We start from the raw sequence: 48,166 nt of genomic DNA on the forward strand, positions 1-48,166 counted from the left end.
CCGGCCGCGTCGACGTCTACCGGACCAAGGCCACCGGGGCGCGCATCTTCGTCGAGGGCCGCCAGTTCGCCGGCGCCGAGGACGAACCCGCCGTCGTCGAGATCGAGGTGGCGCTGAAGCCGTTCGAGGATGGCGGCTGGATCTGGTTCGACATCACCACCGACACCAAGGTCACCCTGCTCAACGGGGGCTGGTATGCGACCGAACCCGCCCCGGGCACGGCCAACATCGCCGTCGGGATTCCCACTTTCAACCGCCCGGCCGACTGCGCCAACGCGCTGAGCACGCTCACCTCGGATCCATTGGTGGACGAGGTGATCGGGGCGGTGATCGTGCCCGACCAGGGCGTCCGCAAGGTGCGCGATCACCCCGACTTCCCCGCCGCGGCGGCGCGGCTGGGCAATCGGCTGTCCATCCACGACCAGCCCAACCTCGGCGGTTCCGGCGGCTACAGCCGGGTGATGTACGAGGCGCTGAAAAACACCGATTGCCAACAGATCCTGTTCATGGACGACGACATCCGCATCGAGCCGGACTCGATCCTGCGGGTGTTGGCGATGCACCGCTTCGCCAAGAGCCCCATGCTCGTCGGCGGCCAGATGCTGAACCTGCAGGAGCCGTCACACCTGCACATCATGGGCGAGATCGTGGACCGGACGAACTTCATGTGGACCTCCGCGCCGCACGCCGAGTACGACCACGACTTCGCCGAATATCCGTTGAACGACAACAACGATCGCAGCAAGCTGCTGCACCGCCGCATCGACGTCGACTACAACGGCTGGTGGACGTGCATGATCCCGCGGCAGGTCGCCGAGGAACTGGGGCAGCCGCTGCCGCTGTTCATCAAATGGGACGACGCCGACTACGGGCTGCGGGCCGCCGAGCGCGGGTACCCGACCGTCACCCTGCCCGGCGCGGCGATCTGGCACATGGCCTGGAGCGACAAGGACGACGCCATCGACTGGCAGGCCTACTTCCATCTGCGCAACCGGCTGGTGGTCGCCGCGATGCACTGGGACGGTGACGTGACCGGGTTGGTCCGCAGCCACCTCAAGGCGACGCTGAAACACCTTGCCTGCCTTGAGTATTCGACGGTGGCGATCCAGAACAAGGCGATCGACGACTTCCTGGCCGGCCCCGAGCACATCTTTTCCATCCTTGAGAGCGCGCTGCCGGAAGTGCACCGGATGCGCAAGGAGTACCCGGATGCGGTCGTGCTGCCGGCGGCCAGCGAACTGCCGCAGCCGGTGCACCGCAGCAAGGCGATGAAGCCGCCGGTGAACCCCGTTTCCATCGGTTACCGCCTGTCGCGCGGGATATTGCACAACATGACCAAGGCCGATCCGGCGGCCCACCGGCGGCCGGAGTACAACGTGGCGACGCAGGACGCGCGCTGGTTCCGGCTGTGCACCGTCGACGGCGTGACCGTGACGACCGCCGATGGCTGCGGGGTGGTCTACCGGCAGCGTGACCGCGCCAAGATGATCTCGCTGCTGCTCAAGTCGCTGCGGCGCCAGCGCCTCCTGCTGAGCCGGTTCGACGAGATGCGCCGGGTGTACCGGGGGGCGCTGCCCGTGCTGTCCAGCAAGCAGAAATGGGAGACGGCGTTGTTGCCGGCCGCAGAGTCGCGACATGGCTGAATCGGCCGCTCCGCGCGGCGAAGTCGCCGCGCTGGTGGCCGTTCAGTCGGCGCTGGCGGACCGCCCCGGCGTCCTGGCCGTCGCGCGGGGACTGTCCCATTTCGGGGAGCACAGCATCGGCTGGCTGGCCGTGGCGTTGCTCGGTGCGCTGCTGATGCCGAGCCGCCGCCGCGATTGGCTGGTGGTCGGGGCCGGCGCGTTCGCCGCGCACGCCGCCGCCGTGTTGATCAAGCGGCTGGTGCGGCGCCAACGGCCGCACCACCCGTCCGTCGCCGTCAACGTCGGCACGCCCAGCCGGTTGAGCTTTCCGTCCGCGCACGCCACCTCAACCACGGCCGCGGCCATCCTGATGGGCCGGGCAACCGGGCTGCCGGGGGGACTGGTTGCCGCGGTCCTGGTCCCGCCGATGGCGCTGTCGCGGGTTCTGCTGGGGGTGCACTACCCGAGCGACGTGGCCTGCGGCATCGCCCTCGGCGCAGCCGTGGCGGGGATCGCCGGCCGAGCGCGAGAGGTGTGTGCCGAATGAGCGAGGACGTGGTGATCGGACCCCCGTCGAACCTGATCGTCGGGGTGATCAAGGCGATCCGCCCACGGCAATGGGTGAAGAACGTGCTGGTCCTGGCCGCGCCGCTGAGCGCGGCCGGTCGCGGTCACCGCTACGAGTACGGCCAACTGGGCATGCAGGTGGCGGTCGCCTTCGTCGTGTTCAGCCTGGCCGCCTCCGCGGTGTACCTGGTCAACGACGTCCGCGACGTCGAGGCCGACCGCGAACACCCGACCAAACGCTTCCGCCCGATCGCCGCAGGTGTGGTGCCCGAATGGCTGGCCTACACCCTGGCCGTCCTGCTCGGGGTGGTGTCACTGGGCCTGGCCTGGTGGCTGACGCCGAACCTGGCGCTGGTGATGGCGGTCTACATCGCCATGCAGCTGGGGTATTGCTTCGGCCTCAAGCACCAGGCGGTGATGGACATCTGCATCGTGTCGTCGGCGTATCTGCTGCGGGCCATCGCCGGGGGTGCGGCCACCGATACCCGGCTGTCGCAGTGGTTTTTGCTGATGGCCGCCTTCGCGTCGCTGTTCATGGTCGCCGGCAAGCGCTACGCCGAGCTGCAGCTGGCCGAGCGCACCGGCGCGGCGATCCGCAAGGCGCTGGAGAGCTACACCAGCACCTATCTGCGGTTCGTCTGGACGATGTCGGCCACCGCGGTGGTGCTGTGCTACGGGCTGTGGGCGTTCGAGCGCGAACACGGCGAGGCGGGCTGGTTCGTGGTGTCGATGGTCCCCTTCACCATCGCGATCCTGCGCTATGCGGTCGACGTCGACGGCGGGCTGGCCGGTGAGCCCGAGGACATTGCGCTGCGTGACCGGGTGCTGCAGCTGTTGGCGCTGGCCTGGATCGCGACAGTTGGGGCCGCCGTTGCCTTCGGCTAGCCGGCCGGTGCTCAGGCGGGCCGGGCGGCCGTTGCAGTGGTTCCCGTTCCCCTACGTCACCATGGTGCGGGTCAGCCTGTGGATCAGCGTGGCCGTGGTCGCCGCCCTGTTCGCGTGGGGCGCCTGGCAGCGCCGCTGGATCGCCGACGACGGGCTCATCGTGCTGCGCACCGTGCGCAATTTGCTGGCAGGCAACGGGCCGGTGTTCAACCAGGGCGAGCGGGTCGAGGCGAACACCTCCACGGCCTGGACCTACCTGATGTACGCGGGCAGCTGGGTCGGCGGGCCGATGCGCATGGAATACGTGGCGTTGGCGCTGGCCCTGACCCTTTCGGTGCTGGGCGTGGCGCTGTTGATGCTGGGCGCAGGCCGGCTGTACGCGCCCAGCCTGCGGGGCCGCAGGGCGATCATGCTGCCGGCCGGGGCGCTGGTATACATCGCGTTGCCGCCGGCGCGTGACTTTGCCACCTCCGGGTTGGAGAGCGGCCTGACGCTGGCCTACCTCGGGCTGCTGTGGTGGATGATGGTGTGCTGGGCGCAGCCCGTGCGCGGGCGCCCGGACGGCCCGGTTTTCCTCGGGGCGCTGGCCTTCGTCGCCGGGTTCAGCGTTCTGGTCCGGCCCGATCTGGCGTTGATGGGCGGGCTGGCGCTGATCATGATGCTGATCGCGGCGCGCACCTGGCGACGGCGGGTGCTGGTCGTGGTGGCCGGCGGATTCCTGCCGGTGACCTACGAAATCTTCCGGATGGGCTACTACGGCCTGTTGGTGCCGGGGACGGCCCTGGCGAAGGACGCGGCCGGCGACAAGTGGTCGCAGGGGATGATCTACCTCGCGAACTTCAACGCGCCATACGCGGTGTGGGTGCCGGTGGTGCTGCTGGTGGCGCTCGGCGCGCTTCTGGTGGTTGCGCGTCGCCGCCCGTCGTTCCTGCGCCCGGTGCTCGCGCCCGACTACGGGCGCGTGGCGCGGGCGGTGCAGAGCCCGCCGGCGGTGGTCGCCTTCGTCGTCGTCAGCGGCCTGCTGCAGGGCTTTTACTGGATTCGCCAGGGCGGCGATTTCATGCACGCGCGGGTGCTGCTGGCGCCCCTATTTTGTTTGCTGGCACCGGTGGCCGTCATTCCGGTGGCGATTCCCGACGGCGCGGATTATTCGCGGGAGACGGGCAATTGGGTGGCCGGTGCGCTCGCGGCGCTGTGGCTCGGAATCGCCGGCTGGTCACTGTGGGCAGCAAACTCGCCGGGGATGGGCGACGACGCCACCCACGTCACCTACTCGGGAATCGTCGACGAGCGCCGGTTCTACGCGCAGGCCACCGGGCACGCGCATCCGCTGACGGCCGCGGACTACCTGGACTACCCGCGGATGGCTGCCGTCCTGACGGCCCTCGACAACACCCCCGACGGGGCGTTGCTGCTACCGTCCGGCAACTACACCCAGTGGGACCTGGTGCCCCAGGCGCAGGCGGCGCCCGGCGACGACAAGGGGCCGCAGAAGGCGCAGCACGCGGTGTTTTTCACCAATCTCGGCATGGTCGGCATGAACGTCGGACTCGACGTCAGGGTGATCGACCAGATCGGCCTGGCAAACCCGCTGGCCCAGCACACCGAACGGTTGAAGCACGGCCGGATCGGGCACGATAAGAACCTCTTCCCGGACTGGGTGATCGCCGACGGCCCGTGGGTGAAGATATATCCCGGCGTTCCGGGCTACCTGGACGTCAACTGGGTCGCCCAGGCGGTGGCGGCGCTGAAATGTCCGGAGACCCAGGCGGTGCTCAGCTCGGTGCGAGCCCCAATGAGCTTGCACCGCTTCGTCTCCAACGTCCTGCACTCGTTCGCGTTCACCGCATACCGCATTGATCGCGTTCCGCTCTACGAGCTCGCCAGGTGCGGGCTGCCGGTTCCGGAGCCGATCCCGCCGCCTCCGCACGAATAAGGCGCCCAAACCGAAATTTTTTTCCGGGAGTACCGAAATCGGCTCCCGCCGGAGCTTTCGCGGACATTGCCAGCAATCTCACATCTGCGCTCTCACCAGTGCGCACTGAGGGCTAGGCACATGCGGAAACGCGATTCTCCATGTCGATGTTCGGCCCGAAAATCATTGAGTAGGAAGCCGAAATCGCCGTTTGCCCGACCCGCTCGATGAGAGGGGATGCCCGATGGTGTGGTTGACTACACGAGCACTGCTGCGCCGGACGCGCATGCAGTCGGACCCAATTCGGGGATGCGTCCAATCGGAGAAATGCGCCGAAAGGCCGAAAGAAGGATGAGGAAGCAAGGATGACGCTTGTCGACAGGTTGCGCGGCGCCGTGGCTCGGATGCCACGACGGCTCGTGGTGGGGGCCGTTGGCGTGGCCCTGCTCTCGGGTCTGATTGGCGCCGTGGGGGGCTCGGCGACCGCCGGGGCGTTCTCGCGCCCGGGTCTGCCGGTGGAGTACCTGCAGGTTCCCTCGGCCGCAATGGGCCGCGACATCAAGGTCCAGTTCCAGGGCGGTGGCGCCAACGCGCCCGCGCTCTACCTGCTCGACGGCATGCGCGCGCAGGACGACTACAACGGCTGGGACATCAACACCCCGGCGTTCGAGTGGTACAACCAGTCCGGCATCGCCACGGTCATGCCCGTCGGCGGTCAGTCCAGCTTCTACTCCGACTGGTACAAGCCCGCCTGCGGTAAGGCCGGCTGCACCACCTACAAGTGGGAGACCTTCCTGACCAGCGAGCTGCCGGCTTACCTGCAGGCCAACAAGCAGGTCAAGCCGACCGGCAGCGCCGCCGTCGGTCTGTCGATGGCCGGCTCGTCGGCGCTGATCCTGGCCGCCTACCACCCCAACCAGTTCATCTACGCCGGCTCGCTGTCGGCGCTGCTGGACCCGTCGCAGGGCATGGGGCCGTCGCTGATCGGCCTGGCCATGGGCGACGCGGGCGGCTACAAGAAGGACGACATGTGGGGGCCGTCGAGCGACCCGGCGTGGCAGCGCAACGACCCGTCGCTGCAGGTCGGCAAGCTGGTCGCCAACAACACCCGCATCTGGATCTACTGCGGTAACGGCAAGCCGTCCGACCTCGGTGGCGACAACCTTCCCGCCAAGTTCCTCGAGGGCTTCGTGCGGACTTCCAACCTGAAGTTCCAGGACGCCTACAACCAGGCCGGCGGCCACAACGCGGTGTTCAACTTCGACGCCAACGGCACGCACGACTGGCCGTACTGGGGCGCGCAGCTGCAGGCCATGAAGCCTGACCTGCAGTCCACGCTGGGCGCCACGCCGGGCGCCGGCCCGGCCACCGCCTCCGCGGCGGGGAACCAGGGCACCGGCACCGGTACCGGTACCTAAACCAAACAGCAACGCGACGAGCGGCGGGCACCTTCCGGGGTTCCCGCCGCTCGTTGTTGCGCGGCCTGTGTGATCTGTTTCACTACCCGGCGCTCGGGGGAACGACGGCGCTGGCTAATCTGCACACAGCGACTAGACGATGGAGGGTGGACATGAGGGTCGTGCGGGGTCTGTCAGCGTTGCTGTTGGGTGTGGTCCTGGCCGTGGGGACGACGGGCCCCATCGGGAAAGCCCGCGCGGCGGGCTATGAGAGCCTGATGGTCCCGTCGGCGGCCATGGGGCGTGACATCCCGGTGGCCTTCCTGGCCGGTGGTCCGCACATGGTCGTGCTGCTGGACGCGTTCGACGCCGCGCCGGACGTCAGCAACTGGGTCACCGCGGGCAACGCGATGAACACGCTGGCCGGCAAGGGCATTTCGGTCGCGGCGCCCGCGGGCGGCGCCTACAGCATGTACACCAACTGGGAGAACGACGGCAGCAAGCAGTGGGACACCTTCCTGTCCACCGAGCTGCCCAACTGGCTGGCCGCCAACAAGGGCCTGGCACCCGGCGGCCACGCCGCCGTCGGCGCCTCCCAGGGCGGCTACGCCGCGATGGCGCTGGCCGCCTTCCACCCCGACCGCTACGGCATGGCCGGCTCGCTGTCGGGTTTCCTGTACCCGTCGAACACCACCACCAACGGCTCGATCCTGGCCGGCCTGCAGCAATTCGGCGGCGTCGACGGCAACGGCATGTGGGGGGCGCCGCAGCTGGGCCGGTGGAAGTGGCACGACCCGTGGGTGCACGCCGCCCTGCTGGCGCAGAACAACACCCGCGTGTGGGTGTGGAGCCCGACCACCGACGCGGCCAGCGATCCCGCCGCGATGATCGGCCAGGCCGGCGAGGCGATGGGCAACAGCCGGATGTTCTACCAGCAGTACCGCAGCGTCGGCGGGCACAACGGCCACTTCGACTTCCCCGGCGGCGGCGACAACGGCTGGGGCTCGTGGTCGGGGCAGCTGGGAGCCATGTCCGGCGACATCGTGGGGGCGATCCGCTAGGTCAGTCGCCGCGCCGAACGCCGGTACCGTGTAGGGAGCGCAGCAGAGGCGGGACGGCCGCTTGCCCGCGACCGAGCTGCGATCGACCGACTCTGCCGGCAGGAGAACATGACCACGAGCGCGCGGCGTAAACGCCACCGAACCCTCGCCTGGATCGCCGCCCTGGCGGTCGCGGGCGTCGTGTTGCTGGTCATCGTTGCCGTGGTGATGCTGCTGCGCGGCCCCAAGACACCGCCCAGCGCGGTGCCGCCCGGCGTCCTGCCGCCGCCCTCGACCACCACCCACCCGCACAAGCCGCGCCCGGCCACCCAGGACGCGTCGTGCCCCGACGTGCAGCTGGTCAACGTCCCGGGCACCTGGGAATCCGCCCCGCAGGACGATCCGCTCAACCCGTCCCAGTTCCCGAATGCGTTGCTGCACAAGGTGACCGCGGACATCTCCCAGCAGTTCCCGTCGTCGCGGGTGCAGACGTACACCACGCCTTACACGGCGCAGTTCCACAATCCGCTGAGCGGCGACACACAGATGTCCTACAACGAAAGCCGGGCCGAGGGGACCCGCGCGACCGTCCAGGCGATGACCGACATGAACACCAAGTGCCCGCTGACCAGCTACGTGCTGATGGGGTTCTCGCAGGGCGCGGTGATCGTCGGTGACATCGCCAGCGACATCGGCAACGGCCGGGGACCCGTGGACGACGACCTGGTGCTCGGTGTGACGTTGATCGCCGACGGGCGCCGCCAGGACGGGGTCGGCAACGACATCGGCCCCAACCCGCCCGGCGAGGGCGCCGAGATCACCCTGCACGAGGTGCCCGTGTTGTCCGGGCTCGGGCTGACCATGACCGGCGCGCGCCCGGGCGGCTTCGGCGCGCTGAGCAGCAAGACGAACGAGATCTGCGCGCCCGGTGACCTCATCTGCGCCGCGCCGAACGAGGCGTTCAGCGTGGCCAAGCTGCCCGACACCCTGAACACGCTCGCCGGGGGCGCCGGCCAACCGGTCCACGCGCTGTACGCCACGACCCAGTTCTGGAACCTCGACGGCGCGCCGGCGACCGACTGGACGCTGAATTGGGCCCGCGGGCTGATCGAGAACGCCCCGCACCCCAGACACGGGTGACATGCCGCGACGTAGGCCGATGCGTGACGTGATCGGCGGTACCTTGTGATTTGGTCTGCCGCGAGGCGCCCCTTAACATTAAGAGAAAATTAAGAGCAATCAGAACTTCGTTGCGGCCGCGGCACGGACCGGCGCTCCCTGGCGCGGGCCGTTCAAAGCCGGCTCGTGTATAGAGGACCCGTCGGCGCAGCCGGCACCGGAGTGGTCGGCGTAGCCGACCGCCATAGGTTGTGACAGGAGAGGGCGGCATGGCGTACCACAACCCGTTCATCGTGAATGGAAAAATCAGGTTCCCGGACAACACGAACCTGGTTCGTCACGTTGAGAAGTGGGCGAAGGTGCGCGGCGACAAGCTGGCCTACCGCTTCGTCGACTTCTCCACCGAGCGGGACGGTGAATACCGCGACATCTCGTGGGCCGAGTTCAGCGCCCGCAACCGCGCCGTCGGCGCCCGCCTGCAGCAGGTCACCCAGCCCGGCGACCGCATCGCCATCCTGTGCCCGCAGAACCTCAACTACCTGATCGCCTTCTTCGGGGCGCTGTACTCCGGCAGGATCGCCGTGCCGCTGTTCGACCCCAGCGAGCCGGGCCACGTCGGCCGCCTGCACGCCGTGCTCGACGACTGCACCCCGTCGACGATCCTGACCACCACCGAGGCCGCCGAGGGTGTCCGCAAGTTCATCCGGGCCCGCGCGGCCAAGGAGCGCCCCCGGGTCATCGCCGTCGACGCGGTGCCCAACGAGGTCGCCTCCACCTGGCAGGAGCCCGAGGCCGACGAGAACACCATCGCCTACCTGCAGTACACCTCCGGCTCCACCCGCACCCCGACGGGCGTCGAGATCACCCACCTGAACCTGCCCACCAATGTGCTGCAGGTGCTCAACGGGCTCGAGGGCAAGGAGGGCGACCGCGGTCTGAGCTGGCTGCCGTTCTTCCACGACATGGGCCTGATCACCGCGCTGCTGTCGCCGGTGCTGGGCCACAACTTCACGTTCATGACCCCGGCCGCGTTCGTGCGCCGCCCCGGCCGCTGGATCCGGGAGATGGCCCGCAAGCCCGACGACGCCCCGGACTGCGAGGTCTTCACCGTCGCGCCGAACTTCGCCTTCGAGCACGCCGCGGTGCGCGGCGTGCCCAAGGAGGGCGAGCCGCCGCTGGACCTGAGCAACGTCAAGGGCATCCTCAACGGCAGCGAGCCGGTGTCGCCGGCGTCGATGCGCAAGTTCTACGAGGCGTTCAAGCCCTACGGCCTGCGCGAGACGGCGATCAAGCCTTCCTACGGCCTGGCGGAGGCGACGCTGTTCGTCTCCACCACGCCGATGGACGAGGCCCCCCGCGTCATCTACGTCGACCGCGACGAGATGAACAACCAGCGCTTCGTCGAGGTGCCCCAGGACTCCCCCAAGGCCGTCGCGCAGGTGTCCGCGGGCGTCATCGGCGTCGACGAATGGGCCGTCATCGTCGACCCCGAGACGGCCAGCGAGCTGCCCGACGGCCAGGTCGGCGAGATCTGGCTGCACGGCAACAACCTCGGCATCGGCTACTGGGGCAAGGAGGAAGAGACCAACCAGACCTTCCGCAACATCCTGAAGTCCCGCATCAGCGAGTCACACGCCGAGGGAGCCCCCGACGCCGGGCTGTGGGTGCGCACCGGCGACTACGGCACCTACCACGACGGCCACCTCTATATCGTCGGCCGCATCAAGGACCTGGTCATCATCGACGGCCGCAACCACTACCCGCAGGACCTCGAGTACTCGGCGCAGGAAGCCAGCCGGGCGCTGCGGACCGGCTACGTCGCCGCCTTCTCGGTCCCGGCCAACCAGCTGCCCCAAGTCGTGTTCGACAACCCGCACGCCGGCCTCAAGTACGACCCGGAGGACAGCTCCGAGCAGCTGGTGATCGTCGCCGAGCGCGCCGCCGGCACGCACAAGCTGGACTACCAGCCCATCGCCGACGACATCCGGGCGGCGATCGCCGTGCGGCACGGCGTCACCGTGCGCGACCTGTTGCTGGTGCAGGCCGGCACCATTCCACGCACCTCCAGCGGCAAGATCGGGCGCCGCGCATGCCGCGCCGCCTACCTCGACGGAAGCCTGCGCAGCGGCATCGGTTCCCCGACTGCCTTCGCCGGCGCTAACGACTGAACCAGGAACCATGACTGATATAGACGAGCCCCAGGACCAGCAGGAGAATCTGCCCGCCGAGAAGACCAAAATGTCGGTCCCCGAGATGCGCGAGTGGCTGCGCAACTATGTAGGCAAGGCGACCGGGCAATCGCCCGATTCGATCGACGAGTCGGTGCCGATGGTCGAGCTGGGCCTGTCGTCGCGCGACGCCGTGGCGATGGCCGCCGACATCGAGGACATGACCGGCGTGACCCTTTCGGTCGCGGTGGCCTTCCAGCACCCGACCATCGAATCGCTGGCGACCCGGATCATCGAGGGCGAACCCGAACGGCCCGACGACGACGTCGACATCGTCGACTGGACGCGCAACGGGCCCGCGGAGCGCGTCGACATCGCGATCGTGGGCCTGGCCACCCGGCTGCCCGGCGACATGAACACCCCCGACGAAACCTGGCAGGCGCTGATCGAGGGGCGCGACGCCATCACCGACCTGCCCGAGGGGCGGTGGTCGGAATTCCTGGAAGAGCCGCGGCTGGCCGAACGGATCGCCAAGGCCCGCACCAAGGGTGGCTACCTGAAGGACATCAAGGGCTTCGACTCCGAGTTCTTCGCGATCGCCAAGACCGAGGCCGACAACATCGACCCGCAGCAGCGGATGGCGCTCGAGCTGACCTGGGAGGCGCTCGAGCACGCCCGCATCCCGGCGTCGAGCCTGCGCGGCGAGGCTGTCGGCGTGTACGTCGGCGTCTCCAACCATGACTACGGCTTCTTGGCCATCTCCGACCCGACCGCCGCGCACCCCTACGCGATCACCGGTAACTCGCCGTCGATCATCGCGAACCGGGTGTCCTACTTCTACGACTTCCGCGGGCCTTCCGTCGCCGTCGACACCGCCTGCTCGAGCTCGCTGGTGGCGATCCACCAGGCGGTGCAGGCACTGCGCAACGGCGAGGCCGACGTCGCCGTCGCCGGCGGCGTCAACGCGCTGATCACGCCCGCGGTGACGCTCGGTTTCGACGAGATCGGCGCGGTGCTGGCCCCCGACGGCCGGATCAAGTCGTTCTCGTCGGATGCCGACGGCTACACCCGCTCGGAGGGCGCCGGCATGCTGGTGCTCAAGCGGGTCGACGACGCCCGCCGCGACGGCGACCAGATCCTGGCCGTGATCGCCGGCACCGCAGTCAACCACGACGGCCGATCCAACGGCCTGATCGCGCCCAACCAGGACGCGCAGGCCGACGTGCTGCGCCGTGCCTACAAGGACGCCGGCATCGATCCGCGCAACGTCGACTACATCGAGGCGCACGGCACCGGCACCGTCCTGGGTGACCCGATCGAGGCCGAGGCGCTGGGACGCGTCGTCGGCCGGGGCCGCCCGGCCGACCGCCCGGCGCTGCTCGGCGCGGTGAAAACCAATGTGGGGCACATGGAGTCGGCCGCCGGCGCGGCCAGCATGGCCAAGGTGGTGCTGGCGCTGCAGCACGACAAGCTGCCGCCGTCGCTCAACTTCGCCGGGCCCAGCCCCTACATCGACTTCGACGCGATGCACCTGAAAGTGATTGACAAGGCGACCGATTGGCCCCGCTACGGCGGCTACGCGCTGGCCGGGGTGTCCAGCTTCGGCTTCGGTGGAGCCAACGCGCACGTGGTGGTGCGCGAGGTCCTACCGCGCGACGTCGTCGAGAAAGAGCCCGAGCCCACGCCCGAGGCCAACGCGGTCACCGAGGCGGCCGTGGGGGCACCTCCCGCTGGCGGGGGAGCGCCCACGTTCGAGGCGCACTCGCTGCGGTTCGACGACTTCGGCAACATCATCCCCGACGGGCCGGCGGCCGAGGACGAAGAGCCCGACCTGCCGGACGTCACCGAAGAGGCGCTGGAGCTCAAAGCGGCCGCCCTGGAAGAGCTTGCGGCGCAAGAGGTTCCGACACCCCTTATCCCGCTGGTGGTGTCGGCCTTCCTGACATCCCGCAAGAAGACGGCGGCGGCGGAGCTCGCGGACTGGATGGAAAGCCCCGAGGGCCAGGCGTCGTCGCTGGAGTCGATCGGCCGGTCGCTCTCGCGCCGCAACCACGGCCGCTCGCGCGCGGTGGTGCTGGCGCACGACCACGAGGAGGCCATCAAGGGCCTGCGCGCGATCGCCGAGGGCAAGCAGCGGCCAAACGTGTTCAGCGTCGACGGCCCGGTGAGCAACGGACCGGTGTGGGTGCTGGCCGGTTTCGGCGCCCAGCACCGCAAGATGGGCAAGAACCTGTATTTGCGCAACGAGGTCTTCGCCGAGTGGATCGAGAAGGTCGACGCGCTGGTCCAGGACGAGCTGGGCTACTCGGTGCTCGAGCTGATCCTGGATGACTCGCAGGACTACGGCATCGAGACCACCCAGGTCACCATCTTCGCGATCCAGATCGCGCTGGGCGAACTGCTCAAGCATCACGGTGCCAAGCCCGCCGCGGTCGTCGGCCAGTCGCTGGGCGAGGCGGCGTCGGCGTACTTCGCCGGCGGACTGTCGCTGCGCGACGCCACCCGGGCCATCTGCTCCCGCTCGCACCTCATGGGCGAGGGCGAGGCGATGCTGTTCGGCGAGTACATCCGGCTGATGGCGCTGGTGGAATACTCCGCCGACGAGATCAAGACGGTGTTCTCCGATTTCCCCGACCTGGAGGTGTGCGTCTACGCCGCACCCACCCAGACCGTCATCGGCGGCCCGCCCGAGCAGGTGGACGCGATCATCGCCCGCGCGGAGGCCGAGGGTAAGTTCGCGCGCAAGTTCCAGACCAAGGGCGCCAGCCATACCTCCCAGATGGATCCGTTGCTCGGCGAGCTGGCCGCGGAGCTGCAGGGCATCAAGCCGATGAGCCCGACGTGCGGCATCTACTCGACCGTGCACGAGGGCAGCTACATCAAACCGGGCGGCGAGCCCATCCACGACGTGGACTACTGGAAGAAGGGGTTGCGCCATTCCGTCTACTTCACGCACGGAATCCGCAACGCCGTCGACAGCGGGCACACCACCTTCGTAGAACTGGCACCCAACCCCGTCGCGCTGATGCAGGTCGGCCTGACCACGGCGGACGCCGGACTGCACGACGCCCAGCTGATCCCGACGCTGGCCCGCAAGCAGGACGAGGTCGAATCGATCACCTCGACCCTGGCGCAGCTCTACGTCTACGGCCACGACCTGGACCCCCGGACCCTGTTCCCGCGGCCCGCTTCCGGGCCGCTGGGTCCCGAGCATTACGCCAACATTCCGCCGACCCGGTTCAAGCGCAAGGAGCACTGGCTCGACGTGCAGGTCGCCTCGGGCAGCGGCGCGATCATCATGCCGGGCAACCACGTGGCACTGCCGGACGGCCGCCACGTGTGGGAGTACGCGCCCAAGGGTCTGACGGATCTCGCGGCGCTGGTGAAAGCCGCTGCGGCCGAGGTACTTCCGGACGCGCAGCTGACGGCCGCGGAGGAGCGCGCAAAGCCGGGCGAGGGCTCCCGGCTGGTGACGACGCTGACCCGGCACCCGGGCGGCGCGTCGGTCCAGGTGCACGCGCGCATCGACGAGTCCTTCACGCTGGTGTACGACGCGCTGGTCACCCGGGGCGGCTCAGAGTCGGTGCTGCCCGTTGCGGTCGGTGCGGGCACGGCGATCGCGGCTGCGGCCAACGGCGCGGCGGCGGCGGAGGCCCCCGGCGAGGGCCCGGAGGAGGAGGCGCTCGGCGACAGCCTGACCAACCGGTACATGCCGGCCGGCTTCACCAAGTGGACACCGGATTCGGGCGAGACCATCGCCGACCGGCTCGGCGCGATCGTCGGCGCGGCGATGGGCTACGAGCCCGAGGACCTGCCGTGGGAGGTGCCGCTGATCGAGCTGGGACTGGACTCGCTGATGGCGGTGCGGATCAAGAACCGCGTCGAGTACGACTTCGACCTGCCGCCCATCCAGTTGACGGCCGTGCGCGACGCCAACCTCTACGCCGTCGAGAAGCTGATCGAGTACGCGGTCGAGCACCGCGACGAGGTGCAGCAGCTGGCCGAGCACCAGAAGACGCAGACGGCCGAGGAAATCGCCCGGGAACAGGCCGAGCTGCTCAGTGGCGCGACACCCGCCTCGGTGGTGGCACCGGCTCCCGACCCGCAAGCCGAGCCGCAGACGCAGCCGCCGGCTTCCGACGTCCCGATCCCGCCGCCGCCGACGAACCCGTTGGGGGCCAACGCGTCGCAGACAAACGGGGCCGGCCAGCCGAACCCGGCGGCCGCCCTCGACGTGCCGCCGCGCGACGCCGCCGAGCGGGTCACCTTCGCCACCTGGGCGATCGTGACGGGCAAGTCGCCGGGCGGCATCTTCAACAAGCTGCCGAAGCTCGATGACGCCGCCGCCGCCAAGATGGCGGAGCGGCTGTCGGAGCGCGCCGAAGGTTCGATCACCGCCGAGGACGTGCTGGCGTCGGAGAACATCGAGGCGCTGGCCGAGAAGGTGCGCGAGTACCTGGAGGCCGGGGTGGTCGACGGGTTCGTCCGCACGCTGCGGGCGCGCCCGGAGGGCAGCACCAAGCCGCCGGTGTTCGTGTTCCACCCGGCCGGCGGCTCGACGGTGGTGTACGAGCCGCTGCTCAACCGGTTGCCGGCCGATATCCCGATGTACGGCCTGGAACGGGTCGAGGGCAGCATCGAAGAGCGTGCGGCGCAATACGTTCCGAAGCTGATCGAGATGCAGGGCGACGGGCCGTACATTCTCGCCGGCTGGTCGTTGGGCGGCGCGTTGGCCTACGCCTGCGCGATCGGGCTGAAGCGGATGGGCAAGGACGTCGCGTGGGTCGGCCTCATCGACGCGGTGCGCCCCGGCGAGGAGATCCCGCAGACCAAGGAGGAGATCCGCAAGCGCTGGGATCGCTACGCCCGGTTCGCCGAGAAGACCTTCAACGTCACCATCGACGAGATCCCCTACGAACAGCTCGAGGAGCTCGACGACGCGGGCCAGGTCCAGCTCGTGCTCGAGGCGGTCAAGGCGAGCGGTGTGCAGATCCCGGCCGGGATCGTCGAGCACCAGCGCACGTCGTACCTGGACCAGCGCGCCATCGACACCGCCGAGATCGAGCCCTACGACGGCCACGTGACGCTCTACATGGCCGATCGCTACCATGACGACGCGATCATGTTCGAGCCGCGCTACGCCACCCGCAAGCCGGACGGCGGCTGGGGCGAGTACGTGACCGACCTCGAGGTCGTGCCGGTCGGTGGCGAGCACATCCAGGTCATCGACGAGCCGATCATCGCGAAGGTGGGCGCGCACATGACCCAGGCCCTGAACGGGATCGCGGCAAAGCACCAGCCGGCGACGTCGGAAAAAGTGAGGTAGGCGAGTAGTGACCGAAACCGTGCCGGCGCCCGTTCAGCACACCACCGCGGAAAAGCTGGCCGAACTGCACGCTCGCCTCGAACTGGCCCAGGAGCCGGGCGGGGAGAAGGCCGCCGCCAAGCGCGACAAGAAGGGCATCCCGAGCGCCCGCGCCCGCGTGCACGCGCTGGTCGATCCGGGCACCTTCTTCGAGATCGGAGCGCTGGCCAAGACGCCGAACGACCCGAACGCGCTCTACGGGGACGGCTGCGTCACGGGGCACGCAATGATCGACGGCCGGCCGGTCGGGGTGTTCTCGCACGACCAGACGGTGTTCCAGGGCACCGTCGGTGAGATGTTCGGCCGCAAGGTCGCGCGGCTGATGGAGTGGTGCGCGATGGTCGGGTGCCCGATCATCGGCATCCAGGACTCGGGCGGTGCCCGGATTCAGGACGCGGTCACCTCGCTGGCGTGGTACGCCGAGCTGGGCCGCCGCCACGAGGCGCTGTCCGGGCTGGTGCCGCAGATCTCGCTCATCTTCGGCAAATGCGCTGGGGGAGCGGTGTATTCGCCGATCCAGGACGATCTGCTCGTCTCGGTGCGCGACCAGGGCTACTTCTTTGTCACCGGGCCCGACGTGATCCGTGAGGTCACCGGCGAGGAGGTCACCCTCGACGAGCTCGGCGGCTCCGACGCCCAGGCCCGCTACGGCAACATCCACCAGGTGGTCGACTCCGAGGCGGAGGCGTTCCAGTACGTGCGCGACTACCTGTCGTTCCTGCCGTCCAACTGCTTCGACAAGCCGCCGATCGTCAACCCCGGGCTGGAGCCGGAGATCACCCCGACCGACCTGGAGCTCGACGCGATCGTGCCGGACTCCGACAACGCGGCCTACGACATGCACGAGATCCTGCTGCGCATCTTCGACGACGGCGATTTCCTCGACGTCGCCGCGCAGCACGGGCCGGCCATCATCACCGGGTACGCGCGCGTCGACGGCCACCCGGTCGGGGTGATCGCCAACCAGCCCATGCACATGTCGGGGGCGATCGACAACGAGGCGTCCGACAAGGCGGCGCGGTTCATCCGATTCTGCGACGCATTCAACATCCCGCTGGTGTTCGTCGTGGACACGCCCGGGTTCCTGCCGGGTGCCGAGGAGGAGAAGCGGGGCATCATCAAGCGCGGCGGCCGGTTCCTGTACTCCGTCGTCGAGGCCGACGTGCCGAAGGTGACGATCACGGTACGCAAGTCCTACGGCGGCGCCTACGCCGTGATGGGGTCCCGGCAGCTGACGGCCGACTTCAACTTCGCCTGGCCCACCGCGCGGATCGCCGTGATCGGCGCCGAGGGCGCCGCGCAGCTGCTGATGAAGAGGTTCCCGGACCCGACCACGCCCGAGGCGCAGCAGATCAAGAAGGACTTCATCGAGGGCTACAACCTCAACATGGCGATCCCGTGGACGGCGGCCGAGCGCGGCTTCATCGACGCGGTCATCGACCCGCACGAGACCCGGCTGCTGCTGCGCAAGTCGATGCGCCTGCTGCGGGACAAGCAGCTGTGGTTCCGCGTCGCCCGCAAGCACGGCCTGATCCCGGTCTAGCCGCTCTCTTCGCCGAGCAGACGCAAAAGCCCCTGTTTTCAACCGAAATTGGGGGCTTTTACGTCTGCTCGCCGGCGAACGCGCCCTCGACCAGTTCGTCGAAGCGCTCCAGCGCCTCGTCGGATTCCGCGTCGATGCCGCGCAACGGCCCCCGGTCGGCGAGGTAGCGCTGCGCGTACAGCCGCGCGACGAGCGCCTTGCGCTGCCCGGCGCCGGTCTCCCGCTCCCACGCGGCCTGCTCGGTGAGCAGCGCACCCGCGTACACGTCGCCCATGAACTGGGCCAGCGGGAACAGCCGGGCCTCGGCCACAGCGGCGTCGAGCTTGCCCCACGCGGTGATCGCCGCGTCGAGGTCCTCGACGCGGCTCGCAACCAGGCGGGTGGTCTCGTCGTCGTGGGAAACCGAGACGGCGTCGCGCAGCCGGGCCAGCAGCGCCTCGTGCGCGGCGGCCCGCTCGATGCCGCGGCGCACGTCGAGGCACAGGATGTTGTCCGGGCCCTCCCAGATGGTGTTCACCTGCGCGTCGCGCAGCAGCCGGGCGACCGGCCACGTCTCGATATAGCCGTTGCCGCCGTGGATTTCGATCGCGTCCGACGCGGCGGTGATCCCCAGCCGGCACACCTTCAGTTTGGTGACGGGCACCGCGATGCGCTGCCGCACGCCGCGGGGCTGGCGGTGGTTGACGGCGCCGGTGCCGTCGAAGACCAGCGCCAGCGCCGCCTCGACGTCGACGATCATCTCGGCCAGCTTTCGGCGCATCAGCGGCTTGTCGATGAGCGCCCCGCCGAACGCGTGGCGGTGCCGGGCGTAGCACAGCGACTCGACCAGGGCACGCCGCGCGTTGCCCAGCGCGAACTGGGCGATGCCGAGTCGCGCCGCGTTGGTCAGCTCCATCATGCGGCCCAGCCCCTTACCGTCGGACGGGCCCGCTTGCGCTTCTGCGGCGCCGGGCTGCTCGGACAGCAGGAACGCCTCGGCGTCGACGAACTCGACCTCGCCGGAGGCCACCGAGCGGGTACCGAGCTTGTCCTTGAGCCGGCGCACCCGCACCCCGTTGCGCGAACCGTCACGCCGGTTGCGCAGCACGAGGAAGTTGGCGACGCCGCGGCTGGAGTCCGGCGCGCCTTCGGGTTTCGCGAGCACCACGAACGCCTCGCCCGCGCAGTTGGAGGCGAACCACTTGAAGCCGTTCAGCTGCCAGGCGTCACCCGCGCGGGTGGCGGTCGTCTCCAGCGCGCCCAGGTCGGACCCGCCGGTGCGTTCCGTCAGGAGTTGCGCCGTCTCGCCCGCCCATTCACCGGAGGCGAACTTGGCCAGCACGTGCTCGGCCACGTCGGGTGGGGCGTAGGCGGCCACCAGGGACTGGACCATCCCGCCGCCGGTGCCCAGCGCGCAGCCCATCCCGATGTCGGCCTGATTGAGCAGATAGTTGGACGCGAACAACGCCAGGCCCGAGCTCACCTGGGCGGCCCGCGCCGCGTCCCGCAGGGCCTGCTGCGCATCCAGCACCGCGCGCTTGGACTGGGTGAACGACTCCGGCATGACGACCCGGCTGATGTCGTGTCCCCACCGGTCGTAGCGCTCCAGCCGGGGCGGGTTGCGGTCGGTCTCCTCGGCCCAGCGCGCCACCGGGCCGCCCATCAGGTCACCGATGCGGGTGAGATGCGGCTCCACCACGGCCAATTCGTCGGGCCGCAGGTAGTAGGCCATGGTGGACCGCAGGGTGGGATCGGTGCGGTACCAGTTGAGGCCCACGGCCCCCCGGTAGCTGTCCGTCCGATAGCGCTGCGACTTTTCTTCGGTGGAGAACGGCAGCCGGTCCACCGCCTCCGGGGCGTAGTCGCTCATGCCCGCGACGGTATTACAGGGGCGACGTCGAGTGAAGGACACTCGGGCCAATTCTCATGCGGTGGCGCGCAGGGGGCGCCGCCGGTACACGCCCGCGGCCGCGCCCGCCGCGGCGCGGCCGGCGAGCCCGTCGGCGTCGGTGATCAGAACGCCCTTGCCCTGCAACGTGATCCAGCCGCGAGATGCGAAATCGCCGAGCGCCTTGTTGACCGATACCCGGTCGGCGCCGACGAGCTGCGCCATCTCGTCCTGGCTGAGCTCGTGCGCGACGCGCAGCCCGTCGCGGTCCCGGGTACCAAAGCGCTCGGCCAACAGCAACAATTGGCGCGCCACGCGGGTGGCCACATCGCTGGAGATCAGTTCGATGAGTTGATCCTCGGTTTGTCGCAGCCGCTGGTTCAGTGCCCGCAGCAGCTGCTCGGCGATCACCGGCCGGCGGGCTATCCACGCGTGCAAGGTGGCGCGGTTCACCCACACCGCGCGAACGTCGGTGATTGCCGTCGCGGTGCAGGACCGGGGACCGGGGTCGAACACCGCCAGCTCGCCGAAGACGTCCGCCGGGCCCATGATCGCCCGGAGATTCTCACGCTCACCGGGACCCCTCAGGCTGATCTTGACCTTGCCCGTGACGATGATGTAAACCCGATCGCCGGGGTCGCCTTGGGCGAAAATGACCTGCCCCGGTTTGAATTCGGACGCCTGCAGCTGCCTGATCATCGCGGACGCCGTCTCCGGTTCGATGTGACCCAATATGCCGGCCTCGCTGAGGAGCTGAATCAGGATCCGGTCTGCAGCGCTCACGAAGGCCCTCCTCGCCGGTGTCAGCCGGTCGTCGGCCCGGTGAGGAAAACCAGGCGGAAGTTGCCGATCTGGATCTCGTCGCCGTCGGCGAGCACCGCCGAGTCGACGGGTTGCCGGTTGAGGTAGGTGCTGTTCAGGCTGCCGAGGTCGACGACGCGGAATTTGCCGTTCTCCCTTCGGAATTCGGCGTGCCTGCGGCTGACCGTGATGTCGTCGAGGAAGATGTCGCTGGCCGGATGCCGCCCCGCCGACATGATGGGCTGTTGCAAGAGAAACTGCGACCCGGCGTTGGGGCCCCGCTTCACGACGAGCACGCCCGAGCCCCGACCCATCGTGGCCATGTCCTCGACGGCCGCGTCGGCGACGGCCGTCGACGTGTCGAACTCGTCGCTCAGGTTGGCGTGCAGAGCCGCGCCGATGTCGGCGGTGCTCTCGTCGGGCGCTGACGTTGTCACCGGCGTGATCACGCTGCCCGGGGAAGGTCCGGCGTTGCGGTCGTCGCGTGCGAGGCCGGCCGGCCCGGTGCAGTGGCCCAGCCGAAGTAGGTCAGGTAGACGCCGATCAGGGCGAAGACGATGCACAGCGAAATCCACCAGCCCTGCGCGCCGATCATGCTGTCGGCCACGGCAACGAATGCCTTCGGAAATGCCACCAAGAGCAGCCCGCGCAGCACGATCAGCCAGCCCAGCGAGGAAACGAGGATAGCCGCGGCGCCATTCCAATATTGGTGCGCGGCGACCACGATCAGCCCGAACAGCAGAATGAAGGCGCCGGTGACGAACGCCCACATCGAATTCGCCTCGAACTGCGACAGCAGCGTCTGCATGTCCGAAGCGCGCGCCACCGCCGTGACGTCGACGATGACGAGGAAAGGACCCAGCACGCGCGCGAAAAAGCGTGTACTTGCCAGCGACTGTGATGATGCGTTCATCGGCGTGCCTTTCACCCCCCGTCGTTACCAGACACCTGCATCGGACCATTTGACCGAAGCGCGGAAATAGGGACCGAAGTCCCGTCCGTGCGGGGCGTTCGTCCTCGCACGTCGACGGTGACCTATGGCCCTCCCTCTGCAGGCCCGCCGCGTCGCATGATCGACCCTGAAGTCAACGATCTAGAGGAGTCGATGATGAAGGCGAACGTGGGCGACTGGCTCGTGATCAAGGGCACGACGACGGAGTTGGCGGATCAGCGTGGGCTGATCACGGAGGTGCACGGGGCCGACGGGGCACCGCCCTACGTGGTGCGCTGGCTCGCCAACGGCCATGTCGCCACGGTGTTTCCGGGATCGGACGCGCTCGTCGTCACCGCGGCCGAACAACAACGGGCCGACGACCGGGCGGGCCATCGGGTCACGAGGTGACCGCTGCCCACCCGAGTTATACCGGCACCAGGAATTCGGACGTGTAGAACTCGGCCGGATTTTGCGAGTTCGGGTTTGCGCGTTCGACAATTACCCAGACGCCCGTCGTGCCCGGGCGAATGGCGTCCTGAACGGTCACCGTCGCGTTGCCGGCGCCGTCGGTGTCCATTCCCGTAAAGGCGGTGCCGGGATCCCCGGGACCGCAGGTCGCCGACGACGGGCGGGGTTCCTGGATGAGGCCGACGTCGTAATGTGCCCCCGGTTCGTCGGGGATCGCCACGTGCACCTGCGCGACTGCTCTCGAACCGGAGGCGCTGATGAGCGCCGAGCCGGTGCCCTCGGGCGGCCGCGGGATCCACGCCGCCTCCGTCACCTGGCTGAAATCGCAGCGCCGCTCGTAACTGTCGAGAACGACCGTGGTGCCGCCCTGGGCGGCCGCCTCGACAATCTCATAGGTGGCCGCCGGAAAGACCGCCACCGTCATTGCCGCCGTGCAAGTGCCTAATCGAATCAGCGTACGCATTCGGGTCACCTTTTTAACGCATGTGTCAGTTAACCCACGGGGGAAATAGGTATTGACCCGCGATTGACCGAATAAACATTTGCGCGCGAATTACCGGAACGTCAATTTCGTGAGGTATTCGACGGATGACGAATTAATGGCACGGCAATTTAAACTTATTGCCACGCAATCGCTTTCGCGTTCGCTATGGCTTGATTCGGATCTCTCCGGGCGACCACAACCCGCTGCGGGTCGCGGTGCCGAGCTCGAGCTGGGCGGGCCGGGCGTCGGCGATGGTGTCGAACTTGCGCAACGAACCCCAGTCGCGTCCCCAGTCGCGGGACAGGTAGGTCGACATCACGTGCGCCCGCAGCAGGAGGTCGGTGATGCCCAGCAGGCCGCCGTTGACGCCGTCCTGCCAGGTGTCGGTGTCCTGCTTCTTGGCGTTGTAGTCCGGCGTGATCCGGTACTTCGGTATTTCGGTGACACCGTTGACGTGCAGCATCGGCTGCTGGCACGGGAAGGCCAGGCCGACCGCCCAGTCCATCAGCACCGGCTGCTTCGAACCGATGTACTCCTGCAGCGAGCGCAACTCCGGCACCCGCGGCGGGGTCACCGCGATCCAGTCGTCCGGCGTGAGGGAGAGGTCCTCGGCCACCACCCGGACGGCGACGGCGTCTGCGGGCATCTGCGAGCGGGGGTAGCGCAGGTTGCGCCACACTTTGGGCTGCTCGCCGTACAGGTCGTAGGGCACCAGCCTTCCGGCGGGCAGCACGGAGCCGTCGGGGCCGGGCCTGCCGAACTCCAGTTCCACGGTCTGCCCGTTGGTGTGGTGATGCAGGATGCTGTTGCCGGCGATCGTGCCCGCGGCGGTCACCACCACCAGCGGGTGCCCGGCGTCGGGCTTGGGTAGCCGATACCACGCCGAGGTCAACTTGCTCTGCTGTTGCGCGCCGGTGGTGTAGCTGCCGGCCAGCGGAACCTGATCGGGGTTGAGGCCGTAGGGCAGCGGCACCGTCGACCCGTTGACGCCCGGCGCCGTCAGCTTGAGCGGCGCGTCCCAGTCGTAGTCCGTACCGGGCTGCGGCACCGACGTCTCCTTGACCGACTCGGCCAAGGTGCGGTCCGGGACGCCGTTGGGGGTGAACCCGGTCGGGTTGACACCACCCAGCGGCCCCAGCGGACCGTAATTGCCGGGCAGGGCCGCCATGAAGCCCGCGTTGCTGTCCGGCTCGACGAGCACGTCGTCGGCCAGCCCACAGCCTCCGCTGAACTCGCGCAGGTTGTCCCAGGCGTTGGAGTAGGTCGGGTACTGACGGACGATGCCCGCCACCATCGACGCCACGAACACGAGCGTCATGAAGCCGGCGGCGACGGGGATGGGCGCCGCCGTAACCGCCCGCGCCAGCCGGCCCTCGCCGTGCTCGGGGGACACGAAGTGCAGCCAGGCGGCGTACACCGCGGCGATCGCGAACAGCGCGAAAAAGATTGCGCTGACTGTGATTCCGCCGATTTTCGGCATGCTGCTGTTGAACGGAACCCCATAGCTGGACACGTACCACCAGCCGTTGGTGGTGGCGAAGCACAATGCCAACACGAACAGCACCGCCGCCAGGAAGGCCATCCGGTTTCGCGACCAGCGCAGCACCTTCGGCGACACCAGCGCGGTGGCCAGCGCGGCCATCGCCGCGCCCACCGCCGCGAACAACCCGAAGTGGTGCACCCATTTGGTCGGGGTGAACATCAGGAAGAACATGGTGCCGAAGATGACACCCATCAGGCGCCACGCCGGGCCGCGCGCCACGCCGGGAACTCGCTTGCGCCGCAACATGATGAACATCGACGTGAACAGGCACAGCGCGGTGATCAAGAATCCGAACCGCCGCGACAGCGAGCCGTCGACGGTGGGCAGGATGAGGTAGTAGTAGCGCAGATTTTCGGTGTACCACGCCTGGCTGGGGCCGATCGCGGTGCGAATCCTGGTGGCTTCCAACACCGTTGACAGCGTCTGGTCGGCGAACACCACGGTCAGGATGACGAATCCCGCGGCGAGCATCGGGGCCACCAGCGGCCAGGTTCCCACCAGGCGGTGGCGTCGCACCAGGATGCGCAGGATCGGCCGGCCGCCGGCGACCAGCGCGGCGACCGCGATCAGGCCGGTCGGCTGGATGCCGAGCGTGAACGCGGCGGCGATCACCGCCAGCGCCGCCGGCGTCAGGCGGCTGTAGCGCATCGAACGCTCGATCAGCACGTAGGTGATCAGCGAGCCGACGGCGATCTGGCCCTCCGGGCGCAGGCCGTTGTCGAACGGCATCCACGCGGCCAGCAGAACCAGGCCGGCCGCCCAGTTCGCGGCCTTGCTGCCCGCCACCGCCGGCCCCAGCCGGGGGAGCACCTCGCGCGACAGCAGCAGCCAGCACACCAGCCCGGCGACCAGGTCCGGCAACCGCATCCACAAGCTGGCGTCGCTGACCTTGGTCATCAGCGCCAGCAGGTTGTAGTACCAGCCGAACGGGTCCTCCGGGCTCCCGAACCAGCGGAAGTAGTTCGACATGTAGCCGGCGGGACCGGCGACCCGCGCCATGCCCAGGATGTAGCCGTCGTCGGAGGAGTTGGCGCCGATCACGTGCCACAGCAGGAAGCCGAAGATGACCGTGGCGTCGGCCAGGGTGAAGGTGCGCCAGTTCGTTGGGATGAGCCGGCGCATCCGGCGACCGTCCAACTGGTCGAGGCGCCACAGCGCGATCAGCGAGACGATGGTGGACACGATGGCCAGCACCATCGCGGCCAGTTTCAGCGTCGTCGGCGTGCTGGAGAACCGGGTGTCGATGGTGGCCGAGAATCGCAGGCCGGGCGGCGCGGGCCCGGTGAGGTCCGTGAACACCCCGACGATCTGCGGTCGCAGGTTGGGGTCGGGGAAACCGCCGCCCACCGGCTTGCCCGCCGGATCGGTCAACCCGACGAAGGTGGCGTAGGCGCCGGCCTTCGTGGAGGTGATCTCGATGCGCTGGCATTGTGCGGATTCCGCCTGATCGCGGGGGACGCTGGCGATCACCACGTTGCGGTCGGTGACGTCGACGCGCTTGGCGTTGGCGACGACGAACAGCCCGTTCAGCGCGGCGTCCTTGCCCTTCTTGGGTGCCGTGCTCAGCACCACCCCGCCGTCGGGCGGCAGGGCGCGCACCACCGAGCACGGCACGGTCGCCGTTACGTCGACCGGCGTCAGTGAGATCAGCGGCGCGGTGACGCTGTTCAATTGGCCGTTTTGCGGCCAGTTCAGCGTGGCGGTGGTCTGCACGACCGGAAGCAGCGGCGTCGCCACCGACAGGACGAAGCCGATCAGCCCGGCGATCGTGGCGACCCAGCGCGTCACGCGCACGTCTTGGGGGCGGGCCGCCGTGTCTTCGCGGTTCCTGACGGTGGTGACGCTCATGGGAGGGCCCGAATCGGTCCCTGCCGGCTCCAGCCGCGCACTGTGATCACACCCTGTTCGATAGCGGCAACCGGGGCCTGATCGGCCGGCACCAACGGGTAATACTGCTCGACCGAACCCCAGTCGCGATGCCAGTCACCGCGCAGGTACGTCGAGACCGTCGAGGTGCGCAGCATCGACTGGGTGATCAGGAACGGGCCGCCGGCCTCGCCGGCCTCCCACCCGTTCGACGATGCCGCGGTCTGTTTGTGATCGGGCAGGATGCGGTATTGCGGGAGTTCGGCGACGCCGAGGTGTTCGGAGAACGGCCGCTGGCAGGGGAAGTTCGCCGCGGTGGCGATGTCCATCAACACCGGTGTGTGGGATCCGATCAGTTGCTGCAGGGTCTGCAGCACCGGGACCCGCGGCGGGGTGAACGCGAACCACTGCTCGGAGCTCAGGTTGGGGTCGTACGCGACGATGCGCGCCACGTTGGCCTCCGGCGGCGCCCAGGTCAACGGGAACCGCAGGTTGCGCCACGCCGGCTCCGGCCCGATGTCGATCGGATACACCTCCGCCAGCGGCTGGGTGGCGCCGTCGGGTCGGGTTGAGTCGCGGTGGCCCCACTGCAGCTTCAGCTGCTGTCCGTAGGTGAAGGTGCCGTCCTCCTTGTACGACCAGATGGCGCCGGTGGCCGAGACCACCACGATCGGCCGGTCCGGGCTGCGGGGCGGCAGCTGGTACCACGCCGAGGTCGCCGTGGCGGCAAGCGAGTTCTCGCCGTAGCTGCCCATCACCGGTGTGCGGGCGGGGTCGAGGCCGAACGGCAGCGCCGCATGCGACCCGTTCACGCCGACCGGGCCCTTCCCTCCGGCGGTGCCCGCGGAGTCACTCATCGAGGCGTTGGGCTTGTTGGGCGACGCGTCGGAATTCACCACTCCCGGCTTGGTCACCACCGGATAGGACCTCAGGTCGTCGCCCACCCCGTCGGGCTTGAAGCCGACCGGGTTGATGCCGCCGAGCGGGCCGTCCGGGCCGAAGGTCTGTCCCGGCGCGGGTTGCAGCATGCCGGCGTTGGGGTCGGGCTCGGCCAGCACGTCGTCGGCCATCGCACAGCTGCCGGGCGAGAGCCCGGAACTGAGCGCGGCCAGGTTGGCCTTCGCGGTGGTGTACATCGGATAGCGGAACACGGCGGCCTTGGCCAGCGAGCCGACGTCGCCGAGCACCATGATCGTCGCGACCACCAGCAGCGGCGTCGAGGCCAGGACGCGGTTGCGCCGGTTGTCCTTGACTTCGGTGTGGCCGGCGTAGTCCATCCGGAAGTGCTGCCAGGCGGCCAACAGGCCGGTGATGATCGACAACGTCAGGAACATCGACGTCACCGGATGGCTGGCAATGACCGGTTGGATGTCCCACCACGGCACCCCGTAGTTGCCGACGTAAAACCAACCGTTGATGCCGGAGGTGGCCCACGCGAGCACGAACAGCAGCGCCGTCACGTACAGCGTCAGGTTGCGGCGGTTGTGCAGGCCGATCCGGGCGCACGCGAACGCCGTGACCGCGCCCAGCGCGCCGGCCAGCCCGGCGAACGCGCCGAACTGCACGGCCCACTTCGTCGGGGTGAAGGTCAGCAGCAACAGGCCGAGCGCGGTGGTGCCGATCAACCGCCACGCCGGGCCGGTCGCCAACCCCGGCACGCTGCCCCGGCGCAGCAGGATCACCAGCATCCCGAACAGGCACAGCAGCAGCACCAGCACCGCGAACCGTCGCGCCATCGACCCGTCGGGGTTGGACTCGACGGTGAGGAAGTAGTAGCGCAGCCAATCCTGGTACCAGGCGATCGTCGGGCCGACCTTGTACTTGATGCGCGCCGACTCGGCGACGGTCGCCAGCGTCTGGCTGCGGAACACCACCACCAGGATCAGCGACAGCGAGGCCCCCAGCACCGCCAGCGGCGCCAACAATCCGTCGGTCGCCTGGCGCCGCCGGATGGTTCGGGCGATGGCCCGGGCGCCCGTCAGCAGCGCGGCGACCGCGATCAGTCCCTGCGGCGCCAGCGCCGCGGTCAGCATCGCGACGATGATCGCGACCGCGGCGGGGGCCAACCGCCCCAGCGCGATGGCGCGTTCCACCAGCATCCAGGTCAGCACGACGCCCAGCGCGATCAGCGGCTCGGGCCGCAGGCCGTTGTTGAACGGGAGCCAGGCGGCCAGGAACACCGCGCCCGCGGTGAGCACCGCGACCCGGTTGGCCGCCAGCCCGCCCCGCCCGGGGCCCAGCCGCCGCAGCATCCAGTGGCCGATGATCAGCCAGCAGGCGATCCCGGCGAGCGTCGCCGGCAGCCGCATCCACACCCCGGCGGTGCTGACCGCGGCCAGTTTGGACAGCAGCGCGAGGTACCAGTCGAACGGCGCGTCCGTCGTCCCGAAGTAGCGGTAGTAGTCGACCACGTACCCGGCTTTCGGGGCGACGCGGGCGATGGTCAGGTTGTAGCCGTCGTCCGAGGAGGTGGCGCCGATGACATGCCAGACCAGCAGCGTTCCGATCACCCCGATATCGGCGAGCCACGCGGCACCTCCCGCTCGCGGGCGAATCGCGGCGTTGACGCGCGGCCAGGAGGGCCAACGGAGCCGCGCGCCGCGGCTGCGCCGATCCAGCACCGCCATGGCCGCGATCGCCGCCAGGACCGCCAGGGTGCCCAGGGCCATCACGATCGCCTTCAGGGCGGTGGGCGCCGTGATGAACCGGGTGTCGACGTCGATGCGGGCCGAAAGCCCAGGCTGCGCCGGCACTTTCAGGTCGGTGAAGATCCCGCCGACCTGAGGCTTCTTCTCCGCCGGCAGGATGCCGGAGGCGCCGGGGATGCCGACGAAGTCCGCGCGCGCCCCACCGGCGTCGGCCCACAGGTGCAGGACGCTGCAGGCGCCCGCCGCGACCGCCGAGCGCTGCGCCACCGCGGCGACGGTGTCGCGGAACGCGACGACGACCACGTCTTTGTCGGCCCGCACGAACAGCCCGTTCTTGCCGGTGTCCACCCCGCCGACGGGCAGGGTCGAGACGACCAGCCCGCCGGACGGGGGCAGGGTGGCCATCGCGGGGCACGGGATGGAGATGTCCAGGGCGCGGGGCGCCCCGGACACCAGCGGGGCGGTGATCTGGGTGACGTGCCCGTCGGTGTTGCCCTGGGGCCACAGGACCGTCGCCGTCGTCTGCTTCACGGAAAGCAAGGGAACGACGAGGCACAACAGCACACCGGCGAGTCCCGCGACGACGGCGATCGACCGTGGGATGCGCGGCGATCGCTCATTTCGGTCGTGGGGCACGAGGCTCGATGGTAAGGGACGCGCCTTTGTCTTCTGAGGACGCGGGGCCGCGGTCACGGCCCGGCGATTTGCCGCGCCCCTTCCACGAAATAAACTCTCGTGTCAAGAACGGCCCCGATAACCCAGGAGGCTGGCGGCGCGATGACGAATGCAGGTCTCGGGTTCGGTGTCTTGGGACCGTTGCTGATGACCAGCCACGGGGTGCGGGTGCCGGTGGGCGCGCCGAAGCAGCGGGCGGTGCTGGCGATGCTCCTGATCAACCGCAACCGGCCGGTGTCCGTCGACTCGTTGATCAACGCGGTGTGGGACGAGGACCCGGTGCCCGCCGCGCGCACCAGCATCCAGGCCCACGTGTCGAACCTGCGCCGCCTGCTGCGCAGCGCCGGCGTCGACCCGTACCAGGTGCTGGCCAGCGCACCGCCCGGCTACCAGCTCAGCGTCGCCGACGCCGACTGCGACCTGGGGCGCTTCAGCGCCGCGAAGGTCGCCGGAAACCAGGCCGCCGCGGCGGGTCGCTTCGACGAGGCCAGCCGGCACTACTCGTTGGCGCTGGGCGAATGGCGCGGCCCGGTGCTCGACGACCTGCGCGACTTCGCCTTCGTCGACGCCTTCGCCACCGCGTTGATGGAAGAAAAGGTGGCCACCCACACCGCGCGCGCCGAGGCCGAGATCGCGTGCGGGCGGGCGGGAGAGGTCATTGCCGAACTCGAGTCGCTCACCGCCGAACACCCCTACCGCGAACCGCTGTGGGCGCAACTGATCACCGCCTATTACGTCACCGAGCGGCAGTCCGATGCGCTCGGCGCCTACCGGCGGCTCAAGACGGCCCTGGCCGAGGGGCTCGGCATCGATCCCGGCCGCACCGTCAGCGCCCTGCACGAACGGATCCTGCGTCAGGAACCGCTGGGCCTGAAGCGGGCCGACCTGACCACTCACAAGCGCGGGGCCTACCGGCAGGAGTCGACGACCGCGTCGGTACAGCTGGCGGAGTCCGCGCTCGCCCGGCTGCGCGACCAGACCGGTCGGCTTCATCCGCTCACGGGCGCGATCACCCGGATCGGGCGCTTCACCGACAACGACATCGTGCTGGACGACACCGACGTCAGCCGCCACCATGCCGTCATCACCGACACCGGAACCGGTTTCATGATGACCGACCTGCGCTCCACCAACGGGGTCGAAGTGGGGGGTCAGCGCATCCGCGGCACCGCCACCCTGGTCGACGGCGACCGCATCCGCATCGGCGGCCACGAGTTCACCTTCGAAATCCGCTCGGGCTGAGGCTATTTCGTCAGCCGTCTGGCCAACGTGTCGCGGCCGGGGCCGTCGAGGTCCGCCAGCGCCGCGGGGCGGCCGGCCATCGCCATGAGCAGGGCCTCGCCGGGGCCGCTGACCTCGGGTCCGCGGCCGTGCGCCCAGTCGATGTCGGTGGCGCGCAGGCGTAGTCCCCTGATCCGGCGTCCGGCGCCGAGCCTGGGGTTGCCGGGCACAAGGCCGAGCACCCGCCGCAGCCGATCCTCGGGAACGGTGCGGGGCCGGCCCAGCGCGCGGCGGATGTCCTGGTGGTGGATGGTGCCGTCGACGAGCGCGATCATGCCGCCGAATCCCGCGGTCAGGCCTTGTGGCGTGAGGTGGGTGCGCAGGAAGTCGAGCAGCTGTTGTGGGCTCAGCGCGGCGAACTCGTCGACGCCCACCTGGTTGGCCCGCACCACCCAGCCCTTCGCGAACCGCTTCAGCAGGCCCGCGGCGCCCAGTTCCTCGTAGCTGATGACATGCGCGACAACGTCTTTGACGGTCCACTTCGTACACAGGGTGGGCGCCGCCCAGTCCTGCGGCGTGCAGGTGGCCAGGAAGTCGGCGAGGTCGGCCCGCTCGGCGCGGGCCATGGTCATCAGCGTCATGCCGGTGCTCCCTTCATCCGGTCGACGGCTGGGTCGTGTGGCTAAGTCTTTCGCAGAGGCGCCGGACTCCACAGGCCACTGCGCGTCGCGATGCCCAACTGCAGCTTCGCGGGCTGCGCGTCGGGGTAGTAGGGCGTCAACCGTTGCAGCGAGCCCCAGTCGCGCGACCAGTCGTCCTTCAGGTAGGTCGCCATCGTCGTCGCCTTCACCAGCAACTCGGTGACGCCCAACGGGCCGCCGCCGTTGTTGTCCATCACCGGCGAGTTGGCCTCGGCGCCGAACCGGTCCGGCAGGATCCGCCATTTCGGCGTCTCGTCCACGCCGTTTTGGTGGCCGAACGGCCGCTGGCAGGGGAACGCCAGTCCGACCAGCCAGTCCAGGAACACCGGGTCGGCCGAGCCCACCACGTCCTGCAGCGTGCGTAGCTGCGGAATCCGCGGGGGCGTCAACGCGATCCAGTGCTGCGGCGCGAGGTCTTCGTCGTCGGCGACCAGCCGGATCTGGGTGGCGGCGGTCGGGATGGCCGACAACGGCAGCCGCAGGTTGCGCCACGCGGGGGACGCCCCGACGTCGGCCATCTGTAACGACCCCCCGGGGTGCCCGGCGGCCGCTTGGTCGTCGGTGGCCCACTGCACCTGGACCTCGCGCGGGTCGAAGCGGCCGGCCGCGCTGACCACCAGCAGCGGCCCGGCCTTGTCGCGGGCGGGCAGGCGATACCAGCCGGACCGCAGGTGGGCCGGTAACTGGATGCCGGAGCGCCAGCTGCCGAGCACCGGTGTGCGCGCCGGGTCGAGGTTGTAGGGCAGCTGGGCCGCCGAGCCGTTGATCCCCGGTGCGGGGGTGGTGCCCCCTTCGGTGCCGGCCTCCGCGCCGGTGGTCAGCTTGTCCTCGCCGACGAAACTGCGGTCGCCGGGACGCTCCATCACCGGGTCGGCGCGGACGTCGGCGGGAATGCCGTTGGGCGTGAACGCTTCCGAGAGGCCCGCGCCCAGGGCGTCGGCCACGGGCGCGCTCACAGGTGTCAGCATCCCGGCATTGGGGTCCTGTTCCACCAGCACGTCCTCGGCCAGTCCGCAGGACTTGCCGGTCAGCGCCTCGAGGTTGGAGCGCCCCACCGTCCATGCGGGATACTGGTCGATCATCGCCAGGGTCAGCGACGCCACCTCGAAGATGACCAGTATCCACGTCGCAATTGCCAACGGGGACTGGATAATTCCGGCAACCCGCGCACCGAGGCGGGTTTTGGGTGCGCCGTTGTCGGGGTCGACGAAGTGGAACCAGGCGGCCAGCAGCAGCACCAGCAGGGTCAGCCCGAGCAGCATCGTGGCGAAGGCGTAATGCCACGCCGGGAACGAATTCGACCAGGGCACACCGAAATTGGAGACATACCACCAGCCGTTGACGCTGGCGAACGACAACGCCACCAAGAACAGCACCACGGCGGCGAACACGGTGCGGTTGCGCCGGGACCGCATCGCCACGGCCGTCACCGCGACGGCCGCGAGCGCGCCCAGCGGCCCCGCGAGGCCGGCGAACACCCCGAAGTGGTGGGTCCACTTGGTCGGCGTGAACATCATCGCGACGAACGAGATGATGGTGATGCCGACGATGCGTCGGCTCGGCCCGGCGGCGGTGCCCGGAATCTTGCCCTTGCGCAACGACATCGCCACGGTTATCCCGAGCGCCAGCACCAACGCGAGCACGGCGAAGCGGCGGGCGACGGACCCGTCGGGGCTGGCCATGAACAGCCGCTCGTAGCGGAGGTGCTCGTCGAACCAGCTCAGGCTGGGCCCGACGGCGCGCTTGAGAGCGGTGGCCTGGATCTCGCCGGCCAGCGTCTGGTCGCGGAAGATCAGGATCGCGGTGACGGTGACTGCGGCCAGCAGGGGCGCCACCAGCGGCAGGGCGCCGAACAGTTTGGACCTGCGGTGCAGGATCGTACGCAGCGGCCCGACCGCGACCAGCAGCGCGCCGATCGAGGCGATGCCCGTCGGCCCGGAGAACAGCGTCAGCGCGCCGATGATGCAGGCGATCGCCACCGGCAGCAGCCGGCTGGTGGCCACCGCACGCTCGACCGAACACCAGGTCAGCAGGATGCCGAGCGCGATGATCGGCTCGGGGCGCAGGCCGTTGTCGAGCGGCAGCCAGACCGCCAAGAACATGCCCGCCGCGGTCCACGCCGCCGCCCGGTTCCGCTTGACGGCGTGGCCCAGGCGGGGCATCACCTCGCGGCTGATCACCCACCAGCACGTCAGCGCCATCGCCAAAGTGGGCAACCGCATCCAGATGCTGGTGGTGCTGACGTGGGCCCACAACGCCAGCAGGTCGTAGTACCAGCCGAACGGGGCCTCGGGGGTGCCGAACCACCGGTAGTAGTTGGCCATGTAGCCGGCGTGCTCGGACACCCGGGCCATGGTCAGGATGTAGCCGTCGTCGGAGGTGTTGGCGCCGACGAAGTGCCACCACCCCAGCACGGCGATGACGAGGGCGTCGAGACCGCCGATGGACCACCACCGCGCGGGCAGGAAGCGGCGGTGCCGGGTCCCGTCGGCGGTGTCGAGGACGTGCAGGGCCACCAGGGCGAGGGCGGTCAGGACCACCCCGAGGATCATCGCCGCCATCTTCAGCGTGGTGGGGCTGCTGCTGTAGCGGGTGTCGACGGTCGCCGAAAAGCTCAGGCCAGGCGGAGCGGGCCCGCTCAGGTCGGTGAAGACGCCGACGATCTGCGGCCGGAAGTCGTAGCCGCTCTTCTCGCCGCGCAGTGGCGCGCCGGGATGCTCGGCGTTGGGCCCCTGCGTCAGGCCGACGAATTCGGCCGTGACCCGGTCGGCGTGCGCGGTGAAGGTCAACCGCTGGCACGCCGGGCTGAGCACCTCGCTCAGCGGGGCGGTGACCACCGCGACGTTGCGCACCACCAGCACCAGGTAGTCGTTGGCGCGCTGGATCAGCAGGCCGCGGTCGACGGCCTTGGGGGCCTGCTTGGGCACCGTGGACAGCAGCACCGTCTTGCCGGCGTTCTGCGGTCCCGCCAGCCCCGCGGCGGCCTGGCACGGCACGGTGACGTTCAGATCGGTGGCGACGTAGCCGATCAGCGGGGCGTCGACGCTGTTGAACGTGCCGTTCTGGGGCCAGTTCAGTTGAGCGGTGGTCTGGTTGACCGGCAACAGCGGTGTGGCGATCGCCAGCAGGGCGCCCAGCAGTCCGGCGACGATAGCAACCACCCGAGCGATCCGGTGGTTACCTCCCGCGTCGTCCACGGGGGTAGATGGTAGTTGTTCGGCCAAGTCAGCCTGGGTTTCGGTGGCCATCAACCGCTACACCGCCGGCTTGCGGACGGCCAGCACGAACGGGCCGACGGTCTGGACGGCGAAGCGCGGGTCGGCGAACAGGGCCGCCGGCAGATCGACGGTGTACCGGCGAACGTTGGGCTGGTTGGGGTACACGTCCTGCGCCAGCCGCAACGTGTAGTTGCTGTTCGCGCCGCGGCGCATGAGGAAAACCGTCGGCGGGGGCCACGGCGACGTGTCCAGCGCGTGGATGAACTCGTCGGCGGTCTTGAGCTTGGACCACTTCTCGATCTGGGCCGCGCGCAGGTCGAACTGGGCCAGCGGGTTGGCGTAGTGCGACGTCAGCCCCTGGAACCCCCAGTAGGGGTAGTAGGACAGGAAGCTGTAGTCGGCGGTCATCACGACGATCTGGTCGCGGGGCTTGCCGGTCGCCTTGAGGATGGCGGCGTCGATGACCGGGTAGAACTTCTCCGAGCTCGGCGGCCGCCGGTCGCCGCGCTGGCCGTGGCCGTCGGTGTCGGTGTAGGCGATGGTCAGGTCGGGCCGCAGCACGTCGGGGATGTCCTGGCTGAACGCGATCGCCGCGGCCAGGCCGATCGCCCCGGCCACCGGGACCACCGCGCGGTGGCGTGCGGCCAATGCCTGGGTGAGCTCCACGAACCCGAAGGCCCCCGCGGCGACCAGCAGCACCGACAGCGTCGGTTGCAGCCGAAACGACAGCAGCGTGGTGCGCGCCAGCGTGGTCAGCATCGACAACAGCGACCACAGGTACACGGCGACCACGCCGACCGCGAGGGCACCCGCCCGCACCGAGGTGGTCGCGCGCACGACCAGCCACAGCGTGCCCAGCATGCAGACCGCCCCCAGCAGCGAGAACTGCAGCATCGGGAAGGTCAGCTCGGCCCCGTCGGCGGGGAGGTAGTGGAAGGCGCTGCCGCTGTTGCTCACCGGGCTGTGCGCGGCGCGCAGCAGGAACGGCAGCCACGTCGTGCTCGCGATGGCCGCCGCGACGACGGCGATGACGGCCAGCCGGCGCAGCGGGTCGAGCGCCGCTCCCAAGCCGTGTTGTCGCCAGCGGGTCGCCGCCAGCAGCAGCGCCATCAGCGACACCGTGAACGCGCTGAAGGCCAGCAGCAGCGAGTACCACGTGGCCGCCCAGCCGAGGAACAGCCCGGCGCCGATCACCGCGGCCCAACCGCCGCGTTCGCCGGCGCGCAGGCCCGACCACGCCAGCACCAGGACCGGCGGCAACAACACGGTGATCATCGCGGCGTACGGCTCCGGCGAGCTGTAGGCCAGCGTCACCGCGGCGGTCGCGGTGGTGACGATCAGCGCGTAGTCGAAGCGAATCATTCGCCACCACAGCACCAGCGCGACGGCGACCGCGATGGTGATCGAGGTGATCGCCCACGGCTTGTACATCTCCCACGCCGGCATGCCCGTCAGCGCGGCGACGCGACCGCCGATCCAGAACCAGCCCGGCGGGTAGAACGTCGGCAGCCCGAGGTAGGTCATGTCGTGCAGGGCCGGGCTGTCCGCGAGCCGGGTCAGGTATTCGGTGCGGAACTGCTGGTCGACGGAGATGCCGAACAGGTACAGCTTGGTGGCGCCCAGCGGCATGCCCAGCGTCACCACGGTGAAGGCCGAGGCGAACACCAGCCCGCCCAGCCGGGCCAGGATCCGATGACGGCCCAGGCGGCCGAGCCGGCCGACGGCCACGAGCCCGGCCAGGCAGCCGACCTGACCGACGGTGGTCAACGCGTGCAACTGGTTCGACGACGGGAAGGCGGGCCATTGCACGCCGGCGATCGCGATCAGCGATGGCACCGCCACGATCACCGCCACCGCCACCGCCGCGGCCATCTGGCCCAGCGTGACGAGCGCGTTGCGCACGTTCAGATGGGCAGCTTGCGGAAGATGCTCCGCGGGATGTGTCGTAACACCATCATCACGTAACGGAATGCTGCTGGTGCCCAAACCAATTCCTTACCTTTGGCCGCCGCGGTCACCGCGAGGTTGGCGACGTACTCCTTATCGACGGTGAGCGGGGCTTCCTTGACGTGGGCGCTCATCCGGGTACGCACCTGGCCCGGCCGGATGACCAGGACGTGAACCCCGCACTCGCGCAGGGCCTCTCCCAAGCCCAGGTAGAAACCGTCCAGGCCGGCCTTGGTGGAGCCGTAGACGAAGTTGGACCGCCGCACCCGTTCGCCGGCCGCCGAGCTCATCGCGATGATCTGGCCGAAGCCTTGGGCGCGCATCTTCTCACCCAGCAGCACGCCTACGGAAACCGCCGCCGTGTAATTGATTTCGGCGGCCAGTACCGCCTTGTGCTGGTTCTGCCACAGTTCCTCGGCGTCCCCCAGTATGCCGAACGCGACGATGGCCACGTCGACGTCTCCGTTGGCGAAGGCCTCGTCCATCATCTTGGGGTGGCTGTCGGGGTCGGTGGCCTCGAAGTCGATCAGCTCCACCGAGCGCGCGCCCGCGACCTTCATCTGGGCCACCGCGTCGTCGCGTTCCGGGTCATTCGGCATGGCGGCCAGGATGATTCGGGCGTGCGCGTTCTGCAGGTAGCGCTCGCAGATGGCCAGCCCGATCTCGGAGGTGCCCCCGAGCAGCAGGATGGTCTGCGGATTTCCCACGGCGTCAAGCACCATCTAGAGCAGCTCCAAACGTCGGGCCATGTCGGAGGCGAACACCCGCAGGGGATCGACCTTGCGGCGCAAGGCGATCCATTCGTCGATGCGCGGGTACATGGCGTGGAAGGTTTCGGCATTCACTCGCGAATCCTTGGCGGTGTAGACGCGGCCACCGAATTCCAGCACGCGGCGGTCGAGTTCGTTCAGGAACTCGTTGAGCCCCGGCTTGATAGGGAAGTCGACGCACACGTTCCAGCCCGGGATGGGGAAGCTCAGCGGAGCCTGGTTACCCGGGCCGAACAGCTTGAAAACGTTGAGAAACGAGTAGTGCCCGGACTTTTGGATGTCGCGGATGATGCCTTTGAATTCCTCGACGGCGGTGGTGGGCACGACGAACTGGTACTGGCCGAAACCGGCCGGGCCGTAGGCTCGATTCCATTCGCCCAGCATGTCGAGCGGGTGGTAGAACTGCGTCAGGTTCTGGACCTTGCCGCGGTAGGTGCCGGACTTGCGGTACCACAGTTCGCCGATCGGCCCGAAGGTGTACTTGTTGGCAAGGCCGTTGGGGAAGATGTCGGGAACCGTAAGCAGTTGGGGCGCATCGAATTTCAGCGGATCCCTCTGCAGCTTCTTCGGCAACTGATCGAGCTTGGCGAGCGAGCCGCGCGAGATCGCCGCGCGGCCGAGCTTCGGTGGCGCGCTGATCGCGTCGAACCACGCGCTGGAATAGGTGTAGTTCGCCTCGCTGCCGTCGCTGTGAAAAGCGATGGTTTCGTCCAGGCCGGCCGTGACGTCGCCGTCGGCGATGAAATAGGCCGTCTCCGTCGGCGTCATCTCTACGGTGGCCCGCAGGATGATCCCGGTCAGCCCGTTCCCGCCGACCGTGGCCCAGAACAGTTCGGCGTCGTCCCCGGTGGGAGTGAGGTGGCGGACCTGGCCGTCGGCGGTCAGCAGGTCCATGGTGCGCACGTGGTTGCCGAAGCTGCCCGCGCTGTGATGGTTCTTGCCGTGGATGTCGCAGGCGATCGCGCCGCCGATGGTCACCTGGCGGGTGCCCGGCAGCACCGGCACCCACAGGCCGAACGGCAGCGCCGCCTTCATCAGCTGGTCGAGGTTCACTCCGGCGTCGAGGTCGGCCAGCCCGGTGTCGGCGCTGATGGAGTGGATGGTGTTCAGCTCGGTCATGTCGATCACCAGGCCGCCGCCGTTTTGCGCGTTGTCGCCGTAGGACCGGCCCAGCCCGCGGGCGATCACGCCGCGGCGCCCCGAGTCGGCCGTGTTGGCCACGGCTTTGGCGATCTCCTCGGGGTCCGGCGTCGAAAGCACCGTCGCCAAGGACGGCGCGGTACGCCCCCAGCCCGCGAGCCGCTTGGTGGTGAACATCGTCAAAGAGGGTACCGCCTGGGCCCTACGGCTCAGCGGATGCGGAAGATAACGGCTCGCTGCACGACGAAGTTGATCACCGTCGCGGTGCCCTGCGCGATCACGAACGCGACAACGGGCGCCCACCCCCGGTAGTGCAAAAGTGCCAGGCACAGATGATTGAGCCCGACCTGCACCGCGAAGGTGATGCCGTACAGGACCATGACCGCGACGAACCGGGCGGTGCTCGGCGTCGCCTGGAAGGTCCACCGGCGGTTGATCAGGTAGGCGGTGATGGTGCCGACGATGAAGCTGGTGGCCTTGGACAGGTCGACCTGTAAGCCCACGACCTTCCACAGCACCAAGTAGAGGCTGAAGTCGACGATCCCGGCCAGGCCGCCGGTGACGACGAAACGCATTACCTGCGTCGTCAGACCCAAGTGTGGGCGCGTTGGCACCGCGCCAGGCTCTGGGGGGATCATTGCGGCGAGTCTATCGGGGCCGGCGCCGATGGCCGGGCGGGTCAGCGGGGCAGCTTCACCGATATCAGCTCGACCTGGTTCTCCCCTTGCGGCGTCGTGTAGGTCACGGTGTCGCCCGCCTTGTGCCCGGCCAGCGCCTGCGCCAGCGGGCTGCGGGAGGTCAACGTCTCGGCCTCGCGGCCGATGGGAGTCTCTTCGACGATGGAAATCACGTGCATGGTGACGACCTCCCCGTCGGGGAACCGCACCGTCACCTCGGTGCCGCCGGGCAGCGCTTCGGAGTCGTCCGCCGGCAACGGCCCGCTCCGCAATCGCCGATCCAGCTCGTTGATCCGGTCGCCGAGCACGACGAGTTCGTCCGCGCGTTGGATCGCCTCGGCCGCGTCCCCGTGATCACCGATCATGCCGCGGTCGTTTTTGACCTCGACCTCGAGGCGATCGCGCCGCTGCTTTAGCCGGTCCAGCTCCGCGGCCAGGTTTTCCCGCGCCACATCCACCGCCGACTTGGCTTTTTTGCTCACGTCAGTCGACCCGATTCCTGTCTGCCGTCACTTGCTGACCTGTAGCGCTACAGTGTTGCACCACGACCAGGCTGCCGCCACCCTACGCGCCAGCGAATTGGCTGTTGTACACATACCCAGTAGCGCGGGGAATCCACCCCGTTTGCCAGCGCGTTAACCCCAGCCCTCGGCCGTCACCGGTCCCGCGGTGAGCGTGACCACGTTGTTGCGGCTTTCCCGCGCCTCGATTCGGGACACCCACACCCGGCCGCCGGTGGCCAGCCCGACGATGCGCTCGGCCGTCTCGAACACCCAGGCCGCCGAGCCTTCCATGCCGGTGTTCGCCATGATCCGCAGGTCGACCACGCCCCGCTCGGCCAGCAGTTCGAACAGGTCGCGCTGCGGATCGTCCTCCGCGATCAGCGTGGTGTGGTCGAACTGGTAGCGCAGTGCCGACCGAACTTCGGCGACGGTGCCGACGTCGACCACCAGACCAGTGCCGCGTTCGGTTTGAGCGCAGGCGAACTCGACTTCAAAGCTGCGTTCGTAGCCGTGCAGGAAGAAGCGCTTGCCCCCATTGGCCCACGAGCGATGGCAGCACGGGAGCTCGCCGAACAGCTTGCGCGTGTGGAACCGCGCCGCCCGGCCGATTGGTGTGTCGGCGCGGTGCATGGTGGCGACGCACACGTCGCCGTCGAGACCCGCGTCATTCATGAGTGCAGCGTCGGGTCCGTGGCTTGCAGGATCCTTGCAGGATCCTTGGAGAGCTGGAAGGCCCCACGAATCTCGCCGGTGTTCTAGAGTGACGCCCCATCGGGGGATTCATCGAGACATCGAGGAGGCCCCGTTATGACGGCGATCGAGGACATCACCAGCCTTCGCCAACGCCGCGAGGCAATCGTCAATAAGCACGCCGAGGCGGAAAACCGGCACGATATCGAGGCGACAATCGCGACCTTCGCCCATCCACGTTACGAGGTAAACGGCGTCCCGAGCGATGGCGAGGAGGCCGTTCGAGAGCTGCTGCAAGGCCTCATGGTTGCGCTTCCCGACCTGCACGCCGAACTCGGCAAGATGCGCCATGCCGACGACGCCATATTCGGCGAAGGGCGGATCACGGGAACCCATGACGGTGAATGGGCGGGTATTCCCCCAACGGGACGCCGCGTCGAGATTCCGATAGTCGGGATCTTCGAATTCGAGGGCGATCGACTCCTGTGTGAGAAGGTCTACTTTGATATGGCCGGCGTGCTGACTCAAATGGGAGTTCTTCCCCCGATCAGCTGAGCCGCGCCTGGCGAAGACGCCTAACAGGATCTGGACGCGGCAACCGCCCGCGGGCGCGACCGCGGCTGAGCAACAACGCCGCGCCCGCCGACACCGCGAGGGGCTAAACCCAGTACGGCACGCGGGCCCGATACTGGCGCATCGCGAACGCTGCGAGCGCCCAACCGACGGCCGTGAGCACCAAGACCACCACCCAGTGCCGTAGTTCCTGGTGGGCGCCCAGCAAGGGGGCCCGAACGATGTCGAGGTAGTGCAGCAGCGGGTTGAGCTCGACGATGCTCGACCACCGTCCCGCGCCCTGCTGCCGCAGCGTGTCGTCGTTCCAGATGATCGGCGTCATGAAAAACAGCAGCTGCACCACCGAGAACAGCAGCGGGCCGATGTCGCGATAACGGGTCGCCAGGATGCCGAAACACAGCGACACCCAGATGGAATTCAGCACGATCAACCCCAGCGCCGGGATGACCGACAGGTCGGCCCACGACCACGGCTTGGGAAAGATGATCGCGACGACGACGTAGATCACGATGTTGTGTGCGAACAGGATCATCTGCCGCCACACCAGCCGGTACACGTGCACGCTCAGCGGTGTCGGCAGCTGCTTGATCAGCCCCTCGTTGGCGACGAACACGTCGGCGCCCTCCAGGATGGCGGCGTTGATCATGTTCCAGATGATCAGCCCGAGCGTGACGTAGGGCAGGTGCACCGCCAGGTCCAGGTGAAACAGCTTGGAATACAACCCGCCCATCGCGACGGCGGTGGTGCCGGTCGCGATGGTGATCCAGAACGGTCCCAGCACCGAGCGGCGGTAGCGCTGCTTGATGTCCTGCCAACCCAGGTGCAGCCACAGCTCGTGGCGGCGGAAACCATCGAGGAGGTCGCTGCGGGCGCGGGCGAAGGTCCGCGACTGCGCCGCCGCATCATAGAACGTCACGTGGCTCCTCCCGGCTTGCCGAAGCGCTCGCGACGGCCCAAGCGGCGCAACCGGATCCATTCGGCCAGGCCCTTGGGGTCCCGGCGGCTCACCAGGAAGAACCAGCCGAACCGCACCCACTCCTGGAACAGCAGCTTGCGCAGTCCCGGCTGCGCGAGCACATAGCCGCGGTTGCGGTAGGTGAAGAATCGCTTGGTGGCGTCGTCGGGATATTGGGTGTGCATCCGGCCGCCCAGGATGGGCTTGAACTCGTCGGATCCGCACGGATGCAGGTAGACAGCGTCCAGGCAGGTACCGAACGGCAGGCCGGATCGAACCAGCCGCCGATGCATCTCCACCTCGTCGCCGCGAATGAACAACCGCAGGTCCGGGACACCGATCGATTCCAGCGTCGACGCCCGGAACAGCGCGCCGTTGAACAACGACGCGATGCCACGCAGCAGATCCTGGCCGGCTTCGGTGCGTAATTCGCTTGTGCGCCTGCGCCATACCAGGCCGCGCCGCAGCGGAAACGCCAGCAGCTGCGGGTCGTCCATATTGCACACCATCGGCGACACCTCGGCCAGGCCGTACTTCTCGGCACAGGCCAGCAGCGTCGCCAGCACATGCGAGTCCTGAGGCCGCCCGTCGTCGTCGGCGAGCCACACCCAGTCGGCCCCCTGCGCCAGCGCGTGCAGCATGCCGAGCGCGAAACCCCCAGCGCCGCCGAGGTTTCGGCGCGAACCCAGGTAGGTCGTCGGAATGGGTTGGCCGGCAACCAGATCCCGCACCCGGTCGTCACCGTCGTTGTCGACCACGATCAGGTGGTCGGGCAACCGGGTCTGCGTGCTGAGCGCGTCCAACGACTTGGCCAGCTCGTCGGGACGCCGGTGGGTGACCACGACGGCGAAGATGGTCTCACTCATGGCTGTCCGGCGGTTTCGGCCAGCACCTCGCGCACGTGCCGGGCCGCGTCCTCGCCCTCGTAGGCGCGCACGACCTCCTCGATGCCGCCGGACATGCGGATGACGCCGTGGTCGATCCACATCGCGGTCTTGCACAGCCGCGCCAGGAATTCGTTGGAATGGCTGGCGAACACCAGGATTCCGGACCGCTCCACCAGCCTCTGCAGCCGGGACTGGGCCTTCTTCAGGAAGTCGGCGTCCACCGCGCCGATGCCCTCGTCGAGCAGCAGGATCTCGGGGTCGATGCTGGTGACCACCCCCATCGCCAGCCGGACCCGCATCCCGGTGGAGTAGGTGCGCAGCGGCATCGACAGGTAGTCACCGAGCTCGGTGAACTCGGCGATCTCGTCCACCTTGGACATCATCTGCTTGCGGGTCTGACCCAGGAACAGCCCGCGGATGATGATGTTCTCGTAGCCGGAGATCTCGGGGTCCATGCCGACGCCGAGGTCGAAGACGGGCGCGACCCGGCCGGTGACCCTGGCCCAGCCGCGGGTCGGCTCGTAGATGCCCGAAAGCAGCCGCAGCAGGGTCGATTTCCCGGCGCCATTGTGGCCGACGAGCCCGACGCGGTCGCCGAGCTCGAGCGTCATCGTGATGTCGCGCAGCGCCTCGATGACGACGACGTTGGAGTTGTTGCGACCGATGGTTCCGCCCGCCTTGCCCAGGAAGGCCTTCTTCAAAGACCGCGACTTGGCGTCGAAGATCGGAAATTCCACCCACGCGTCGCGCGTCTCGATGTGGGGACCCGGCACCGTCGGCTACCTACGCTCGCTCAGAGGTATTGACCGTGCCCGGACCCGCTGCCCGGCTTGCCGATGCCCGGCGGCAGCGCGCCCTGGCGCATCTGCTCCAGCTGCGCGCGGGCGGCCATCTGCTGTGCGAACAGCGCGGTCTGAATACCGTGGAACAGCCCTTCCAACCAGCCGACCAGCTGCGCCTGCGCGATCCGCAGTTCGGCGTCCGACGGCGCGGTGTCCTCATTGAACGGCAGGGTGAGCCGGTCGAGCTCCTCACGGAGTTCCGGCGCGAGGCCCTCCTCGAGTTCGCGGATGCTCGTCGCGTGGATCTCGCGCAGCCGGTTGCGGCTGGCCTCGTCCAGCGGTGCCGCTCGCACCTCCTCGAGCAGTTGCTTGATCATGGTGCCGATCCGCATCACCTTGGCCGGTTGCTCGACCAGGTCCGTCAGGGAGCGCTCGTCGTCGGAGTCGTCGTCCGCGTCGCGAATCGCCATGATCCGCGGATCGACGCCGCCTATGACCTCGATGCCGTCGGCGTCTTGGCCGTCGTTGCCGTTAGTCAATCCACTCACCATCCTCTTCGGGGACCTCAGGGTTGCGGCGCCGCGGCGTCGTCGCGCCACTCGTAGATTCGAGCCCCGCCGTTGTCGTAAATCATCGTCCACGACGGCGATTTATCCAGAGACACTAGCCCGTCGGGTGTGGCAAACCCGCGGACGTTCGGTGTGCTCGTCATGATGTACCTGATATTGAGCGCTTTAATCGCCTCGACCACCTTCGGATCGGATTCGCCTTTGCGCGCCGAGGTCCAGAAGATGTAGCGGTAGTAGCCGGGCCCGGTCTGCTGCGGGAAGTCGTAATGGGTCCACAGCGGGTGCAGGTCGGCCACGGCGTACATCCATGTGGTGCCGTCGACGTTCGAGTCGCCGATCACCGTGTCGCGGGCGCCGGGGAGGCCGGCCAGGTAGGCCATCGCCATGAGGTCGCGCTGGTCGATGATCACCGAGTCGTACTTGTCGCCGAACAGGACCAGGTGCCGGTAGAGGTAGTGGCGGGCGGTGAGCACGGTGGCCACCAGAAGAAGGACCGCCGTGGTGGCGGTCCAGACCGGGGAGGGCAACTGTTTGAAGCGTTCGGTCATACGTCTGGCCACCAGTACGGCGACCGAGACGATCGCGAACAGCGCGACGGCCGCCATCGGCGTCACGAGCATCGTCACCACCCCCGACAGGCGCCGGGGATCGTTGTAGAAGAACTGGCTGAACGCCTCGATGGCGCGGCCGACGGGGTTGCGAAACGGCGCCCCGGAGTAGATGGTCGCCACCGTCAGCACCAGCCAGACCGCGGGTGGCCACCAGATCCGCTTGTACAGCAGGATCGCCATCCCGAGGTAGATCAGCACGAGCAACCCGTATTGGGTCGGAAAGTCGTTGAGGTGGCGGGTGTGCAGGAGCAGTGCGTCGATGACGCCCTGCTTGACGCTCTTGAAGCTGGGGAACGCGTGCCCGGCGATGATGTCGGCCTGCCGGAGCACGCCGAGGAACTGCGGGGCCAGAATCAGGCACGTCGGCACCGCGACGGCGGCGAGGGTCAGCGCGTCGGGTAGGCGGCCGCTGACCGGATGCCACAGGGCGTCCAGCAGCCACCACGCCAACAGGAACAGAATGACGATGAACCCGCCGGTCAGGTGCATCGACAGGACGCCCACCAGCGCCAGCACGGCCGCTGGGACGCGGTCGCGGTGCCGCAACGTCGACGCGATCAGGACAAACGTCGGGATCGCGACCCCGTAGGCCGCCAGGTTGGGCATCGCCGCGACGCCGAACTCGACGTAGGGCACCGACGTGAACGACGCCGACAGCGCCGCCGCGGTGGCCGCCACGCCCGCGGCGCGCCATTGGGAGGCCGACGATGCCGGTGAGGCTGAGGAGGCCGACACATCGGACTGGGTGCTGATCGGGCGCAGCAGGAACCAGGTGAGCGTGGCGGCGCTGGACGGGAACAGCCACACCGAGGCGGCCAGCGAAGTGAGGGTGTAGCCGGTGGTGGGTGCCGCCCCGGCGAGCTGACAGTAGACCGCGGTCAGTGCGTGAAAGACCGACGGGTAGTACAGCGGCTGATGGGTCTCGACGTTGCGCAGTTCGCCCATGTGGGTCGACGACGCCTGGCCGGTTTCGAGGATGAAGCGCACCTCGTTGGCGTGCCAGGCCGCGTCCCAGGTGCTGGGGATGGACTGCCAATGCGTGAGCCCGCGATAGCCCGCCCACATGATGAGCGCCGCACCCAGCAGCACGCCGAAGGCCACCAGCGCCGCCGGCCCGCGGCCGATCCCGCGCGTTTCGGCCTCGGCGTCGCGGTAGCGCGCGAGTGCCAGCTGCAAACCCGTGGCCACCACGCACACCGCCGCCAGCGCGGCCAGCGCGGTCCAACCGTTCCACGGGATTCCGAGCGCGCCGAAGGGGATAATCGCCAGGGCCACAACGCCATACGTCAGTGCCGGGCCAACCGCGACGGCGACCGGCCAGGTCAGCTGAGTGATGCGCGCGACTATCACACCCGGCGCGATCAGCAAGAACAGTGCGATCAGCGTTCCGGTCCACAGGCCCACTCGACTAGTATGGCTGGCCGGGTGCCCCGGCTTGCCAACGCCTCAGCGGCACCCGCTACCGTCACAATTTTCGCGGAATTGCGAAGCTCTAAGGTGGCTGGCATGGCTTACGACGTCGCCCGGGTGCGCGGACTGCATCCCTCACTGGGTGACGGGTGGGTGCACTTCGACGCGCCGGCCGGCATGCTCATCCCGGATTCGGTTGCGACGACGGTGTCCACGGCGTTCCGCCGGTCGAGCGCCACCACCGTCGGAGCGCACCCCTCGGCCCGGCGTAGCGCCGCCGTGCTGGACGCGGCGCGCGCGGCGGTGGCCGACCTGTTCAACGCCGACCCCGCGGGTGTGGTGCTGGGCGCCGATCGCGCCATCCTGTTGTCGTCGCTGGCCGAGGCGTCCTCCTCGCGGGCCGGCCTCGGCTACGAGGTGGTCGTCAGCCGCCTCGACGACGAGGCCAACATCGCCCCCTGGCTGCGGGCGGCGCATCGCTACGGCGCCAAGGTGAAGTGGGCCGAGATCGACATCGAGACGGGTGAGCTGCCGACGTGGCAGTGGGAAAGCCTGATCGGGAAGTCGACACGGCTGGTGGCCGCCTCGTCGGCGTCGGCGACGCTGGGCACGGTCACCGATCTGCGGGCGATGACCAAGCTCGTGCACGACGTCGGCGGGCTCGTCGTCGTCGACCACTCCGCGGCCGCGCCGTACCGCCTGCTCGACGTCAAGGAGACCGACGCCGACGTCGTCGCGGTGAACGCCCTCGCCTGGGGTGGCCCGCCGATCGGGGCGCTGGTGTTCCGCGACCCTGGGCTGATCAGCACGTTCGGCACCGTCTCGACCGATCCTAACGCCGCCGGGCCGGCGCGCCTCGAGGTGGGGGCGCACCAGTTCGGCCTGCTGGCAGGCGTCGTCGCCAGCATCGAGTACCTCGCGGCGCTCGACGAATCGGCCCGCGGCACCCGCCGCGAACGCCTGTCGGTCTCGACGCAGTCCGCCGCCACGTACCTGAACCGGGTGTTCGACTACCTGATGGTGTCACTGCGGTCCTTGCCGCTGGTCATGGTCATCGGCCGCCCCGAGGCGCGGATACCGGTGGTCAGCTTCGCCCTGCAGGACGTGCCGGCCGAACGCGTCGTGCAGCGCTTGGCGGACAACGGGATTCTGGCCATCTCCAACGGGAGCTCCCGCGCGCTCGACGTGCTGGGCGTCAACGACGTGGGCGGCGCCGTCACCGTCGGGCTGGCGCACTACTCGACGACGGCCGAGGTGGACCAGCTGGTGCGCGCGCTGGCGTCGTTGGGCTGAGCGGTTGGCCGCACGCGTAGCGCCGGGGCAGCTGTGTGTGCGCACAGGGCTTCGAAGTGTGCACACCGGGAGGCCCCTGTGGGCGTGTCGCCGCCGTGGGCGCACACGCAACGCCCCGGACTTACACGCAATGCCCTGACTAGACGGTCAGCACGATCTTCCCGGTCACATCGCTGGCCACCAGCCGCCGGTGCGCGTCACCGGCCTGCTGGATGGGCATGCGCGCGCCGATGATCGGACGCACCCGGCCGTCGGCGATCATCGGCCACACCGACGCCCTCACCGCCTGCACGATCTCGGTCTTGCTGTTCGGGCCCGTTACTGGGCGGGCCCGCAGCGTGGTGCCGATGACCCGCGCTCGCTTCGCCAGCAGCTTGCCGATGTTGAGTTCGCCCGTGATGCCGCCTTGCATGCCGATGATGACCAGCTGCCCGTCGGTCGCCAGGGCGTCGATGTTGCGGTCCAGGTAGGCCGCGCCCATGATGTCGAGGATCAAGTCGGCGCCGCCCTGGTCGTGCAGCCGCGCGACGAAGTCGTCGTCGCGGTAATTGATGGTGATCTCGGCGCCCAGCTCGCGGCAGAACTCCAGCTTCTCCGCCGACCCGGCGGTGACGGCCACCCGCGCGCCCAGCGCCCGCGCGACCTGGATCGCGTGGCTGCCGATGCCGCTGCCCCCGCCGTGCACCAGCAACACCTGGCCCTTGCCCAGGTGCGCGACCATCACCAGGTTCGACCACACGGTGCACGCCACCTCCGGCAACCCGGCGGCGTCGACGAGCTCCACCCCGTCGGGAACGGGCAGCACTTGGCCGGCGGGCACGGCGACGTACTCGGCGTAGCCGCCGCCGGCCAGCAACGCGCAAACCTCTTGTCCCGCAGACCAATCCGCGACGCCCCCGCCGGTGTCGGCGACCACCCCCGACACCTCCATGCCGATGATGTCGCTGGCTCCCGGCGGCGGCGGGTACTTGCCGGCGGCCTGTAACACGTCGGCGCGGTTGACGCCGGCCGCGGCGACCTTGATCAGCACCTCGCCGGGTCCGGCCGCGGCGTCGGGCACCTCTTGCCAGGACAGTTGATCGGGGGATTCGGCGACGATCGCGCGCATGACGGCCACGCTACCGGCCACCGTTACCCTTATCAGCGGTGGCGTGGCAGAGCGGCCTAATGCACTCGCCTTGAAAGCGAGAGACGGCTAACACCGTCCGGGGGTTCAAATCCCTCCGCCACCGCCATGTGATGTCGCGAGACATCGAGGACAGATGTCTCGCGACATAGTGAACACCCTCAGTTGTTGGCTGGGGGTGTTTTG

35 protein-coding genes and 1 tRNA gene (1 of these 36 cut by a window edge) are annotated in these 48,166 nt (G+C 68.9%); 15 read left to right on the forward strand and 21 right to left on the reverse strand.

The window, feature by feature from the left end; all coding sequences use genetic code 11:
- The 10 genes from A5696_RS13875 to A5696_RS13920 form a co-directional block, all read left to right on the forward strand.
- A protein-coding gene (locus tag A5696_RS13875; protein WP_067879517.1) for a glycosyltransferase crosses the window boundary here: on the forward strand, positions 1-1,643 show its 3' portion. 250 nt of this gene lie to the left of the window's left edge; 1,643 of the gene's 1,893 nt are visible here — the last part of the coding sequence; its start codon lies beyond the left edge, outside the window; the stop codon is at positions 1,641-1,643.
- Positions 1,636-2,169 (forward strand): phosphatase PAP2 family protein, encoded by a 534-nt coding sequence (locus tag A5696_RS13880; protein ID WP_067879520.1) that lies wholly within the window; start codon positions 1,636-1,638, stop codon positions 2,167-2,169. The genes A5696_RS13875 and A5696_RS13880 overlap by 8 nt, the downstream gene beginning before the upstream one ends.
- Complete coding sequence (locus A5696_RS13885; protein WP_067879523.1) at positions 2,166-3,074, forward strand: decaprenyl-phosphate phosphoribosyltransferase; 909 nt, start codon at positions 2,166-2,168, stop codon at positions 3,072-3,074. The genes A5696_RS13880 and A5696_RS13885 overlap by 4 nt, the downstream gene beginning before the upstream one ends.
- A complete protein-coding gene (gene aftB / locus A5696_RS13890; RefSeq protein ID WP_067879527.1) occupies positions 3,049-5,010 on the forward strand; it encodes a terminal beta-(1->2)-arabinofuranosyltransferase in 1,962 nt (653 codons plus the stop codon). The genes A5696_RS13885 and aftB overlap by 26 nt, the downstream gene beginning before the upstream one ends.
- Before the next feature lie 344 nt (positions 5,011-5,354).
- Positions 5,355-6,407, forward strand: a complete 1,053-nt coding sequence (locus A5696_RS13895) for an esterase family protein (RefSeq protein WP_067879530.1) — start codon at positions 5,355-5,357, stop codon at positions 6,405-6,407.
- Positions 6,408-6,568: 161 nt separating this feature from the next.
- On the forward strand, positions 6,569-7,447 hold the full coding sequence (locus A5696_RS13900; RefSeq protein WP_156738384.1) for an alpha/beta hydrolase-fold protein: 879 nt from the start codon (positions 6,569-6,571) through the stop codon (positions 7,445-7,447).
- A 108-nt stretch (positions 7,448-7,555) separates the two neighbouring features.
- Positions 7,556-8,566 (forward strand): cutinase family protein, encoded by a 1,011-nt coding sequence (locus tag A5696_RS13905; protein WP_067879536.1) that lies wholly within the window; start codon positions 7,556-7,558, stop codon positions 8,564-8,566.
- A gap of 248 nt (positions 8,567-8,814) precedes the next feature.
- Positions 8,815-10,713 (forward strand): long-chain-fatty-acid--AMP ligase FadD32, encoded by a 1,899-nt coding sequence (gene fadD32, locus A5696_RS13910; RefSeq protein ID WP_067879541.1) that lies wholly within the window; start codon positions 8,815-8,817, stop codon positions 10,711-10,713.
- A 10-nt stretch (positions 10,714-10,723) separates the two neighbouring features.
- Positions 10,724-16,039, forward strand: a complete 5,316-nt coding sequence (gene pks13, locus A5696_RS13915; RefSeq protein ID WP_067879544.1) for a polyketide synthase Pks13 — start codon at positions 10,724-10,726, stop codon at positions 16,037-16,039.
- A 7-nt stretch (positions 16,040-16,046) separates the two neighbouring features.
- Positions 16,047-17,621, forward strand: a complete 1,575-nt coding sequence (locus tag A5696_RS13920) for an acyl-CoA carboxylase subunit beta (RefSeq protein ID WP_067879548.1) — start codon at positions 16,047-16,049, stop codon at positions 17,619-17,621.
- A 58-nt stretch (positions 17,622-17,679) separates the two neighbouring features.
- Here the strand turns inward: A5696_RS13920 and A5696_RS13925 are convergent, their stop codons facing one another.
- From A5696_RS13925 to A5696_RS13940, 4 genes are read right to left on the reverse strand one after another with little or no spacing between them, the layout of a single operon-like run.
- Positions 17,680-19,470, reverse strand: coding sequence for an acyl-CoA dehydrogenase family protein (locus A5696_RS13925; protein WP_067879551.1), 1,791 nt, complete (start codon positions 19,468-19,470; stop codon positions 17,680-17,682).
- 54 nt (positions 19,471-19,524) lie between these two features.
- Positions 19,525-20,250, reverse strand: coding sequence for a Crp/Fnr family transcriptional regulator (locus A5696_RS13930; protein WP_067879622.1), 726 nt, complete (start codon positions 20,248-20,250; stop codon positions 19,525-19,527).
- Positions 20,251-20,291: 41 nt separating this feature from the next.
- Positions 20,292-20,726 carry an FHA domain-containing protein gene (locus tag A5696_RS13935; RefSeq protein ID WP_369803340.1) on the reverse strand — a complete coding sequence of 145 codons (435 nt, stop codon included), beginning with the start codon at positions 20,724-20,726 and terminating at the stop codon, positions 20,292-20,294.
- 8 nt (positions 20,727-20,734) lie between these two features.
- The gene (locus A5696_RS13940) at positions 20,735-21,202 is read right to left on the reverse strand and encodes a hypothetical protein (RefSeq protein WP_067879554.1); all 468 of its coding nucleotides are present in this window, start codon (positions 21,200-21,202) and stop codon (positions 20,735-20,737) included.
- Between the two features lie 195 nt (positions 21,203-21,397).
- Here A5696_RS13940 and A5696_RS13945 point away from each other — a divergent pair, with 195 nt between their 5' ends.
- Positions 21,398-21,631, forward strand: coding sequence for a DUF1918 domain-containing protein (locus tag A5696_RS13945; RefSeq protein WP_067879628.1), 234 nt, complete (start codon positions 21,398-21,400; stop codon positions 21,629-21,631).
- 16 nt (positions 21,632-21,647) lie between these two features.
- On the opposite strand, the gene A5696_RS13950 is transcribed toward A5696_RS13945, so the two are convergent.
- The 3 genes from A5696_RS13950 to A5696_RS13960 all read right to left on the reverse strand — a co-directional run bounded on the left by A5696_RS13950 (position 21,648) and on the right by A5696_RS13960 (position 28,868).
- Positions 21,648-22,154 (reverse strand): hypothetical protein, encoded by a 507-nt coding sequence (locus A5696_RS13950; protein WP_067879557.1) that lies wholly within the window; start codon positions 22,152-22,154, stop codon positions 21,648-21,650.
- 184 nt (positions 22,155-22,338) lie between these two features.
- Positions 22,339-25,566 carry an arabinosyltransferase domain-containing protein gene (locus tag A5696_RS13955; protein ID WP_067879560.1) on the reverse strand — a complete coding sequence of 1,076 codons (3,228 nt, stop codon included), beginning with the start codon at positions 25,564-25,566 and terminating at the stop codon, positions 22,339-22,341.
- Positions 25,563-28,868: an arabinosyltransferase domain-containing protein gene (locus A5696_RS13960; RefSeq protein ID WP_067879562.1), complete on the reverse strand. Its 3,306-nt coding sequence runs from the start codon at positions 28,866-28,868 to the stop codon at positions 25,563-25,565. Before A5696_RS13960 ends, A5696_RS13955 begins: the two co-directional genes overlap by 4 nt.
- 141 nt (positions 28,869-29,009) lie before the next feature.
- On the opposite strand from A5696_RS13960, the gene A5696_RS13965 reads away from it, so the two are divergent.
- Positions 29,010-30,149 (forward strand): BTAD domain-containing putative transcriptional regulator, encoded by a 1,140-nt coding sequence (locus A5696_RS13965; RefSeq protein WP_067879565.1) that lies wholly within the window; start codon positions 29,010-29,012, stop codon positions 30,147-30,149.
- 2 nt (positions 30,150-30,151) lie between these two features.
- On the opposite strand, the gene A5696_RS13970 is transcribed toward A5696_RS13965, so the two are convergent.
- The 8 genes from A5696_RS13970 to A5696_RS14005 all read right to left on the reverse strand — a co-directional run bounded on the left by A5696_RS13970 (position 30,152) and on the right by A5696_RS14005 (position 39,756).
- Positions 30,152-30,769 (reverse strand): maleylpyruvate isomerase family mycothiol-dependent enzyme, encoded by a 618-nt coding sequence (locus tag A5696_RS13970; protein ID WP_067879568.1) that lies wholly within the window; start codon positions 30,767-30,769, stop codon positions 30,152-30,154.
- 41 nt (positions 30,770-30,810) lie between these two features.
- Entirely contained in the window at positions 30,811-34,077 is a 3,267-nt protein-coding gene (locus A5696_RS13975; protein ID WP_067879571.1) for an arabinosyltransferase domain-containing protein, read from the reverse strand.
- 6 nt (positions 34,078-34,083) lie between these two features.
- Complete coding sequence (locus tag A5696_RS13980) at positions 34,084-35,919, reverse strand: galactan 5-O-arabinofuranosyltransferase (RefSeq protein WP_156738386.1); 1,836 nt, start codon at positions 35,917-35,919, stop codon at positions 34,084-34,086.
- Positions 35,920-35,951: 32 nt separating this feature from the next.
- Complete coding sequence (locus A5696_RS13985) at positions 35,952-36,716, reverse strand: decaprenylphospho-beta-D-erythro-pentofuranosid-2-ulose 2-reductase (protein ID WP_067879577.1); 765 nt, start codon at positions 36,714-36,716, stop codon at positions 35,952-35,954.
- On the reverse strand, positions 36,717-38,081 hold the full coding sequence (locus tag A5696_RS13990; RefSeq protein WP_067879580.1) for an FAD-binding oxidoreductase: 1,365 nt from the start codon (positions 38,079-38,081) through the stop codon (positions 36,717-36,719).
- Between the two features lie 32 nt (positions 38,082-38,113).
- Entirely contained in the window at positions 38,114-38,479 is a 366-nt protein-coding gene (locus A5696_RS13995) for a GtrA family protein (RefSeq protein ID WP_156738382.1), read from the reverse strand.
- A 104-nt stretch (positions 38,480-38,583) separates the two neighbouring features.
- Positions 38,584-39,063, reverse strand: coding sequence for a GreA/GreB family elongation factor (locus A5696_RS14000; RefSeq protein WP_067879586.1), 480 nt, complete (start codon positions 39,061-39,063; stop codon positions 38,584-38,586).
- A 153-nt stretch (positions 39,064-39,216) separates the two neighbouring features.
- Positions 39,217-39,756: a 6-carboxytetrahydropterin synthase gene (locus A5696_RS14005; RefSeq protein WP_082956707.1), complete on the reverse strand. Its 540-nt coding sequence runs from the start codon at positions 39,754-39,756 to the stop codon at positions 39,217-39,219.
- A 135-nt stretch (positions 39,757-39,891) separates the two neighbouring features.
- On the opposite strand from A5696_RS14005, the gene A5696_RS14010 reads away from it, so the two are divergent.
- Positions 39,892-40,329, forward strand: coding sequence for an ester cyclase (locus A5696_RS14010; protein WP_067879589.1), 438 nt, complete (start codon positions 39,892-39,894; stop codon positions 40,327-40,329).
- Positions 40,330-40,432: 103 nt separating this feature from the next.
- On the opposite strand, the gene A5696_RS14015 is transcribed toward A5696_RS14010, so the two are convergent.
- From A5696_RS14015 to A5696_RS14035, 5 genes are read right to left on the reverse strand one after another with little or no spacing between them, the layout of a single operon-like run.
- Positions 40,433-41,263, reverse strand: a complete 831-nt coding sequence (locus tag A5696_RS14015) for an ABC transporter permease (RefSeq protein WP_067879591.1) — start codon at positions 41,261-41,263, stop codon at positions 40,433-40,435.
- Positions 41,260-42,168, reverse strand: coding sequence for a glycosyltransferase (locus A5696_RS14020; RefSeq protein WP_067879594.1), 909 nt, complete (start codon positions 42,166-42,168; stop codon positions 41,260-41,262). Before A5696_RS14020 ends, A5696_RS14015 begins: the two co-directional genes overlap by 4 nt.
- Positions 42,165-42,962: an ABC transporter ATP-binding protein gene (locus A5696_RS14025; protein WP_067879597.1), complete on the reverse strand. Its 798-nt coding sequence runs from the start codon at positions 42,960-42,962 to the stop codon at positions 42,165-42,167. The genes A5696_RS14020 and A5696_RS14025 overlap by 4 nt, the downstream gene beginning before the upstream one ends.
- 20 nt (positions 42,963-42,982) lie before the next feature.
- Complete coding sequence (locus A5696_RS14030) at positions 42,983-43,522, reverse strand: bacterial proteasome activator family protein (RefSeq protein WP_156738383.1); 540 nt, start codon at positions 43,520-43,522, stop codon at positions 42,983-42,985.
- A 14-nt stretch (positions 43,523-43,536) separates the two neighbouring features.
- On the reverse strand, positions 43,537-45,555 hold the full coding sequence (locus tag A5696_RS14035) for a DUF6541 family protein (RefSeq protein WP_067879600.1): 2,019 nt from the start codon (positions 45,553-45,555) through the stop codon (positions 43,537-43,539).
- Positions 45,556-45,657: 102 nt separating this feature from the next.
- Between A5696_RS14035 and A5696_RS14040 the strand changes: the two genes are divergently transcribed.
- A complete protein-coding gene (locus A5696_RS14040; protein ID WP_067879604.1) occupies positions 45,658-46,854 on the forward strand; it encodes a cysteine desulfurase-like protein in 1,197 nt (398 codons plus the stop codon).
- Positions 46,855-46,993: 139 nt separating this feature from the next.
- On the opposite strand, the gene A5696_RS14045 is transcribed toward A5696_RS14040, so the two are convergent.
- Positions 46,994-47,962, reverse strand: coding sequence for an NAD(P)H-quinone oxidoreductase (locus tag A5696_RS14045; RefSeq protein WP_067879637.1), 969 nt, complete (start codon positions 47,960-47,962; stop codon positions 46,994-46,996).
- Positions 47,963-47,999: 37 nt separating this feature from the next.
- Between A5696_RS14045 and A5696_RS14050 the strand changes: the two genes are divergently transcribed.
- Positions 48,000-48,089, forward strand: a tRNA-Ser gene (locus A5696_RS14050).
- Positions 48,090-48,166: the final 77 nt, after the last annotated feature.

It is taken from the genome of Mycobacterium sp. E2699 (assembly GCF_001666745.1).
GTDB lineage: Bacteria > Actinomycetota > Actinomycetes > Mycobacteriales > Mycobacteriaceae > Mycobacterium.

Bases quoted from the DNA above. Each gene is read 5' to 3' on its own strand.
- A5696_RS14040 (WP_067879604.1), top strand. From the start codon at position 45,658: ATGGCTTACGACGTCGCCCGGGTGCGCGGACTGCATCCCTCACTGGGT.
- A5696_RS13940 (WP_067879554.1), bottom strand. From the start codon at position 21,202: ATGAACGCATCATCACAGTCGCTGGCAAGTACACGCTTTTTCGCGCGC.
- A5696_RS13950 (WP_067879557.1), bottom strand. From the start codon at position 22,154: ATGCGTACGCTGATTCGATTAGGCACTTGCACGGCGGCAATGACGGTG.
- A5696_RS13995 (WP_156738382.1), bottom strand. From the start codon at position 38,479: ATGCGTTTCGTCGTCACCGGCGGCCTGGCCGGGATCGTCGACTTCAGC.
- A5696_RS14010 (WP_067879589.1), top strand. From the start codon at position 39,892: ATGACGGCGATCGAGGACATCACCAGCCTTCGCCAACGCCGCGAGGCA.
- A5696_RS13980 (WP_156738386.1), bottom strand. From the start codon at position 35,919: ATGGCCGCGGCGGTGGCGGTGGCGGTGATCGTGGCGGTGCCATCGCTG.
- fadD32 (WP_067879541.1), top strand. From the start codon at position 8,815: ATGGCGTACCACAACCCGTTCATCGTGAATGGAAAAATCAGGTTCCCG.
- A5696_RS13985 (WP_067879577.1), bottom strand. From the start codon at position 36,716: ATGGTGCTTGACGCCGTGGGAAATCCGCAGACCATCCTGCTGCTCGGG.
- A5696_RS14005 (WP_082956707.1), bottom strand. From the start codon at position 39,756: ATGAATGACGCGGGTCTCGACGGCGACGTGTGCGTCGCCACCATGCAC.
- A5696_RS14045 (WP_067879637.1), bottom strand. From the start codon at position 47,962: ATGCGCGCGATCGTCGCCGAATCCCCCGATCAACTGTCCTGGCAAGAG.
- pks13 (WP_067879544.1), top strand. From the start codon at position 10,724: ATGACTGATATAGACGAGCCCCAGGACCAGCAGGAGAATCTGCCCGCC.
- A5696_RS13880 (WP_067879520.1), top strand. From the start codon at position 1,636: ATGGCTGAATCGGCCGCTCCGCGCGGCGAAGTCGCCGCGCTGGTGGCC.
- A5696_RS14030 (WP_156738383.1), bottom strand. From the start codon at position 43,522: ATGGTGAGTGGATTGACTAACGGCAACGACGGCCAAGACGCCGACGGC.
- A5696_RS13955 (WP_067879560.1), bottom strand. From the start codon at position 25,566: ATGAGCGTCACCACCGTCAGGAACCGCGAAGACACGGCGGCCCGCCCC.
- A5696_RS14020 (WP_067879594.1), bottom strand. From the start codon at position 42,168: ATGAGTGAGACCATCTTCGCCGTCGTGGTCACCCACCGGCGTCCCGAC.
- A5696_RS13895 (WP_067879530.1), top strand. From the start codon at position 5,355: ATGACGCTTGTCGACAGGTTGCGCGGCGCCGTGGCTCGGATGCCACGA.
- A5696_RS13925 (WP_067879551.1), bottom strand. From the start codon at position 19,470: ATGAGCGACTACGCCCCGGAGGCGGTGGACCGGCTGCCGTTCTCCACC.
- A5696_RS13990 (WP_067879580.1), bottom strand. From the start codon at position 38,081: ATGTTCACCACCAAGCGGCTCGCGGGCTGGGGGCGTACCGCGCCGTCC.
- A5696_RS13975 (WP_067879571.1), bottom strand. From the start codon at position 34,077: ATGGCCACCGAAACCCAGGCTGACTTGGCCGAACAACTACCATCTACC.
- A5696_RS13905 (WP_067879536.1), top strand. From the start codon at position 7,556: ATGACCACGAGCGCGCGGCGTAAACGCCACCGAACCCTCGCCTGGATC.
- A5696_RS13885 (WP_067879523.1), top strand. From the start codon at position 2,166: ATGAGCGAGGACGTGGTGATCGGACCCCCGTCGAACCTGATCGTCGGG.
- A5696_RS13970 (WP_067879568.1), bottom strand. From the start codon at position 30,769: ATGACGCTGATGACCATGGCCCGCGCCGAGCGGGCCGACCTCGCCGAC.
- A5696_RS13945 (WP_067879628.1), top strand. From the start codon at position 21,398: ATGAAGGCGAACGTGGGCGACTGGCTCGTGATCAAGGGCACGACGACG.
- A5696_RS13965 (WP_067879565.1), top strand. From the start codon at position 29,010: ATGACGAATGCAGGTCTCGGGTTCGGTGTCTTGGGACCGTTGCTGATG.